The organism is Kitasatospora sp. NPDC038210, from assembly GCF_055600605.1.
In genome coordinates this window covers 395,929-452,069 of the sequence record NZ_JBVJYK010000005.1, presented here as the reverse complement: position 1 = coordinate 452,069, position 56,141 = coordinate 395,929, and the positions used below count along the sequence as shown (strand labels likewise).

General features: G+C 73.6%; 50 protein-coding genes and 4 pseudogenes (2 of these 54 only partly in view). 28 read left to right on the top strand and 26 right to left on the bottom strand.

Going from position 1 to position 56,141, the window contains the following annotated elements; genetic code table 11:
- The 3 genes from ACZ7KX_RS13675 to ACZ7KX_RS13665 all read right to left on the bottom strand — a co-directional run.
- Nucleotides 1–26: the 5' end (the start) of a hypothetical protein gene (locus ACZ7KX_RS13675; RefSeq protein ID WP_470326591.1), read on the bottom strand. It extends 1,246 nt beyond the left edge of the window; the window shows 26 of its 1,272 coding nt (coding positions 1–26); it begins with the start codon at nt 24–26; the stop codon falls past the left edge of the window.
- Nucleotides 27–215: 189 nt separating this feature from the next.
- Nucleotides 216–2,528: an ABC transporter permease gene (locus ACZ7KX_RS13670; protein WP_470326590.1), complete on the bottom strand. Its 2,313-nt coding sequence runs from the start codon at nt 2,526–2,528 to the stop codon at nt 216–218.
- Nucleotides 2,525–3,250 (bottom strand): ABC transporter ATP-binding protein, encoded by a 726-nt coding sequence (locus ACZ7KX_RS13665; RefSeq protein ID WP_350524379.1) that lies wholly within the window; start codon nt 3,248–3,250, stop codon nt 2,525–2,527. Before ACZ7KX_RS13665 ends, ACZ7KX_RS13670 begins: the two co-directional genes overlap by 4 nt.
- Nucleotides 3,251–3,368: 118 nt before the next feature.
- Between ACZ7KX_RS13665 and ACZ7KX_RS13660 the strand changes: the two genes are divergently transcribed.
- From ACZ7KX_RS13660 to ACZ7KX_RS13635, 6 genes are all read left to right on the top strand, one after another.
- Nucleotides 3,369–4,220: a sensor histidine kinase gene (locus ACZ7KX_RS13660; protein ID WP_470326589.1), complete on the top strand. Its 852-nt coding sequence runs from the start codon at nt 3,369–3,371 to the stop codon at nt 4,218–4,220.
- Nucleotides 4,221–4,377: 157 nt separating this feature from the next.
- Nucleotides 4,378–5,064 (top strand): response regulator, encoded by a 687-nt coding sequence (locus tag ACZ7KX_RS13655; protein WP_470326694.1) that lies wholly within the window; start codon nt 4,378–4,380, stop codon nt 5,062–5,064.
- Between the two features lie 185 nt (nt 5,065–5,249).
- Nucleotides 5,250–6,455 (top strand): cytochrome P450, encoded by a 1,206-nt coding sequence (locus ACZ7KX_RS13650; RefSeq protein WP_470326588.1) that lies wholly within the window; start codon nt 5,250–5,252, stop codon nt 6,453–6,455.
- Between the two features lie 76 nt (nt 6,456–6,531).
- Nucleotides 6,532–7,692 (top strand): type III polyketide synthase, encoded by a 1,161-nt coding sequence (locus tag ACZ7KX_RS13645; RefSeq protein WP_470326587.1) that lies wholly within the window; start codon nt 6,532–6,534, stop codon nt 7,690–7,692.
- Nucleotides 7,689–8,273: an NUDIX domain-containing protein gene (locus ACZ7KX_RS13640; RefSeq protein ID WP_470326586.1), complete on the top strand. Its 585-nt coding sequence runs from the start codon at nt 7,689–7,691 to the stop codon at nt 8,271–8,273. Before ACZ7KX_RS13645 ends, ACZ7KX_RS13640 begins: the two co-directional genes overlap by 4 nt.
- A gap of 99 nt (nt 8,274–8,372) precedes the next feature.
- Nucleotides 8,373–8,792, top strand: a complete 420-nt coding sequence (locus tag ACZ7KX_RS13635; RefSeq protein WP_350524384.1) for an SHOCT domain-containing protein — start codon at nt 8,373–8,375, stop codon at nt 8,790–8,792.
- A gap of 121 nt (nt 8,793–8,913) precedes the next feature.
- On the opposite strand, the gene ACZ7KX_RS13630 is transcribed toward ACZ7KX_RS13635, so the two are convergent.
- The gene (locus tag ACZ7KX_RS13630) at nt 8,914–11,415 is read right to left on the bottom strand and encodes a Tex family protein (RefSeq protein ID WP_470326585.1); all 2,502 of its coding nucleotides are present in this window, start codon (nt 11,413–11,415) and stop codon (nt 8,914–8,916) included.
- A gap of 188 nt (nt 11,416–11,603) precedes the next feature.
- On the opposite strand from ACZ7KX_RS13630, the gene ACZ7KX_RS13625 reads away from it, so the two are divergent.
- Nucleotides 11,604–11,996, top strand: coding sequence for a PPOX class F420-dependent oxidoreductase (locus tag ACZ7KX_RS13625; protein ID WP_470326584.1), 393 nt, complete (start codon nt 11,604–11,606; stop codon nt 11,994–11,996).
- On the opposite strand, the gene ACZ7KX_RS13620 is transcribed toward ACZ7KX_RS13625, so the two are convergent.
- Nucleotides 11,983–12,561: a hypothetical protein gene (locus ACZ7KX_RS13620; protein ID WP_470326583.1), complete on the bottom strand. Its 579-nt coding sequence runs from the start codon at nt 12,559–12,561 to the stop codon at nt 11,983–11,985. The two genes, ACZ7KX_RS13625 and ACZ7KX_RS13620, sit on opposite strands and share 14 nt — an antisense overlap.
- Before the next feature lie 74 nt (nt 12,562–12,635).
- On the opposite strand from ACZ7KX_RS13620, the gene ACZ7KX_RS13615 reads away from it, so the two are divergent.
- From ACZ7KX_RS13615 to ACZ7KX_RS13600, 4 genes are all read left to right on the top strand, one after another.
- Nucleotides 12,636–13,535: an aminoglycoside phosphotransferase family protein gene (locus ACZ7KX_RS13615; protein ID WP_402809599.1), complete on the top strand. Its 900-nt coding sequence runs from the start codon at nt 12,636–12,638 to the stop codon at nt 13,533–13,535.
- Nucleotides 13,536–13,710: 175 nt separating this feature from the next.
- The gene (locus ACZ7KX_RS13610) at nt 13,711–14,376 is read left to right on the top strand and encodes a TetR/AcrR family transcriptional regulator (RefSeq protein ID WP_470326582.1); all 666 of its coding nucleotides are present in this window, start codon (nt 13,711–13,713) and stop codon (nt 14,374–14,376) included.
- Between the two features lie 62 nt (nt 14,377–14,438).
- Complete coding sequence (locus ACZ7KX_RS13605; RefSeq protein ID WP_470326581.1) at nt 14,439–15,176, top strand: tyrosine-protein phosphatase; 738 nt, start codon at nt 14,439–14,441, stop codon at nt 15,174–15,176.
- 163 nt (nt 15,177–15,339) lie between these two features.
- The gene (locus tag ACZ7KX_RS13600) at nt 15,340–15,900 is read left to right on the top strand and encodes a DinB family protein (protein ID WP_470326580.1); all 561 of its coding nucleotides are present in this window, start codon (nt 15,340–15,342) and stop codon (nt 15,898–15,900) included.
- Between the two features lie 19 nt (nt 15,901–15,919).
- On the opposite strand, the gene ACZ7KX_RS13595 is transcribed toward ACZ7KX_RS13600, so the two are convergent.
- Nucleotides 15,920–16,846: a pentapeptide repeat-containing protein gene (locus ACZ7KX_RS13595; protein WP_470326579.1), complete on the bottom strand. Its 927-nt coding sequence runs from the start codon at nt 16,844–16,846 to the stop codon at nt 15,920–15,922.
- 130 nt (nt 16,847–16,976) lie between these two features.
- Here ACZ7KX_RS13595 and ACZ7KX_RS13590 point away from each other — a divergent pair, with 130 nt between their 5' ends.
- Complete coding sequence (locus ACZ7KX_RS13590; protein WP_470326578.1) at nt 16,977–17,651, top strand: GNAT family N-acetyltransferase; 675 nt, start codon at nt 16,977–16,979, stop codon at nt 17,649–17,651.
- 50 nt (nt 17,652–17,701) lie between these two features.
- Here ACZ7KX_RS13590 and ACZ7KX_RS13585 read toward each other — a convergent pair whose 3' ends face one another.
- Both ACZ7KX_RS13585 and ACZ7KX_RS13580 read right to left on the bottom strand, forming a co-directional pair.
- Complete coding sequence (locus ACZ7KX_RS13585; protein ID WP_470326577.1) at nt 17,702–18,496, bottom strand: SGNH/GDSL hydrolase family protein; 795 nt, start codon at nt 18,494–18,496, stop codon at nt 17,702–17,704.
- 300 nt (nt 18,497–18,796) lie between these two features.
- Nucleotides 18,797–19,150 (bottom strand): annotated as a pseudogene (locus ACZ7KX_RS13580) (winged helix-turn-helix transcriptional regulator); the annotation flags it as partial.
- 97 nt (nt 19,151–19,247) lie between these two features.
- Between ACZ7KX_RS13580 and ACZ7KX_RS13575 the strand changes: the two are divergent.
- Both ACZ7KX_RS13575 and ACZ7KX_RS13570 read left to right on the top strand, forming a co-directional pair.
- Nucleotides 19,248–20,462: a pyridoxal phosphate-dependent aminotransferase gene (locus ACZ7KX_RS13575; protein ID WP_470326576.1), complete on the top strand. Its 1,215-nt coding sequence runs from the start codon at nt 19,248–19,250 to the stop codon at nt 20,460–20,462.
- A gap of 17 nt (nt 20,463–20,479) precedes the next feature.
- On the top strand, nt 20,480–20,812 hold the full coding sequence (locus ACZ7KX_RS13570) for a YnfA family protein (protein ID WP_470326575.1): 333 nt from the start codon (nt 20,480–20,482) through the stop codon (nt 20,810–20,812).
- Between the two features lie 85 nt (nt 20,813–20,897).
- Here the strand turns inward: ACZ7KX_RS13570 and ACZ7KX_RS13565 are convergent, their stop codons facing one another.
- The 4 genes from ACZ7KX_RS13565 to ACZ7KX_RS13550 form a co-directional block, all read right to left on the bottom strand.
- Complete coding sequence (locus ACZ7KX_RS13565) at nt 20,898–22,565, bottom strand: purple acid phosphatase family protein (protein WP_470326574.1); 1,668 nt, start codon at nt 22,563–22,565, stop codon at nt 20,898–20,900.
- A 210-nt stretch (nt 22,566–22,775) separates the two neighbouring features.
- Entirely contained in the window at nt 22,776–23,027 is a 252-nt protein-coding gene (locus ACZ7KX_RS13560) for a hypothetical protein (protein ID WP_030056971.1), read from the bottom strand.
- A 118-nt stretch (nt 23,028–23,145) separates the two neighbouring features.
- On the bottom strand, nt 23,146–23,574 hold the full coding sequence (locus ACZ7KX_RS13555; protein ID WP_350526427.1) for a (2Fe-2S) ferredoxin domain-containing protein: 429 nt from the start codon (nt 23,572–23,574) through the stop codon (nt 23,146–23,148).
- Between the two features lie 189 nt (nt 23,575–23,763).
- Nucleotides 23,764–25,419 (bottom strand): FAD-binding dehydrogenase, encoded by a 1,656-nt coding sequence (locus tag ACZ7KX_RS13550; RefSeq protein WP_470326573.1) that lies wholly within the window; start codon nt 25,417–25,419, stop codon nt 23,764–23,766.
- 336 nt (nt 25,420–25,755) lie between these two features.
- Between ACZ7KX_RS13550 and ACZ7KX_RS13545 the strand changes: the two genes are divergently transcribed.
- Nucleotides 25,756–26,694, top strand: a complete 939-nt coding sequence (locus tag ACZ7KX_RS13545) for an SGNH/GDSL hydrolase family protein (protein WP_470326572.1) — start codon at nt 25,756–25,758, stop codon at nt 26,692–26,694.
- Between the two features lie 164 nt (nt 26,695–26,858).
- Here ACZ7KX_RS13545 and nicT read toward each other — a convergent pair whose 3' ends face one another.
- The gene (gene nicT, locus ACZ7KX_RS13540; RefSeq protein WP_470326571.1) at nt 26,859–27,974 is read right to left on the bottom strand and encodes a Nickel transporter NicT; all 1,116 of its coding nucleotides are present in this window, start codon (nt 27,972–27,974) and stop codon (nt 26,859–26,861) included.
- Between the two features lie 114 nt (nt 27,975–28,088).
- Between nicT and ACZ7KX_RS13535 the strand changes: the two are divergent.
- The 4 genes and pseudogenes from ACZ7KX_RS13535 to ACZ7KX_RS13520 all read left to right on the top strand — a co-directional run.
- Nucleotides 28,089–29,157: pseudogene (locus ACZ7KX_RS13535) on the top strand (hydrolase); the annotation flags it as partial.
- 189 nt (nt 29,158–29,346) lie between these two features.
- Nucleotides 29,347–31,206: a CocE/NonD family hydrolase gene (locus ACZ7KX_RS13530; RefSeq protein WP_470326570.1), complete on the top strand. Its 1,860-nt coding sequence runs from the start codon at nt 29,347–29,349 to the stop codon at nt 31,204–31,206.
- A gap of 54 nt (nt 31,207–31,260) precedes the next feature.
- The gene (locus ACZ7KX_RS13525) at nt 31,261–31,956 is read left to right on the top strand and encodes an aspartate/glutamate racemase family protein (protein WP_470326569.1); all 696 of its coding nucleotides are present in this window, start codon (nt 31,261–31,263) and stop codon (nt 31,954–31,956) included.
- A gap of 191 nt (nt 31,957–32,147) precedes the next feature.
- A complete protein-coding gene (locus tag ACZ7KX_RS13520) occupies nt 32,148–32,903 on the top strand; it encodes an alpha/beta hydrolase family protein (protein WP_470326568.1) in 756 nt (251 codons plus the stop codon).
- Nucleotides 32,904–33,002: 99 nt separating this feature from the next.
- On the opposite strand, the gene ACZ7KX_RS13515 is transcribed toward ACZ7KX_RS13520, so the two are convergent.
- Nucleotides 33,003–33,311, bottom strand: coding sequence for a cupin domain-containing protein (locus tag ACZ7KX_RS13515; RefSeq protein ID WP_470326567.1), 309 nt, complete (start codon nt 33,309–33,311; stop codon nt 33,003–33,005).
- Nucleotides 33,312–33,383: 72 nt separating this feature from the next.
- On the opposite strand from ACZ7KX_RS13515, the gene ACZ7KX_RS13510 reads away from it, so the two are divergent.
- Nucleotides 33,384–34,205 carry a hypothetical protein gene (locus ACZ7KX_RS13510; RefSeq protein WP_470326566.1) on the top strand — a complete coding sequence of 274 codons (822 nt, stop codon included), beginning with the start codon at nt 33,384–33,386 and terminating at the stop codon, nt 34,203–34,205.
- On the opposite strand, the gene ACZ7KX_RS13505 is transcribed toward ACZ7KX_RS13510, so the two are convergent.
- Together ACZ7KX_RS13505 and ACZ7KX_RS13500 are read right to left on the bottom strand one after the other, a co-directional pair.
- Entirely contained in the window at nt 34,172–35,092 is a 921-nt protein-coding gene (locus ACZ7KX_RS13505; RefSeq protein WP_470326693.1) for an aminoglycoside phosphotransferase family protein, read from the bottom strand. The genes ACZ7KX_RS13510 and ACZ7KX_RS13505 overlap by 34 nt on opposite strands.
- A gap of 140 nt (nt 35,093–35,232) precedes the next feature.
- Complete coding sequence (locus ACZ7KX_RS13500; RefSeq protein ID WP_470326565.1) at nt 35,233–35,967, bottom strand: SDR family oxidoreductase; 735 nt, start codon at nt 35,965–35,967, stop codon at nt 35,233–35,235.
- Nucleotides 35,968–36,036: 69 nt separating this feature from the next.
- On the opposite strand from ACZ7KX_RS13500, the gene ACZ7KX_RS13495 reads away from it, so the two are divergent.
- Complete coding sequence (locus ACZ7KX_RS13495; protein WP_470326564.1) at nt 36,037–36,978, top strand: LysR family transcriptional regulator; 942 nt, start codon at nt 36,037–36,039, stop codon at nt 36,976–36,978.
- Here the strand turns inward: ACZ7KX_RS13495 and ACZ7KX_RS13490 are convergent.
- The 7 genes and pseudogenes from ACZ7KX_RS13490 to ACZ7KX_RS13460 form a co-directional block, all read right to left on the bottom strand.
- Complete coding sequence (locus ACZ7KX_RS13490; RefSeq protein ID WP_470326692.1) at nt 36,954–37,148, bottom strand: MmyB family transcriptional regulator; 195 nt, start codon at nt 37,146–37,148, stop codon at nt 36,954–36,956. The two genes, ACZ7KX_RS13495 and ACZ7KX_RS13490, sit on opposite strands and share 25 nt — an antisense overlap.
- Nucleotides 37,149–37,811, bottom strand: coding sequence for an HAD family hydrolase (locus tag ACZ7KX_RS13485; protein WP_470326563.1), 663 nt, complete (start codon nt 37,809–37,811; stop codon nt 37,149–37,151).
- Nucleotides 37,812–37,838: 27 nt separating this feature from the next.
- Complete coding sequence (locus tag ACZ7KX_RS13480) at nt 37,839–38,363, bottom strand: hypothetical protein (RefSeq protein WP_470326562.1); 525 nt, start codon at nt 38,361–38,363, stop codon at nt 37,839–37,841.
- Nucleotides 38,364–38,493: 130 nt separating this feature from the next.
- Nucleotides 38,494–40,737, bottom strand: a complete 2,244-nt coding sequence (locus tag ACZ7KX_RS13475; protein WP_470326561.1) for a hypothetical protein — start codon at nt 40,735–40,737, stop codon at nt 38,494–38,496.
- Nucleotides 40,738–40,747: 10 nt separating this feature from the next.
- Nucleotides 40,748–41,212 (bottom strand): WXG100 family type VII secretion target, encoded by a 465-nt coding sequence (locus ACZ7KX_RS13470; protein WP_470326560.1) that lies wholly within the window; start codon nt 41,210–41,212, stop codon nt 40,748–40,750.
- A gap of 292 nt (nt 41,213–41,504) precedes the next feature.
- Nucleotides 41,505–42,230, bottom strand: a pseudogene (locus ACZ7KX_RS13465) (Ig domain-containing protein); the annotation flags it as partial.
- Nucleotides 42,231–42,434: 204 nt separating this feature from the next.
- Nucleotides 42,435–43,052 (bottom strand): annotated as a pseudogene (locus tag ACZ7KX_RS13460) (trypsin-like peptidase domain-containing protein); the annotation flags it as partial.
- Nucleotides 43,053–43,532: 480 nt separating this feature from the next.
- Between ACZ7KX_RS13460 and ACZ7KX_RS13455 the strand changes: the two are divergent.
- Entirely contained in the window at nt 43,533–44,654 is a 1,122-nt protein-coding gene (locus tag ACZ7KX_RS13455; RefSeq protein WP_470326559.1) for an alpha/beta hydrolase, read from the top strand.
- 111 nt (nt 44,655–44,765) lie between these two features.
- Nucleotides 44,766–47,324 carry an ArnT family glycosyltransferase gene (locus tag ACZ7KX_RS13450; protein ID WP_470326558.1) on the top strand — a complete coding sequence of 853 codons (2,559 nt, stop codon included), beginning with the start codon at nt 44,766–44,768 and terminating at the stop codon, nt 47,322–47,324.
- 87 nt (nt 47,325–47,411) lie between these two features.
- On the opposite strand, the gene ACZ7KX_RS13445 is transcribed toward ACZ7KX_RS13450, so the two are convergent.
- Together ACZ7KX_RS13445 and moaA are read right to left on the bottom strand one after the other, a co-directional pair.
- Nucleotides 47,412–48,977, bottom strand: a complete 1,566-nt coding sequence (locus tag ACZ7KX_RS13445; protein ID WP_470326557.1) for an alpha/beta hydrolase — start codon at nt 48,975–48,977, stop codon at nt 47,412–47,414.
- A gap of 94 nt (nt 48,978–49,071) precedes the next feature.
- A complete protein-coding gene (moaA, locus tag ACZ7KX_RS13440; RefSeq protein WP_470326556.1) occupies nt 49,072–50,067 on the bottom strand; it encodes a GTP 3',8-cyclase MoaA in 996 nt (331 codons plus the stop codon).
- 129 nt (nt 50,068–50,196) lie between these two features.
- Between moaA and ACZ7KX_RS13435 the strand changes: the two genes are divergently transcribed.
- The 5 genes from ACZ7KX_RS13435 to ACZ7KX_RS13415 all read left to right on the top strand — a co-directional run bounded on the left by ACZ7KX_RS13435 (nt 50,197) and on the right by ACZ7KX_RS13415 (nt 55,380).
- Complete coding sequence (locus tag ACZ7KX_RS13435) at nt 50,197–50,832, top strand: nucleotidyltransferase family protein (RefSeq protein WP_470326555.1); 636 nt, start codon at nt 50,197–50,199, stop codon at nt 50,830–50,832.
- 141 nt (nt 50,833–50,973) lie between these two features.
- Complete coding sequence (locus tag ACZ7KX_RS13430) at nt 50,974–51,828, top strand: hypothetical protein (RefSeq protein ID WP_350626069.1); 855 nt, start codon at nt 50,974–50,976, stop codon at nt 51,826–51,828.
- Between the two features lie 202 nt (nt 51,829–52,030).
- The gene (locus tag ACZ7KX_RS13425) at nt 52,031–52,879 is read left to right on the top strand and encodes a hypothetical protein (RefSeq protein ID WP_470326554.1); all 849 of its coding nucleotides are present in this window, start codon (nt 52,031–52,033) and stop codon (nt 52,877–52,879) included.
- A gap of 157 nt (nt 52,880–53,036) precedes the next feature.
- On the top strand, nt 53,037–54,038 hold the full coding sequence (locus ACZ7KX_RS13420; protein WP_470326553.1) for a (2Fe-2S)-binding protein: 1,002 nt from the start codon (nt 53,037–53,039) through the stop codon (nt 54,036–54,038).
- A 214-nt stretch (nt 54,039–54,252) separates the two neighbouring features.
- A complete protein-coding gene (locus ACZ7KX_RS13415) occupies nt 54,253–55,380 on the top strand; it encodes a DUF2637 domain-containing protein (protein WP_470326552.1) in 1,128 nt (375 codons plus the stop codon).
- Between the two features lie 127 nt (nt 55,381–55,507).
- On the opposite strand, the gene ACZ7KX_RS13410 is transcribed toward ACZ7KX_RS13415, so the two are convergent.
- Nucleotides 55,508–56,141 carry the final stretch of a SpoIIE family protein phosphatase gene (locus ACZ7KX_RS13410; protein WP_470326551.1) on the bottom strand. It continues 1,652 nt past the right edge of the window, so only the last 634 of its 2,286 coding nucleotides appear in the window; its start codon lies off the right edge, out of view — the gene reads right to left on this strand; the stop codon is at nt 55,508–55,510.

Genomic DNA, 56,141 nt, shown 5'->3' with positions numbered 1-56,141 from the left:
AGGCCCGGCGCCCTGAACAGTGACACGACGTCCTCCCGATCACCTTGTCCTCAGCGGGAGTTGGGACGCGGGCGGACGGTCGGGCGGTTCCGGCGGGAACGACGGCCGGGCGCGACGGCCGGGCGCGACGAACAGCCGGCCGACGCCCGCACCCCACACCCCCGCCCGCACCCACATGCCACACCCACCCACACCCACACCCACACCCCCGTGGCTCACTCGTTGTGCAGCACCTCCGCGATCGACAGCCGGGCCGCCGATCGCGCCGGGACGAGTGCCCCGAGGACGGCGATCACGACCCCCGCGAGGGCGAGGCCGGTGAGCAGGGGGGCGCCCCAGACGTCGATCGCATCGTCCGTGAAGGCGATGATCCGGACGTTCTCGACGATCAGCCGGTGCGTCAGGATCCCGACCGGGATCCCGATGACGCCGCTGAGCGCGCCCTGCCAGGCCACCGAGGTGATCGTCATCGTGACGACCTGCCGGGGCGTCATCCCGATCGACTTCAGCATGCCGAGGTCGCGGCGGCGTTCCCGGATGGTGAGCAGCAGGGTGTTGAAGACGCCGAGCGCGGCGACGACCGACAGCAGGACGGTGAACGTCGTGGTGAAGCTCTTGACCGCGACGGTGCCCGCGTCCGGGTGCGGCGTGACGACGGAGGGCGTCAGGCTCGGGTCGGCGTCCGTCACGGCCTTCCGGTACGCCCCGGCGTCGGCGCCCTCGGCGAGCCGTACGTCGTACTCGACGTGGTGGGGGTCGTCGGTGAGCGCGGCCCGGGTCGCGTCGTTGGAGGTGATCGCGTTCGGGTTGCCCTCGACGTCCTTGCCGACGATGGTGACGGTCAGGTGCCGGCCCTCCAGGTCGAGGGTGAGCCGGTCGCCGAGCCTGAGGCCGCGCTGGTCGAGGAAGGCCGGTCCGGCCGCGACCTCGTTCGGGCCGGTCGGCGGGCGGCCCTCGACCACCCGGAGCCACTTGCTGGCCCCGATGTCGTCGCCGCCGTAGAAGTCGCCGAAGACGGGCTGGGGGTAGCCGATCAGGCCCACCCGGACCAGTCCCCGGGTCACGACGCCCTCCGCGCCGGGGGTGGCGCGCAGCATCGCCTCGGTCTGGGCGGGGGTGAGCCGTGGCGCGGTCCGGTTGCCCGCGAAGTGGGCGGTCTGCACGTTGACGTGGGTGCTGTCGTCGGCCGGGGCCATGGTCCGGCTCAGGGTGCTGCTCACGCCGGTGGTCACCGTCACGGTGACCACGCCGAGCACGATCGCCGCCATGGTCAGCGCGGTCCGGGCGGGTCGGGCGAAGGGCTGGCCGAGGCCGAGGCTGACGGCGCGCGGCAGCCGGGTGCCGCCGAGCAGGCGCTGGACCTTCAGCCCGCGTCCGGTGCGCGGCGCGCTGCCCGCCGAGATGGCCTGGGCGGCGGAGAGGCGGTGCGCCCTGGAGGCCGGGACGAGCGCGGCGAGGGCGACCAGCAGCGGGACGCCGGCCAGGGTGGCGGCGGGCAGCCAGCCGGCCGGTTCGATCACGGCGACGCCGGTCATGATCCCGCTGAAGGCGGTCCGGAGGATCGGGAACGCCGCCGCCCAGCCGGCCGCCGTACCGAGGACGGTGCCGACGACCGCGGGCACCGAGACCATGGTCAGGTAGACGGTGACGACCTGGCGCGGGGTGAAGCCGATCGACTTCAGCACGCCGATGTGCCGGTAGCCGGAGACCACCGCGCCGCTCACCACGTTGCCGACGATGAGCGTGGCGACCACCAGGCCGAGCACGCCGAAGACCGTCATCAGCGGCAGGTAGGCGTCGGCGCCGGCCGAGAAGGCCTGCTTGAGCACCAGGTAGGACTGCGCACTGGTGAGCGCGTCGGCGGGCAGGCCCTCGGTGGCCGTGCCGAGGGACGCGGTGACCTGCCGCGCGGTGTCGGCATCGGCGAAGCGGTAGAGCATCTGCCGTCCGGTGGGCTGCAGGTCGGCGGCCTGCCCGGGGGTGACCCAGCCGCCGGCGGACCGGCTCATGCTGGTGGCGAAGCCGACGACGGTGAGCTTCAGTCCCCGGTCGGTGGTGATCGGTTTGCCGAGCTGGCTCGTCCCGGGGCCGCCGAACGGCGAGTCGAGCACCACTTCGCCGGGGGCGGCGACCCAGCGCCCGGACAGGAGCTCGACCCGGTCCACCGGGCCGCCGGGGTCGGCCCGGCCGACCAGCGGCAGCGGGCCCGGCGGGCTGCCGGCCCAGTCGGTGGGGATCTCGACCACGACCTGGTCGAACGGCCCGGCGGCGGCCTCGACGCCCGGCCGGTGGGCGGTGGCGGCGAGTTGCTCCGCGGATGCCTTGCCGGCGTCGAAGGCGGCCACGACGTGCGCTCCGCGCTGGGCGCCGAAGGCGTCGTCGAAGGGGGCCCGGGCGGCGCTGATCACCGCGAGGGCGAGCAGCACGGTCGTGGTGGAGCAGAAGACCACCAGGCCGATCACGATGGTCTGGACCCTGCGGCGCTTCACCGCCGCGCGCGAGGCCCGCCAGACGGCTCCGCCGTTCACGACCGGGCCTCCAGCATCCGCTCGCGCGCCACCCGGCCGTCCGCCACTTCGACCAGCCGACTGGCGCAGCGGGTGGCCAGGTCGGGGTCGTGGGTGACGATCAGCAGGGTCTGCCCGATCTGGTTGAGGTCGATCAGCAGGTCCATCACCTGCTCGCCGGAGCGGCTGTCCAGTGCGCCGGTCGGCTCGTCGGCGAGCAGCAGGGCCGGGCGGTTCATCAGTGCCCGGGCCACCGCGACCCGCTGGCGCTCGCCGCCGCTGAGCGCGGCCGGGTAGACGTCCTTGCGGTGCGCGACGCCGAGCTCGTCCAGCAGTTCCAGCGCGCGGCGGCGGGCCTGGCGGGCGGTGGTGCCGGTCAGCTGGGCGGCCAGGGCGACGTTGTCGAGGGCCGGGAGGTCGTCGATCAGGTTGAAGAACTGGAAGATCATCCCGATGTGCCGGCGGCGGAACAGCGCCAGGCCGGTCTCGTTCAGCCCGCCGAGGTCCTGGCCCTGCACCCGGACGGTGCCGGCGGTGGGCCGGTCCAGCCCGGCCACCATGTTCAGCAGGGTGGACTTGCCGCACCCCGAGGGGCCCATCACGGCGACCGCCTCGCCCGCCCGGATCCGCAGGTCGACGCCGTCGAGCGCCTTGGCGTCGCCGAACTCCTTGTGCACCCCGGACAGCTCGACGACGACCTGCGCGTCGTCCGGCCGGGAGGTCCCGTCGTGGTCGTTGCTCATGGTGGACGACGGTAGGCGCGGGCGCCCGGCCGGTACGTCCCACCCTGGGTGTAACCGCGGGCCGCCGTAGTACCGGAGATGTACGGGCGCGGCACCCCCGGATGATGTGGATCATGCCGTGACCTGGGAAGCTGACGCCGTGTGGGGAACGGAAGTGGAGTGGGCGTCCGTCGCGGTGGCGGGGGCGGCGTGCGCGGGGGCCGGCCGGCTGGCCGTGGCGCTCGTGCGGGCGCGCCGGCAGTACCGGTCGGCGATCGGCGAGCGCGGCTGGCTGTTGGAGCGGGAGCGGGAGAGCGCCGCCCGGACCGCCGTGGACGCCGAACGGGCCCGGATCGCCGCCGAGTTGCACGACATCGTCAGCCACAACGTGAGCCTGATGGTGGTGCAGGCCGGGGCGGCGCGCGAGGTGCTGGCCACCATGCCCGAGGAGGCCGCGGCGGCGATGGGCGCGGTCGAGGCCGCCGGGCGGGACGCGATGACCGAACTCCGGCACCTGCTCGGCCTGCTCGCACCCGCCGCGGACGGCAGCGAGGAGCCGGACGGGGGCGGCTTCGCGCCGCAGCCGAGCCTGAGCCGGCTGAGCCCGCTGATCGACCGCTTCGCCTTCGCCGGGCTGCCGGTCGAGGTGCGGATCTCCGGCGAGCCCCGACCGCTCCCGGCGGGCATCGACGTGACGGCGTACCGGATCGTCCAGGAGGCGCTGACCAACGCGCTCAAGCACGGGGACGGGGTCACGGCGGAGGTGACGGTGCGCTATGCGGACCACTACCTGCGGGTCGAGGTGCTCAACAGCGGGCCCAGCGTGCTCGCCGACGGCCCCGCCCCGGCGCCGCGCCCGGCCGACGGCACCGGGCGCGGGCTGCTCGGCCTGCGCGAGCGGGTCGCCGTGTACGGCGGGGACCTGGACGCCCGGCGCCGGCTCGGCGGCGGCTACCGGGTCCGCGCCCGCATCCCGCTGGACCGGCCGTGACCGAGCGCACGACGTAAGGGAACGCACGCCGTGAGGCAACGCACGCCTCGACGGGGAGAGCCGTGGAAGAGATCACTGCAGAGGGGGCACCGTGGGCGAGGACAGCGTGGGCGAGGGCACCGCGGCGGAGGGCACCGCGGCGGAGGTGCGGGACCCGGTGGCGGAGCGCCGCCCCCGGGTGGTGATCGCCGACGACCAGGAGCTGGTCCGCACCGGCTTCCGGATGATCCTGACCGCGCGCGGCATCGACGTGGTCGCCGAGGCCGGCGACGGCGAGGCGGCGGTGGCCGCCGCCGTCCTGCACCGGCCGGACGTCGCCCTGCTGGACATCCGGATGCCCGGCACGGACGGCCTGGAGGCCGCCCGCCGGATCCTCGCCCGGGTGCCGGGCTGCCGGGTGATCATGCTGACCACCTTCGACCTCGACCACTACGTCTACGCCGCCCTGGCCGCCGGGGCGAGCGGCTTCCTGCTCAAGGACGTCACCTCCGCCCATCTCGCGGCCGCCGTACGGCTGGTGGACACCGGGGACGCCCTGCTCGCGCCCTCGATCACCCGGCGCCTGGTCGAGCGCTTCGCGGCCGGCGCCCCGCGACCGGCTCCCGGCGCCGAGGGCCCGCCGCTGCACCGGGACCTCGCCCCGCTCACCCCGCGCGAGGCGGAGGTGCTCGCCCTGCTCGGACGCGGGCTCTCCAACACCGAGCTGGCGCGCGAGCTCACCCTCAGCGAGTCGACGGTGAAGACGCACGTGGCCCGGATCTTCGCCAAGTTGAACCTGCGCGACCGGGCGCAGGCGGTGGTCCTCGCCTACGAGACCGGCCTGGTCGCGCCGGGCGGCAGCTGATCCCCAACTGGCCTACCACAACAGGCAGTTCGCATGACAATCATGCATCTCACTCATTAGAGCTAACTCCCCGTCGAATCGCCCTTTTTGCGAATCCATGGGGCAACATCTGCATGTCCGCGCCCGAACGGAAGAACCACCTCGGGCGGCATCACCCGGCATGACGAAGACAATTGGACAGGCCCGTGACCACCACCGCCCCCGTGTGGGACTGCCCCTTCCACCACACCGACGGCCTGGAGTTCGACCCCCTCCTCAAGCGGCTGCTCACCGAGGCCCCGATCGCCCGGATCCGGCTGCCGCACGGCGAGGGCGAGGCCTGGCTGGCCACCCGCTACGAGGACGTCCGGGTGGTCACCACCGACCGCCGGTTCAGCCGCGCCGCGGGCATCGGCCGTGACCTGCCGCGGATGACGCCCGCCCCGATCGCCCAGGCGGAAGCGATCAACCTGATGGACCCGCCCGCCCACAACCGGCTGCGCCGGCTGGTCGCCCAGGGCTTCACCAACCGCCAGGTCGAACGGATGCGCCCGGCCACCCAGCGGATCGTCGACGGCTACTACGACGAGATGACCGAGCACGGCTCCCCCGCCGACCTGATGCACTTCCTGGCCGGCCGGCTCCCGCTCACCACCATCTGCGAACTGCTCGGCATCCCCGAGGCCGACCGCGCCGAACTGCGCGGCCACGCCGTCGCGATGATGCGGATGGGCCCGGGCAGCCGGGACGGCCAGGAGACCGCCAAGACCGCGCTGCGCGCCTACTTCGGCGAGCTGACCGCGGCCCGCCGCGCCGCCCCGGGCGAGGACCTGATCAGCGCCCTGGCCACCGCCCGCGACGGTGACGAGCTGCTGGACGCCGACGAGCTGACCGTGATGGCGATGGTCCTGCTGGTCACCGGGCACGACACCAGCACCTACCAGCTCGGCAACATCACCCACACCCTGCTCACCCACCCCGAGCAGCTCGCCCTGCTCCGCGCCCGGCCCGAGATGCTGCCGCGCGCCCTGGAGGAGCTGCTGCGCTTCATCCCGTTCCGCCAGGGCGTCGGCATCGCCCGGGTCGCGACCGAGGACGTGGAACTGGGCGGGGTGCTGATCCGGGCCGGCGAGGCGGTGCACGTCTCCTACCTGACCGCCAACCGCGACCCGGCGGTGTACGAGCGCCCCGACGAGCTGGACCTCGACCGCGGCGCACCCACCCACATGACCTTCGGGTACGGCCAGCACCACTGCCTCGGCGCACACCTGGCCCGGATGGAGCTGCAGGTCGCCATCGGCACCCTGCTGCGGCGCTTCCCCGGCCTGCGGCTGGCCGTCGAACCGGCCGAACTCGACTGGGACTCCGGCTCGATCTGGCGCTTCCCGCGCACCCTGCCGGTGGCCTGGTAGCCGCGCCGCGCCGCCCGCACCCGTTCCACGCATCCACCGGCCTGCCCCCAGGCCCCCAGGGGAGACCCACACACCCATGGCAACACTCTGCCGCCCCGCCGTCGCCGTGCCCGAGCACGTCATCACCCTCGGCGAGACCCTCGACCTCGCCCGCGCCCTGCACGCCGACCACCCCCAGCTCGGCCTGGCCCTGCGGCTGATCGAGAACACCGGGGTGCGGACCCGGCACCTGGTCCAGCCGATCGAGCGGACCCTCACCCACCCGGGCTTCACCCGCCGCAACGAGGTGTACGAGCGCGAGGCCAAGCGCCGCGTCCCCGAGGTGATCGAACGGGCCCTGGCTTACGCCGAGTTGACCGCCCGGGACATCGACCTGATGGTCTACGTGTCCTGCACCGGCTTCATGATGCCGTCGATGACCGCCTGGCTGATCAACACCATGGGCTTCCGCTCCGACACCCGCCAGGTGCCGATCGCCCAGCTCGGCTGCGCGGCCGGCGGGGCCGCCGTCAACCGCGCGCACGACTTCTGCCGCGCCTACCCGGGTGCCAACGTGCTCATCGTCGCCTGCGAGTTCTGCTCGCTCTGCTACCAGCCGACCGACCTCGGCGTGGGCTCGCTGCTCTCCAACGGCCTGTTCGGCGACGCGGTGGCCGCCGTGGTGATGCGCGGGCACGGCGGGCACGGCGTCCAGATCGAGCGCAACGGCTCGCACCTCGTCCCGGGCACCGAGAACTGGATCTCCTACGGGGTGAAGGACACCGGCTTCCACTTCCAGCTGGACAAGCGGGTGCCCGGCACGATGGAGATGCTCGCGCCCGCCCTGCGCGGCCTGGCCGGCGAGCACGGCTGGGAGGTGTCCGGGCTCGGCTTCTACATCGTGCACGCCGGCGGCCCCCGCATCCTGGACGACCTGTGCCGCTTCCTCAACCTGGAACCGGCCACCTTCCGCTACAGCCGCGCCACGCTCACCGAACGCGGCAACATCGCCAGTGCCGTCGTGTTCGACGCCCTCGCCCGGCTGTTCGACGACGGCGGCGCGCCGGAGGGCACCACCGGACTGATCGCCGGCTTCGGGCCGGGCATCACCGCCGAGATCTCACTCGGGAGTTGGGTCGGCACGCCGGCCGAGGCGCCGCGCCCCCGCCGGCCGCGCGCCATCTCCACCTCCGACATCGCCCTCGTCCATCCGACCGTCCCCCGCCGTTTCCCGGCCGGCACTACGATCACCGAATGACCGATACCACGGACCGCACCGACGCCTCCGCCAGAGCCGCCGAACTCGCCGCCCGCTTCCCGGCGTTGCACGCGCCGCAGTACTGGAGCTGGGGACGCTACGACGCGCAGTTCTCCACCGTGCTGCCGCCGGACGACCTGGTCACCAACATCCACCTGGTCGGCTTCGCGGACGGCGAGGTGGTGCTCTGCCGGGACGACCGGGACCACTGGTTCCTGCCCGGAGGCACCCGGGAGCAGGACGAGAGCATCGCCACCTGCCTGGAGCGCGAGCTGCGCGAGGAGGCGGGTGCCCGGCTGCTCGGCGAGCCGGGCTGGCTGGGTGCGCACCGCTGCTGCACCGACGACCCGGTGCCGTACCGGCCGTGGCAGCCGCACCCGGAGAAGGCCTGGCTGTGGGGCTGGGGAGAGGTCGCGCTGGAGTCCTCGCCGACCAACCCGGCCGACGGCGAGCAGGTGGTCGAGGTCCGTCCGGTGCCGGTCGCCGAGGCGCAGCGACTGCTGCTGACCGGGCACGACGCCTGGTGGGGCGAGCTGATCGGGCTCGCGGTGGAGCTGCGGCGGCGAGCCGGACTGAGCTGAGGCGCCGGCCGGCCGGGGCTATTCCCGCCGACCCGGAAGATCACTGGAACGGCCGAACATCGGAGCGCAATGTCCGTTTTGCGGTGATATGACTCGGCCATGGACACCTACACGCTGGCCGCGGACTACCCGCTGCTCAACATCTTCTGGACGATGTTGGAGCTGTTCCTGTGGATCCTCTGGTTCTTCCTGCTCTTCAAGATCATCACGGACATCTTCCGCAGCCACGACCTCGGCGGCTGGGGCAAGGCCGGCTGGCTGGTCCTGGTGATCCTCCTGCCCCTGATCGGTGTGCTCATCTACCTGATCGCCCGCGGGCAGTCGATGACCAAACGCGACATGGAACAGGCCAAGGAGAACCAGGCCGCGTTCCAGGCCTACGTCCGTGACGCAGCAGCGTCCGGACCGGGCGGCGGCGGCAGCCACGTCGACGACCTGGCGAAACTGGCGGACCTGAAGGAGAAGGGCGCCATCTCCGACGAGGAGTACCAGCAGGCCAAGGCGAAGATCCTGGCCTGAACGCCCCGACGGGCACCACGGCCGGGGGCCGGTGGACGCGTCCTGCGTCCACCGGCCCCCGGCCGTCCCGGTACTGCCGCCGGTACGGCCGCCGGTACGGCCGTCGTCCGCCCGTCGCGGCTCAGCGCCGCCCGGAGCGCCGGTCGCCGGAGCCGCCGTCGCCACCGGCCAGACCGGCCCGGCGCAGCGCGTCCGCCATGGCGCTGTTGGCCGGCGCCGAGGAGCCGCCGGAGCCGCCCCGGTCACCCCGGTCGCGCCCGCCCTGGCCGCCACCGCGCCGGTCCTGGCCGCCGCGTCCGCCCTGGCCGCCCTGACCGCCCTGACCGGCGCCGCGCCGCTCCTGGCGCGGCGGACGGGCCTGCCGCTCGCCGCGGTCCCCGCGGTCGCCGCCCCGGTCGCCGCGCTCGCGGCCGACCTCGTCGTCCAGCCGCAGGGTGAGCCCGATCCGCTTGCGCGGCACGTCCACCGAGACCACCCGGACCTTCACGATGTCGCCGGGCTTGACCACCTCGCGCGGGTCCTTGACGAAGGTCCTGGACAGCGCCGAGACGTGCACCAGCCCGTCCTGGTGGACGCCCACGTCCACGAAGGCCCCGAAGGCGGCGACATTGGTGACCACGCCCTCCAGCACCATGCCGACCTCCAGGTCGCCGATCTTGTCGACGCCCTCCTTGAAGGTCGCGGTGCGGAAGGCCGGGCGCGGGTCGCGGCCGGGCTTGTCCAGCTCGCCGAGGATGTCGGTGACGGTCGGGACGCCGAAGGTCTCGTCGGCGAAGTCCGCGGGCTTCAGCGCCCGCAGCGCGGCGCCGTTGCCGATCAGAGCGCGCAGCTCCCCGCCGGTCGCGGCGAGGATGCGGCGCACCACCGGGTAGGCCTCGGGGTGCACGCTGGAGGCGTCCAGCGGGTCCTCGCCGCCGGGGATGCGCAGGAAGCCCGCGCACTGCTCGAAGGCCTTGGGGCCGAGCCGGGCGACGTCCTTGAGCTGCTTGCGGGTGCGGAACGGGCCGTTGGCGTCGCGGTGGGCGACGATGTTGTCGGCGAGCGTGCCGGTGATGCCGGAGACCCGGGTGAGCAGCGGCGCCGAGGCGGTGTTGACGTCCACGCCGACGGCGTTCACGCAGTCCTCGACCACGGCGTCCAGCGAGCGGGAGAGCTTCACCTCGCTCAGGTCGTGCTGGTACTGGCCGACGCCGATCGACTTGGGGTCGATCTTGACCAGTTCGGCCAGCGGGTCCTGCAGGCGGCGGGCGATCGAGACCGCGCCGCGGATCGACACGTCCAGCTCCGGCAGCTCCTGCGAGGCGAAGGCGGAGGCCGAGTAGACCGAGGCGCCGGCCTCACTGACCATCGCCTTGGTGAGCTTCAGCTCCGGGTGGCGCTTGATCAGGTCCTCGCCCAGCTTGTCGGTCTCCCGGGAGGCGGTGCCGTTGCCGATCGCCACCAGGTCGACGTCGTGCTTCTTCGCCAGCGCGGCCAGGGTGTGCACGGCAGCGTCCCACTTGTTGGCGGGCTGGTGCGGGTAGATCGTGTCGTAGGCGACGACCTTGCCGGTGGCGTCCACCACGGCGACCTTCACCCCGGTGCGGAAGCCCGGGTCCAGGCCCATGGTGGCGCGGGTGCCGGCCGGGGCGGCGAGCAGCAGGTCGCGCAGGTTGGCGGCGAAGACGCGCACCGCCTCCTCCTCGGCCTCCGCGCGCAGCCGGGCGCGCAGGTCGATGCCGAGGCGCACCAGGATCCGGGTGCGCCAGGCCCAGCGCACGGTGTCGCCGAGCCACCTGTCGGCCGGGCGGCCGCGGTCGGCGATGCCGAAGCGGGCGGCGATCCGCTGCTCGTAGTCGTTCCCGCCGGGCAGGTCCCCTTCGGACTCGCCGTCGTAGGGCGAGAGTTCGAGGTCGAGCACCTCCTCCTTCTCGCCGCGCAGCATCGCCAGGATGCGGTGCGAGGGGAGCTTGGTGTACGGCTCCGCGAAGTCGAAGTAGTCGGCGAACTTGGCGCCGTCCTGCTCCTTGCCGTCGCGGACGGTGGCCACCACGCGGCCGCGGGTCCACATCCGCTCGCGCAGCGAGCCGACCAGGTCGGCGTCCTCGCCGAAGCGCTCGACCAGGATCGCGCGGGCGCCCTCCAGGGCCGCCGGGGCGTCCGCCACCGACTCGTTGAGGTACCCGGCGGCGAGCGTCGCCGGATCCTGCGCGGGGTCGGCGAGCAGGGTGTCGGCCAGCGGCTCCAGCCCGGCCTCGCGGGCGATCTGCGCCTTGGTGCGCCGCTTCGGCTTGAACGGCAGGTAGATGTCCTCCAGCCGGGCCTTGGAGTCGGCGGCCAGCACCCGGGCGCGCAGCGCGTCGTCCAGCTTGCCCTGGGACTCGATCGACTCCAGGACGGCCGCCCGGCGCTCCTCCAGTTCGCGCAGGTAGCGCAGCCGTTCCTCCAGGCCGCGCAGCTGGGCGTCGTCGAGCGAGCCGGTGACCTCCTTGCGGTAGCGGGCCACGAACGGGACGGTCGCGCCGCCGTCGAGCAGGTCGACGGCCGCCTTCACCTGCCCCTCGCGGACGCCCAGTTCCTCGGCGATCTTGCGTTCGATCGCCTGCTGGCCCTGGCGGGCCGCCTGTTCGACTGGCGTGGTCACGAAGCCGGTCACCTTCTCCTTCAGTGCTTTCGCCGTACGCCCTGCATTCTGGCAGGTGCCGACGACGACGCCCGGCCGCACCCGTGGCAGCCGGGCGTGGCGCGCCCGGCCGGTGGCCCCGGGCGGGCCGCCGACGGCCCCAAGGAGGCTCAAGCGATGCCCAGTTGCCGCTGCATAGCCTGGCGGGCATGGACACTCTGGACGCTGCCGCCGAGTTGGAGCGGCTCGCCGCCGCCAAGTACCTGCTGTTCACCACCTACCGGAGGAACGGCACCCCGGTGGCCACCCCGGTCTGGGTCGCGCGGGACGGCGACGCGCTGGTCTTCACCACGGTGACGAAGACCGGCAAGGTCAAGCGCCTGCGCAACCGCTCGGACGTGCTGGTCGGCCCGAGCGACATCCGCGGCAACCTGCTCGGCGCGCAGGTCACGGCCACGGCCGTGCTCGACCCGGTCCGGGCGCCCGCCTACCGCAAGCTGCTGCGCCGCAAGTACGGGCTGCTGTGCGCGATCGCGCTGACCGCGAACGTGCTGCGGTTCGGCAAGGACGGCACGATCGGGGTGCGGGTCACCCCAGCGTGAGCGAGCCGCTGGGCCGGCCGTCGGCGGCGAGGTCGATCACCTTCGTCGTGCTGCCGCTCGTCAGCCGGACCCGGTCCGGGCCGTCCCAGACGGCGTCGATCTCGTCGCCGTAGCGGAAGCCCGCGTGGGCGATCGGCCAGCGGCGGGCGGTCAGGCCGGTGCCCTGGTCGACGAAGACCCACTGGGCGGTGCTGAGCATCCCGGGCTCCTCCTGCCGGACGATCCGGCGGTCGGAGCGGTCGGGTGCCCGCTGCGTCCCGGTGTCGTACGGGGCGTCCAGGAAGAGCCACAGCGGCACCGTCGCCACGGCCGCCAGCAGCACGCCGACGCCCAGGACCACCCGGATCCAGGCCCGCCAGGTGACGCAGTACAGCACCACCAGCAGCAGCGGCAGCGCGACGGTGAACAGCAGCAGCGGCCGGTCGAACCAGTCGCGCAGCACCAGCAGGCCGCCCGGGCGCTCGCTGTACCGCCCGACCGCGCCCAGCAGGACGAGCAGCGCGAGTGCCGCCGGCGCCGCGCGCAGGGCCCGACGCTCGCCCGCCGTCTGCTGACTGATCACCATGTCGTCAGCCTACAAGTCAGCGCAGTTGGGGAATACGGCTGAACGGAAACGATCGGCGCTGTACGCTGCCGGGCATGTGCGCTGCCACCCGGATGCACCCCGACGAGCCGGTGGTCGACGCGGCCCTGGTGAGGCGTCTGATCTCCGCCCAGTTCCCGCAGTGGGAGCACCTTCCGATCACTCCGGTCGGCTCCGCGGCGGCGGACAACGCGATGTTCCGCCTCGGGCCCGAACTCGCCGTCCGGCTGCCCCGGGTGGAGTGGGCGGCGGGCGACCTCCGCCGGGAACGCCAGTGGCTGCCCCGGCTGGCGCCGCGGCTCCCGCTGCCGATCCCCGCCCCGCTCGCCGTCGGCCGGCCCGCCGCCGGCTACCCGTGGGAGTGGGCGGTCCTGCACTGGATCGACGGCGTCAACCCGGCCGTCGGCGCACTCGCCGCACCCGACGCGCTGGCCCGCGACCTGGCCGGCTTCGTCAACGCCCTGCGCGCCGTCGACCCGGCCGACGCCCCCGCCGGCCACCGCAGCGTCCCGCTCGCCTCCCGCGACGGCGCGACCCGCGCGGCCATCGCCCAGCTCGCCGGCTCGATCGACACCGCGGCCGCGACCGCGCTGTGGGACAAGGCACTGCGCCTGCCCGACCACGCCGGACCGCCGCAGTGGATGCACGGCGACCTCACCCCCGGCAACCTGCTGCTCTCCCGGTCCGGCCGGCTCGCCGCCGTCATCGACTTCGCGCTGATGGGCGTCGGCGATCCGACCGCCGACCTCATCGCCGCCTGGAACCTGCTGCCGGCCGCCGCCCGCCCCACCTTCCGCGCCGCCCTGCGCGCCGACGACGCGATGTGGGCCCGCGGCCGCGCCTGGGCCTTCTCCATCGCCCTGGTGACGATCCCGTACTACCGGCACACCGACGCGGCCCTGACCGCCAACGCCCGCCACGTCGTCCGCGAGGTGCTCGCCGACCGCAGCGTCTGACCGCTCCCCCGCCGCGGCCCGCCGCTCCCCGGGGGCCGTCGCTTTCCAGGGGGCCTCGGGCGGCGCCGGGGGCGTCCGCGAGGTCGGTCAGCGCCCGCCGCGCGGCGGCCGGGCACCGGCGCGCCGACCGGGTAAAAAACCTTCCCGGGTCAAGATCCCCTGCTAGCCTGGACCCATGACTGGACTGCGCGAGCGCAAGAAGGAGCAGACCCGGCGGGCCATCTCCGAGGCAGCCATCGCGCTCTTCCTGGAGCGCGGGTTCGACCAGGTGTCGGTGGCGGAGGTCGCGGCGGCCGCCGAGGTCTCCAAGCCGACGCTGTTCTCCTACTTCCCCAGCAAGGAGGACCTGGTCGTCCACCGCTTCGCCGACCACCAGGAGCAGGCGGCCGACGTCGTCCGCAACCGGCTCGCCGGCGAACCGGTGCTCGACGCCCTGCTCAGGGACTTCCTGACCGGCCTCACCCGGCGCGACCCCGTCACCGGCCTCAACGACCACCCCGCCGTCCTCGCCTTCACCGCCCTCGTGTACGGCACCCCGAGCCTGGCCGCCCGGGTCGGCGCGTACGTGTCCCGTGCCGAACGCTCCCTGGCCGACGCCCTGTGCGGGGTCCCCGAACTCCCCGAACCCCGCGCGCTCACCGCCGCGCTGCTCGCCGCCCAGGTCACCGCCACCCAGCGCGTCCTGGCCCTGCACAACTGGCAGCGCATCCAGGAGGGCGGCCGCACCGCCGACGACCTGCACGCCGAGGCCGCCGGCGACGCCACCCGCGCCTTCGACCTCCTCGCCCACGGCTACGGCCACCCCGCCCCGGGCGAGACGGCTGAACCGATGAACCGCTGAGCGGTTGAACGGCTGAACGGCTGAACGGCTGAACGGCTGAACGGCTGGCTAGAGTGCCGCGCATGACAACGCGTCACCACAGCTTCGATGCCCTGCACAACTTCCGCGACCTGGGCGGGTACCCGGCCGCCGGGGGACGGTCCGTACGGTGGGGCCTGCTCTACCGCTCCGACTCGCTCGGCAAGCTCTCCTCCCCCGCCGACCTCGACCGGCTGCGGGCCCTCGGCGTCCGGACCGTGATCGACCTGCGCTACCCCTGGGAGATCGCCGCCAAGGGCCGGGTCCCCGAGGTCGACGGGCTGGAGTACCACAACCTGTCGATCGAGCACCGCCCGTACGACCAGGCCGAGATCGACCCGGAGCTCGACCCCTGGCGCTACCTCGCCGACCGCTTCGCCGAGGTCGCCGAGGACGGGGTGAAGGAGATCCGGCAGGTCCTGGAGGTGATCGCCGCCGCAGACGCCCCGGTGGTCTTCCACTGCGCCTCCGGCAAGGACCGCACCGGGCTCGTCGCGGCCCTGCTGCTCACCCTGCTCGGCGTCGCCGAGGACGACATCGCCGCCGACTTCGCCCTCACCGAGCTCGCCACCCCGCACTTCGTCGCCGAGTGGCACGCCGCCCACCCCGACCGCACCCTGCGCTGGCCCGGCTACGGCCGCGCCCCGGAGGCCGTCATCCGCCTCACGCTCGCCGACCTCGCCGCCCGCCACGGCTCGGTCGAGGCCTACCTCGGCGGCACCCTCGGCATCGACCGGGGCCAGGCCGACGCCCTGCGCGCCCGGCTGCTGACCGACAGCTGACCGCCACCTGACCGCCACCTGACCGAATGCGCGCAGTCGAGGAGCGGTCGACGACCACGGAGGACCTCCGAGGACCGGCTGCGCGGGAAGTCGGCCGGTCCGACTTCCCGCACAGGCGATAACTCGGTGGCAGACGGCGGTGGTTGCAGGCGACGATGCGGACATGACCGAACAACCCGCACGATGGACCGAGGCGACCGTCCACCCCGACATGTGGGCCGACCCGGACGACGACCCCCGCAACAGCGACGGGCCGAGTCCGGACGGCGAACTCGGCGCGCTGAACGACTGTCTGACGAACTACCGGCTGACCCTGCGGCTGAAGTGCGAGGGGCTGGACGCCGAACAGCTGGCCCGCCGCTCGGTGCCGCCGTCGACGATGTCGCTGCTGGGGCTGGTGCGCCACCTGGCCGAGGTCGAGCGCGACTGGCGCAACTGGGTCACCGACGGCGAGCGGCTCCCGAAGCTCTACGGGCCGCGGGACGCGGACTTCGACGGCGCGGTGGCCGAACCGGCCGTGGTGGAGGCCGCGTTCCGGGACCTGGAACGCGAACAGGCCGCGACCGACGCCCTGCTGAGCGGGTTCCCCGACCTGGGCGAACGGCTCGGGAAGGACGGCATCGCGGTCCGGGAGCTGCTGGTGCACCGGATCGACGAGTACGCCCGGCACTGCGGGCACGCCGACCTGCTGCGCGAGTGCGTCGACGGGCGGGTCGGCCAGTAGGCCCGGGGCCGTCGCGGCCTCAGCGGCGACGCCCCCGGGCCGGCCGCCCGCCCTTGCCGGACCCGGACCGGGGCTTCGCCGCCGGGCGCGCCGCCGCGGGCACCGCGGTGTCGGGCCAGTGGGCCGGGCGGGTGAGGCCGGCCGGGAGGCGGGTGGCGGCGTCGCCGCGGGCGGCGTGGAGCTGGGTCTGGGTGAGGAAGAGCGCCGTGCTGAGGTCGGCGCCGGCCAGGTCGGTGTCGCGCAGGTCCGCGCCGATCAGGTCGGCCAGGCGCAGGTCGGCGCCGGAGAGGTCGGCGGCCACCAGCAGGGCCCCGCGCAGGTTCGCGCCCCGCAGGTCGGCGCCGCGCAGCCGGGCGCCGAAGAGGTCGCCGCCGCGGTGCTCCCGGCGGTTCGGGACACCGGCGCGGACGAGTTCGCCGGCGCGCAGCAGGAGTTCGCTGACGCGCTGCCGGTGGACCGGGACGTCGAGGGCGAGGATCTCCTCGGGGGTGCCGCCGGCCAGCCGGTCGGTCTCCTCCAGGGCCTGCCGCAGCTCGGGGTGGACGGCGCGGGCGGGCTCGAAGGTGAGCGCCTCGGTCAGGTACCGGAGGAGTTCGTGCAGCTGCCGGACGACCGGGAAGACCTCGAACATCGACCCGGCGCTGTCCGGCTCCTCGCGCCAGCTGCGCCCGCCGAAGGTCACCTGGGAGACCCGCTGCCCGGCGCCGAAGCAGTCGTAGACGGTGCAGCCCTGGAAGCCGCTGTCGCGCAGGCGCGCGTGGATGCCGCAGCTGAAGTCGGCCTGCAGGTTGCGGCACGGGCTCCCGGCGGCCTTGTTCACGGCGAAGTCGGACCCGGCGGCGAACGGCAGCGCGACGCAGCAGAGCCCGAAGCAGCTGCTGCAGTCGGACCGGAGCGGGGTCGGCTCGGCCGCCGTGGGGTCCTGCGGCGACTCGGTCTCGCGCACGTTCCGGGGTCCTTCCAGCCGGGCGCCGGGGCGGCGCCGTGAACCCCGAAATCCTACTGGGCAGACCGCCCCCATCGCCGGTAAGGTGTGAAAAGCACCAGAGACTGTTACATGCAACGAGGTGGGCATCATGCAGGAGCCGGGCACCAGGGAACTGGTCCGGATGTGGATCTCGGGCTGGGTCGTGTCGCGCGGCGCCGCCGAGCCGGTCGACCAGCCCTGGGGCTGGAGCATCGACGTCGGCTCACCGACGGGGGAGGTGGGCCGGCACGTGCTGCCCGAGCCGACCGAGGTCGAGGTCCGCAAGATCGCCGAGGCCACCACCGCGCCGACCACCTGGCTGAAGCTGTTCGCCGAGGACGCCACCGTGCTCCCCTGGCTGGGCCCGCAGTGGCGGCAGGACCTGCCGGGCTTCCTGATGAGCGTCCCGCTCGCCCCCGAGCGGCCGGCGGCCCCGGCCGGCCACACCGTCACCACCTGGGAGCGCGGCGGCGTCATCCGGACGATGGTGCGCACCGAGGACGGGCACCTGGCGGCGCGCGGCCAGGCCGGCCTGGCCGGACCGGTCGCCGTGCCCGACCAGATCACCACCGCGCCCGGGTTCCGCCGCCGGGGCCTGGGCGCCCTGGCGATGCGCACGCTGCAGTCCGCCGCGTACGAGCGGGGCGCGCGCACCGGCGTGCTGGTCGGCACCCCGGACGGCCAGGCGCTCTACACCGCGCTCGGCTGGACCACCCACTCCCCCATGGCGAGCCTGGTCCTGGACCCGACCGACCAGCAGCAGCAGCAGGCCCAGGACTCCTAGGAGTCAGGGCTCCTGGGCCCCGGGCTCCCGGGAGTCCGGATTCCCGGAAGTCAGGATTCCTCGGAGTACGGCAGGAGTTCGGCCCGCTTCGGCGGGCGCCCGTCGCCGGAGGAACGGCCGGTGAGGCGGCGGCCGACCCACGGGCCGAGGTGGGTGCGCAGCCAGCGGGCGTCGGCGCGCAGGCGCTCGGTCGGGCCGGGCGGGGCGGCGACGGGCAGCGGGGCGCGCCAGTCGAAGCCGGCCGGGCGGCCGAGCGCCTCCAACACGCCCTCGGCGACCCGCCGGTGCCCCTCGGGCGAGAGGTGCAGCCGGTCCTCGGCCCACAGCCGGCGGTCGTCGAAGCAGGGTGCGGAGAAGAGGTCGACCACCGCGAAGCCGTCCTGGCGGCCGAGCTCCTGCACGAAGGCCTTCATCCGCAGGATGGTGGGCAGCAGCCGGGCGCTGCCCGCCATCCTGCGCGTGGGGTCGGTGCTGGTGAACAGGACCACGGTGGCGCCGCCGGCCCGCAGCTCGCGGGCACAGTCGCCGAGCAGTTGCTCGACCCTCTCGATGTCGCAGCCGGGGCGCAGCACGTCGTTGAGACCGCCGGCCAGGGTGACCAGGTCGGCGCCCATGGCGGCGGCGGGGGCGAGCTGCTCGTCGTGGATCTGCCCGATGAGCTTGCCGCGGACGGCGAGGTTGGCGTACCGGAAGTCCCCGTCGGCGCGCTCCGCCGCCAGCGCCGAGGCGACCCGGTCGGCCCAGCCGCGGTAGTGGCCGTCGGGCAGCAGGTCGTCGCACATGCCCTCGGTGAAGGAGTCGCCGAGGGCGACGTAGCCGGCGTAGCTGCGATGGGTGGTGGGCACGGGCGGGGGCCTCCGCTCTCCTGGGACGGCTTCGCGGTCCGACGATCGTACGTGCGCGTCGGTGCGGCTCCGCAGCCAGGCCCCTGACCTCGGTGCTCATCGGGCGTCGACCGTTCGTTCACCGGCCCCCGCCATCCTGGGCACGACGGGACGGCGGCCGGCGACGGGGGCCTTGCCGCTGCCCCCGTTCACCCGCCGCGCGCCGCCCCACTCCGCCGCCGAGCCACCGCGCCGCCGAGCTGCCGCGCCGCCGGGCCGTCAGAGCGCGACGGCCGCCTCGTCCTCCGCCTTGCGGGGCGTGAACCAGTGCTCGCGCACGGCGTCGGTGGGCCGCTGCTCGCCGAGCGCGGCCAGGCCCCACTCCCCCAGCGCCTCGATGACCGGTCGCAGTTCGCGCCCGCGCTCGGCGAGCTCGTAGACCGTCGCGTTGGCCGGCCGTTCCAGCCGCCGCCGCGCGACCAGGCCCTCGCCCTCCAGCTGCTTGAGCCGGGCAGCCAGGATGTCGGTGGAGACGCCGGGCAGGTCGGCGTGCAGGTCGGTGTAGCGGCGCGGGCCGGCCAGGAGTTCACGGACGATCAGGAGGCTCCAGCGTTCCCCCACCGCGTCCAGGGCGCGGGCGACGGCGCAGTACTGGTCGTAGCTTCGGCGTGACATGTGGATCAGCATAGCCAAGAGGTTGGACTTTCCAAGTGCCAACTTGGTAGAACAAAGCAGAAGCAACGGAGCGGTGGTGACGGTCGGGAGGCCGCAGATGGAGTTTCGGCAGTCCAGCAAGCTGAATGACGTGTGCTACGAGATCCGCGGTCCGGTGGTCGACCAGGCCAACGCCCTGGAGGAGGCCGGGCACACCGTGCTGCGGCTGAACACCGGCAACCCGGCCCCGTTCGGCTTCGAGGCGCCCGAGGAGATCGTCCAGGACATCATCCGCAACCTGCCCAAGGCGCACGGCTACAGCGACTCCCGCGGCATCCTGCCGGCCCGCCGCGCGGTGGTGCAGTACTACCAGCAGCGCGGGGTCCAGGGCGTCACCGTCAACGACGTCTACCTCGGCAACGGCGCCTCCGAGCTGATCCAGATGGCCGTCACCGCGCTGGTGGACGACGGCGACGAGGTGCTCGTGCCGATGCCCGACTACCCGCTGTGGACGGCGGTGGTCCGGCTGGCCGGCGGCAAGGCCGTGCACTACCTGTGCGACGAAGAGGCCGAGTGGTACCCGGACCTGGACGACATCGCCGCCAAGATCACCGCCCGCACCAAGGCGATCGTCGTCATCAACCCCAACAACCCCACCGGCGCGGTCTACCCGAAGGAACTGCTGGAGGGCATCCTCGACCTGGCCCGCCGCCACCAGCTGATGGTCCTGGCCGACGAGATCTACGACAAGATCCTCTACGACGGCACCGAGCACCACTGCCTGGCCGCCCTCGCGGACGACGTGCTCACCCTCACCTTCAACGGCCTCTCCAAGTCCTACCGGGTGGCTGGCTTCCGCAGCGGCTGGCTGGTCGTCTCCGGCCCCAAGCAGCACGCCACCGACTACCTGGAGGGCCTCACCATGCTCTCCGGCATGCGGCTGTGCCCCAACGTGCCCGCCCAGTACGCCGTCCAGGCCGCGCTCGGCGGCCACCAGTCCATCAACGACCTGGTGCTGCCCGGCGGCCGGCTCACCGAGCAGCGCGACATCGCGGTCCGGGCGCTCAACGAGATCCCCGGCGTCAGCTGCGTCAAGCCCAAGGGCGCCCTGTACGCCTTCGCCAAGCTGGACCCGGCGGTGCACCGGATCGTCGACGACGAGCAGTTCGTGCTGGACCTGCTGCTGCGCGAGAAGATCCACGTCGTCCAGGGCACCGGCTTCAACTGGCCCCGCCCGGACCACTTCCGCTTCGTCACCCTGCCCCGCGCCGACGACCTGGAGACGGCCGTCAACCGGATCGGGCGCTTCCTGGCGACGTACCGCCAGAGCTGACGCTTAGGGTCTGTCGCATGACCGTCCTGCGCTCGATCGCACTGTTCGCCCTCGCCGCGCTCGCCGAGATCGGCGGCTGCTGGCTGGTCTGGCAGAGCGTGCGCGAGCAACGGCCCTGGTGGCTGGCCGGGTTGGGCGTGGTGGCGCTCGGCGCGTACGGCTTCGTCGCGGCGCTGCAGCCGGACAGCCAGTTCGGCCGGGTGCTGGCGGCGTACGGCGGGGTGTTCGTGGCCGGCTCGCTGCTCTGGGGCGTGCTCGTCGACGGCTTCCGGCCGACCCGCTACGACGTGGCGGGCGCGCTGATCTGCCTGGCCGGGGTCGCCGTCATCATGTACGGCCCCCGGCGCTGACCCGCCGGACGGCCGGCCACCGCGGACGCACCGGTGCCCCGGTGTCGGGCTTCCGACACCGGGGCACCGTCACGACCGCCCGGGACTACCAGCCCCAGCCGCCGCCCTCGCCGTCGTCGTCGCGGCCGGAGTCCCAGCCCTCGCCGACCTTGCGCAGGATGGTGTAGTTGTCGATCTGCGTGCCGTCCTCGGCCAGCGCGGTGACCTTCATGGTCGACTTCTGGCCCAGGTGGGCCGGGGTGACGTCGACCTTGATGAAGGAGTAGCCGGTGTAGCGCACCCGCGACCACTGGATGGTCTCGGGGGTCTTCACCCGGCCCTTGCTCCAGTAGTACGTGGTGACCTCGTCCTGGTGGTTCTCGTGCCCCTCGTAGGTGTCCGGCACGTCGAACTTGTACAGGCTGCGGCCGGCCGCGCCCGCGGTCACGTAGACCACGCCGTCCTTCTCGGGCTCGATGGTGGCGCCGCTCGGCACCTGCTTCGAGACCTTGTTGCCGAGGATGGCGTCGGTGCGCTCGTAGATGTGGTTGTGGCCGTTGATGACCAGGTCCACCCGGTACTTCTCGAACAGCGGCACCCAGGCCTCGCGGACACCGCCCTCGGAGGCGTGCGCGACGGTGGTGGAGAAGGCGCAGTGGTGGAAGAAGACCACGACGAAGTCGATGGTCTCGTCGCTGCGCAGGTCCTTGAGGGTGCGCTCCAGCCACTTGGTCTGCTTGCCCGCCGAGAGGCCCAGGTTGGCCGGGATCTCGTAGGAGACGTCGTTGGCGTCGAGGGAGATCACGCCGACGTTCTTGTAGCGGAAGGTGTAGACGCCCGGGACGGTGCGCGGGTCCGGACCGTTGTTCGGCAGGTAGAAGCGGGTGTTCTCGCCGCCGTAGCCGTTGGGCGAGTACCAGGCCTCGATGTCGTGGTTGCCGTAGGAGACCATCCACGGGATCTCGGCGGCGACCGTCTCGGTCTGGACCAGGAAGTCGTCCCAGGTCTTCGCGTTGTAGACGGACTTGTCCGGGTCGGTGCCGGAGCCGGCCGGGTCGGCGTAGCAGATGTCGCCGGCGTGCAGGTGGAAGGACGGCTTCTGCGCCTTGATGATGTGGTCGTTGCCGGCCGCGTGGGCGCTGACGCCCTGGTCACCGAAGGCGGTGAAGGTGAACGGCTCGTACACCTTGCCCCAGCGGTGGTCGCGGGAGGGCGCGGTGCGGAAGGTGTGCAGGGTGGAGATCTGCTGCTGCGACGCGGGGTCGAAGCCCTCGTGGCCGACGCCGTAGTAGTACGTGGTGTCGGGGTGCAGGTCCTCCAGCGCCACGTGCAGGTAGTACTGGTCCACCGGCTGGCTGCCCGGGGTCAGCGCCGGGGTGTGCAGCGCGCGGACCTCGGCCTGCACCTTGTGGCTGAGCTCCCACGGGGTCTTGCCGAAGCGCAGGAACGGCTTCTTGACCGGCGCCGGGACCTGCCAGGAGATACGGAACTGGGTGTCCGGCTCGGGGCCGAACTGGAGGTGGCGACCGACCGGCGCGACCAGCGAGCCGTCGATGCCGTCCGCCGTGCCGCCCGTCAGCAGCTGCGGGCCGGCCGGCGCCGCGAAGGCGGTGCCGCTGCCCAGGGCACCGCCGACGGCAACGGCGCCGACGGTCACGGCACCGGCGCGCAGCATCCGGCGGCGGGAGAAGCGGGCCCGCAGGTACTCGTGCTGCTCGGCCATGCTCATGCGGTCGGCAAGCTTGGCCGGCACGCCCATGTTGGGGATATCCATGCGCGGGACTCTGTCAGCGGCGCGTGGATCTGACGCGGACGCCCGGTGAACGGGCCGCAGCGTGTCCCCCATTCGAACACCAATGTTCGACCATGGTTCGGTAAAGGGCGTGTCCGCGTCGGTCCGACGCCGGATCATGACCCCCGCCGACCGGTCCACTTGAGCCGGTGTCGGCGCGCTCTCCCCCGGCGGGAACGGCGTGCCGGAGGGTCAGGAGGGCTCGTCCCACTGCGTGGCGGTGCGGTTCCCGGTGCCGTCGCAGGTACGGCAGATCTCGTCCCTGTAGGCGTGCTTGGCGCCGGTCGCGTCCACCCGGTAGCGCACGTACACCCCGGTGCCGTCGCACAGGAAGCAGTTGCCGCCCCCGCCGCCCACCTCGGTGGTGCCGGTGCCCTGGCAGGTCCGGCAGCTGAGGCCGGCGGTCCGTCCGGTACCCGCGCAGATGCGGCAGACCGTCGTCATCGTCTTCCTCCCTCGCGCGGAGCGGCTCGGTGCCACCGGTCATGCTAGTGGTGCGGGCCGCCGGACCACCCCGGGAAGACCATATGACGATCGGTCAGGTCAGGCCCGGCGGCGGACACTACTCCGGCAGGCCCTCGCGGACCCGCCGGGAGACCGAGATCAGCTGGAGGTCGAGCAGACCGGGCGGCTCGGCGAGCCCGGGGCCGCCCGCGCGCACCCAGGCGGCTATGTCGTCGATCATCTCGTCCATCAGGACGAAGCCGAGCCAGACCGGCCGCCCGCCCGCGGCCCGGCCCTCGCTGGAGGGCCCGACCACCACCACGTTGGACTGACTGCACACGTCCAGGCACTTGACGGCGCGGACCCGGCCCGCCGCCCCCACCGCCGTCCGCAGCCGCTCGTACTGCCCCGCGTGGTCCACCCCGGGGTGCTTCGCCTCGGTGCCGCAGCAGCAGCCGCGGCAGACGGTGACGGTCACCGGGGAGCCGGCGCCCCGCTTCCGGTCGTGGTCCCGGGCGCCGTCACGGTCACGGTCTCGGCGGCTCATCGGTTCTGGATACCCCTCGTGGTCGGCGGCGCGCTCTGCACCGGCACTGTACCCGCCGGTCAGGGGCCGCCCACCAGGCCTGACGCCCCGTACCCCGGGGCGGGCCGCCGTCGAACCGCCCACCGCCGCAGCCCGCCGCCCGCCGCCCGCCGTCCGCCGTTGAACCGCCCGCCGTCCGCCGCCCGCCGGTTATCCGACCGCCCGCGCCGCGGCCCGCCCGGCCGTACGGCCCGAGAACAGGCACCCGCCCAGGAACGTCCCCTCCAGCGAGCGGTAGCCGTGCACGCCCCCGCCGCCGAAGCCCGCCGCCTCGCCCGCCGCGTACAGGCCCGGCAGCACCTCCCCGTCCGGCCGCAGCACCCGGGAGGACAGGTCCGTCTCCAGCCCGCCCAGCGACTTGCGGGTCAGGATGTTGAGCCGCACGGCGATCAGCGGGGCGGCGCCGGGGTCGAGGATGCGGTGCGGGGCGGCGGTGCGCACGAGCTTGTCGCCGAGGTAACGGCGGGCGCCGTGGATGGCGGTGACCTGGAGGTCCTTGGCGAAGGGGTTGGCCAGCTGGCGGTCGCGGTCCTCGACGGTGCGGCGCAGCGCGTCCGGGTCGATCAGCGGCTCGCGGGTCTTGGCGTTCATGCCGCGGGCGAGGTCGGCGAGGTTGCCCGCGACCACGAAGTCCCGTCCGTGCCGCAGGTGGCCCTGGACCGGGCCGGGGGCGCCGGGCAGGGCGCGGCCGAGCACGCCGCGCACGGACTTCCCGGTCAGGTCCGGGTTCTGCTCGGAGCCGGAGAGGGTGAACTCCTTCTCGATGATGCGCTGGTTGAGCACGAACCAGGTGTACTCGTACCCGGTGGACATGATGTGCTCCAGCGTCCCGAGGGTGTCGAAGCCGGGGAACAGCGGGACGGGCAGCCGCCGGCCGCGCGCGTCCAGCCAGAGCGAGGACGGGCCGGGCAGGATCCGGATGCCGTGCCGGGCCCAGATCGGGTCCCAGTTCTCGATGCCCTCGGTGTAGTGCCACATCCGGTCGCCGTTGATCAGGCTGGCACCGGCCGCGCCGGCGATGTCCAGCATCAGGCCGTCCACGTGCGCGGGCACGCCGGAGAGCAGCTTGGCGGGCGGGGTGCCGAGCCGGGCCGGCCAGGCCTTGCGGACCAGGTCGTGGTTGCCGCCGATGCCGCCGGAGGTGACGACCACGGCCTGGGCGCGCAGTTCGAAGTGCCCGGCGACCGTGCGGGAACTGGCCTCGCCCCGGCCGGCCGGGCTCGGCTCCAGCACCTCGCCGGTGACGGTGTCGACGGCGCCCGCGGTGGCGGACAGCCCGGTGACGCGGTGCCGGAAGCGCAGGTCCACCAGCCCGCGGGCGGCGGCGTCACGGACCCGGCGCACGAAGGGCGCCAGCAGTCCGGGGCCGGTGCCCCAGGTGATGTGGAAGCGCGGCACCGAGTTGCCGGGTCCGTCGGCGAGGAATCCGCCGCGCTCGGCCCAGCCGACCACCGGGAAGAACCGCACGCCCATCCCGCGCAGCCAGGAGCGCTTCTCGCCCGCGGCGAAGTCCACGTACGCCTCGGCCCAGCGGCGCGGCCAGGCGTCCTCGGGGCGGTCGAAGCCGGCCGTGCCGAGCCAGTCCTGCCAGGCGAGGGCGTGCGAGTCGCGGATCCGCATCCGGCGCTGCTCGGGCGAGTCGACCAGGAAGAGGCCGCCGAAGGACCAGTGCGCCTGTCCGCCGAGCGAGGCCGCCGGCTCCTGGTCGAGCAGGATCACCTTCCGTCCGGCGTCGGCGAGTTCGGCGGCCGCGGCGAGGCCGGCGAGGCCCGCTCCGATGACGATGACGTCGGCGTCCAGGGCCATGCGCAGTCCTCCGTGGCGGCTCGCGGTGGCGGCGGGCCCGGGGCTGCGCCGTCGCCGTGCGCCCGATACTGCGGCCTGCGGTGACGTCCGGTCAACCGGTTGTCGACCGGCCGGTAACAAGCGCGTGCGCGGATTCCGCTCCACGGCGTTTCGGAAATACCTCCGATACGCGGTGGAGCGGAATTCGAAATGTCATGCGGGGCCATCTGACGGAATTTCGGCAATTTCTGCGCAAACCATGGACGCCCGCGAAACCTGGCAGTAACTTACCTGCGAGTAGCTGTGGCCCGGCTCGGCACGACCCCCACCCGTCGTTTCTCTCCCCCAGGAGGAACCGTGCTCCGCCCTGCCCGGAATTCCCGGCACCTCCGGAATTCCACCGCGCTCGCCGCGGTCGCCCTCGGCGCGGCCCTGGCGCTGACCTCGACCAGCGCCCAGGCCGCCACGCCCGCCCCGAAGCACTACGTGGCGCTGGGCGACTCCTACGCCGCCGGCGCCGGTGTGCCCGGCCAGTCGGCCGGACTCTGCCTGCGCTCCGACCACAACTACGGCCACCTCGTCGCCGGCGCCCTCAAGGCGGGCACGTACACCGACGTGACCTGCGCCGCCGCCAAGGTCAAGCACATGACGCAGTCCCAGTACGACGCGTTCATCAAGGTCAACGACCCGCAGTTCGACGCACTGACCGCCGACACCGACCTGGTCACCCTCGGGATCGGCGGCAACGACCTCGCCGCCAGCGACCTCGGCCTCGGCGAACTGGTCGCCACCTGCATCGCCGGCGCGGTGGTCAACCCGCTGGGCACGCCCTGCAAGGACGTCTACCACCACGGCTACTGGGACTGGAGCACCTGGTCCTGGCAGTACGGCAACGACGACCTGGCCGAGCGGATCCGCACCACGATCGCCCCGCAGATCGCCACCACCCTCCAGCAGATCCACGCCAAGGCTCCCAAGGCCAAGGTGCTGCTGGTCGGCTACCCGTCCGTGCTGCCCGCCGACGGCTCGACGTGCATCCTGCGCCAGCCGGTGACGCCGGGCGACGTCGAGTACATGTACGGCGTGCTCAACAAGCTGAACGCCGCCATGAAGTCCACGGCGGCGGCCAACGGCGCGACGTACGTGGACACCGCGACGCCGACGGCCGGGCACGACGTCTGCTCGGACGACCGCTGGATCGAGGGCGCGCTGCCCGGCTCGCCCGCCGTGCCGTTCCACCCGAACGCGACGGGCGAGAAGGCGATGGCGGACGCGGTGCTCGCCGCACTGCGGTAACCGCGCACCGACCCGGCACGCCGGCCCCCGCCGCACCGACCCGGCACGCCGGCCCCCGCCGCGCCGGCCCCGCGCAGGCGGCCCCCGCGCACGCGACCCCGGAAAGCCCCGGGGGGCCGGTGACCAGACCCCGGTCACCGGCCCCCCGGTCCGCCCGTCGCGCGCTATTCCGGCTCGGCGACGGTGGCGGAGGCGGTGGCGGCGGCCAGCCCGGCCGACCACTTCTCCTCGACGTTGCCGAACTTCCAGTAGGCGATCGCCGCCGCCCAGGTGAGCACGAACAGCCCGACGATGGCGTAGCCCACGAAGTTGAGGTCCAGCCCGCCGACCCAGGCGATCGGCCCGCTGGTGATGTCCAGCTTCTCGCCGAGCAGGCCGATCAGCTCGATCGAGCCGATGACCAGCGCGACCAGCACCGACAGCCCGGTGACGGTCAGGTTGTAGTAGATCTTGCGGACCGGCTTGGAGAAGGCCCACTCGTAGGCGAAGTTCATGAACGAGCCGTCGATGGTGTCCAGCAGGCTCATCCCGGCCGCGAACAGGATCGGCAGGGTGAGCAGCGCGTACCAGGGCAGCGAGAAGGCCGCCGCGCCGCCCGCCAGCACCAGCAGGGACACCTCGGTGGCGGTGTCGAAGCCCAGGCCGAACAGCAGGCCGACCGGGTACATGTGCCAGGGCTTGGTGACCGCCCTGGTCACCCGGCCGAGGATCCGGTTCATCAGCCCGCGCCGCTCCAACTGGCGCTCCAGCTCGGCCTCGTCGTACTCGCCCTCGCGCATCCGGCGGAAGACCTTGAGGATGCCGTTGAAGGCGCCCAGGTTGATCAGGCCGAGCAGCAGCAGGAAGGTGCCGGAGACGGTGACGCCGATCAGGCCCGTCATCTCGTGCAGCGTCGAGTCGTCGGACTCCACCTGGCCGGCCAGCGAGCGGATGCCGAAGGCCAGCAGCGCGCAGAGGCCGAAGACGATCGAGGAGTGCCCGAGCGAGAACCAGAAGCCGACCGACAGCGGCCGCTTGCCCTGGCCCATCAGCTTGCGGGTGGTGTTGTCGATGGCCGCGATGTGGTCCGCGTCGAAGGCGTGCCGCATGCCGAGGGTGTAGGCGGTCAGGCCCATGCCCGCGCCGAACACCTGGCCGCCGACGGTGTAGTGCTCCGGGGCGACGAGCGCGAGCAGGGTGAACCAGCCGACGACGTGCAGCGCGAGGATGAACCCGCCCATTCCGGCCAGGCGGATCCACTCCTCACGGGTGAGTCGGTCGCGCCAGCGAGGGGCGGTCATCGGGTGTCCTTTCGGCGGTACGGGCTGAGCCGGGCCATCTTTCCGCCTGGATGCACGCAGTTGCAAGTCATGCGCAATTACGGTTTGCTCTCCGCCCACCCCGACATCCCCACGATCCGTACAGGACCTCGTCACCTCCCGGGACTTACTCCGGCCCCTCTACGCGCGGATACTGCCGTTCTACGCGCGAAAACTCGGGCGCCGAACACCTCGACTCCCCACGGAGGAACGGCACATGACGATCCGCATTCGAACTGTCGCGGCCCTCTCCGGCGCGGCGCTGCTCGCGGCCGGCCTCACCACCCTGGCCCCCACCGCCACCGCCGCCCCGGCCCCCGCGACCGCCGCCGTCAGCGCCGCCCCGCACCGGGTGCTGTTCGACAACAGCAAGGCCGAGACCGCCGGCAACGCCGACTGGATCATCAGCACCAGCCAGCCCGACCCGCTCGCCCAGAACCCCGCCCCCACCACCGAGAAGAGCTGGACCGGCGCGCTGTCCGCCTGGGGCGTCGCCCTGCAGAAGACCGGCCAGTACAGCCTCAAGACCCTCCCGTCCGGCTCGACCGTCACCTACGGCACCGGCGGCGCGCTCGACCTCGCCAACTTCGACACCTTCGTCGTCCCGGAGCCCAACATCCGGTTCAGCGCGGCCGAGAAGACCGCGATCATGAGGTTCGTCCAGAACGGCGGCGGACTCTTCCTGATCTCCGACCACACCAACAGCGACCGCAACAACGACGGCTGGGACTCGCCGAAGATCATCAACGACCTGCTGACCAGCAACGGGGTGAACAACAACGACCCCTTCGGCTTCTCGGTCGACCTCCTCAACATCACCACCGACAACCCGCGCGCGGTCAGCGACGCCACCGACCCCGTCCTGCACGGCTCCTTCGGCACCGTCACCGGCTCGATCCTGCGCAACGGCACCACCTTCACCCTGAAGCCCGCCGACAACCCCTCGGTCAAGGGCCTGGTCTACCGGACCGGCTACAGCGGCAACACCGGCGCCTTCTTCGTCACCAGCACCTTCGGCTCCGGCCGGGTGGCCATCTGGGGCGACAGCTCCCCGATCGACGACGGCACCGGCCAGTCCGGCAACACCCTGTACAACGGCTGGAACGACCCGGCCGGCACCGACGCCGCCCTCGCCCTCAACGCCACCGCCTGGCTGAGCAAGGCGTGACCACCGCGCAGCGCTCACCGCGAGGAGCGTGACCGCTGCGCAGCGCTCACCAGGAAAACGCCCGCTTCCTCCCCTAGGGTCGGAATGCCGACGCCCGCGGCGCGCACGTACGGCCCACCAGCCGCACGGTCGGCGTGCCGCGGGCCCGTCAGCGCCCACCCGGCCCGGGACCCGATGGGAGCGGCCATGCCGTCCTACCCCTTCCACACCACCCGCGAGGACGTCCGCATCCCGCTGCCCGACGGCACGCAGCTGGCCGCCCGCCTGTGGCGGCCGGTCACCGACGAGCTCGTCCCCGCACTGCTGGAGTACTCCGGCGGCCGCCTCAGCGACCGGACCGCCGCCGAGGACGCCCGGCGCCACCCCTGGTACGCCGGGCACGGCTACGCCACCCTGCGGGTCGACACCCGCGGACACGGCAACTCCGCCGGCACCCCCGGCGAGCCCGGCGGCGAACAGGAGCTGACCGACGGCGCCTTCGTGGTCGACTGGCTCGCCCGCCGCCCGTACTCCACCGGGCGGGTCGGCCTGCTCGGGGTCGGCGCGGCCGGCACCACCGCACTGCGCCTGGCCGCCCGGGTGCCGGAGATCGTCGGCGCCGTGGTCACCGCCTGCCCGGAGGGCGGCCACCGGCTCGGCGGCGCCGTCCTCGCCGCCGACCTGCACACCCGGCTCACCGCGCTGGTCGCCGACGCCGCACTGCCGCCCGACCCGCGCCACGTCGGCGACGCCTGGCGCAGCCGCTGGCTGACCCGGCTGGAGGCCCTGGAGCCGCCCGTCGACACCTGGCTCGCCGCCGGCGAGACCACCGTGCCCGTCTCCGTCCCCACCTTCGCGATCGCCGGCTGGGGCGACCCGTCCTGCTCCTTCGTGCTGCGACTGCTCGCCGAGTCCCCCACCGCGCGCGCCCTGATCGGCCCCTGGCCGCACGGCCTGCCCGAGGACGCCCTGCCCGAGACGCTGCGCTGGTGGGAGCACTGGCTGCGCGGCGCCGACACCGGCGCCGTCAAGGAACCCGCCCTGCGCAGCTGGATCGGCACCCGCTGGACCGGCGACGACGTCTGGCCCTCGCCCGACGTCCGCGAGATCCACTACGGCCTGGACGGGCCGCTGCGCACCGCCGGCACCGCCGCCGACGACCGCTTCGTCCACGTCCGCTCGCCGCAGCACACCGGCCTCAACGCCGGCGCCTACGTCCTGCACGGCCGCCCCGCCGACCAGCCCCCGGACCAGCGCGAGGAGGACGGCCGCTCGGTCTGCTTCGACTCCCAGCCGCTGCCCGAGCCGCTCGAACTGCTCGGCGCCCCGACCGTACGGCTGCGGCTGCGGCTGCGCGAGGGCGGACCCGCCCCCCTGGTGGCGGTCCGGCTCTGCGCGGTCGGCCCGGACGGCACCTCGGAGCTGGTCACCCGGGGCGTCCTGGTCGCCGAGGGCCCGGACGTCGAGGTGGAGCTCGCCGCCTGCGGCTGGACCTTCCCGGCCGGGCACCGGCTGCGGCTCGCCTTCTCGTCCGTCTACTGGCCGTGGGTGTGGCCCCCGGCCGAGGACGGCGGGTACGCCCTCGACCCGTCCCGCTCCACCCTGAGCCTGCCCGTCCGCCACCTCGCCGCCGACGTGGGCGCCGCGCCGGTCACCTTCTCGACCCCCTCGCTGCCCGACCCGCTCGACATCCACCTCACCGAACCGCTCACCGCCCGGCCCGAACACGTCACCGTCCACGACATCGGCCGGCACGAGTGGCGCACCGAGCTCTCCCCCGCCTCCGACGGCACCCGGACCCACCCCGACGGGCTGGTCCGCGACGAACACACCGTCACCGCCTACCGCGTCCTCACCGACGCCCCGCTCAGCGCCCAGGCCCGCACCGACCACACCGTCCGGCTGGAGCGCCCCGACGTCGGCTGGGACGTCACCGTCCAGACCCGCGCCCAACTGCGCTGCGACGCCGGGCACTTCCTCAGCATCGTGCAGCTGCGGGCGCTGGAGGCCGGATCCGTGGTGTTCACCCGCGAGTGGCAGCACCGGGTGCCCCGAGAGAGGCCATAAAAGTAAGCCTTATGGAGTTTGCCTCCATCTCTCGATACCCTTATAAATGACGCCATGAAGACCCTGGGCCTGATCGGCGGCATGAGCTGGGAGTCCACCGCCGAGTACTACCGCCTGCTCAACGAACTCACCCGCGACCGCCTCGGCGGACTGCACTCCGCCCGGCTCGTGCTCCACTCCGTCGACTTCGCCGTCATCGAGCAACTGCAGACGGCCGGGCGCTGGGACGAGGCCGGCGAGGTCCTGGCCGCCGCCGCCCGCTCACTGGAGGCGGCCGGCGCCGACCTGCTGCTGATCTGCACCAACACCATGCACAAGGTCGCCGACCAGGTCGAGGCGGCGGTCTCCGTCCCCCTGCTCCACCTGGCCGACGCCACGGCGGCCGCCGTACGGGCGGCGGGCCTGCGCCGGATCGGGCTGCTGGGGACGGCGTTCACCATGGAACAGGACTTCTACCGGGGGCGGTTGGCGTCCGGAGGCCTCGACGTCCTCCTCCCGGACGCCGGCGCGCGCGCCCTGGTCCACCGGGTGATCTACGAGGAGCTGTGCGTCGGGGTCGTCCGGGAGGAGTCCCGGGCGGCGTACCGGCGGGTGATCGGGGACCTGGCGGCGGCGGGCGCCGAGGGGATCGTCCTCGGCTGCACCGAGATCGAACTGCTCGTCCGGCAGGAGGACAGCCCCGTCCCGGTGTTCCCCACCGCCCGTCTGCACGCGGAGGCCGCCGTGGCCGCTGCCCTCGGCGGCCGGTGACGGGAAAAGGGCTTGTGCAGAAGGGCGTTCAAGCAGCAAGATCTTCCCCGACCGAGGCATCGTCAGAGGAGGTGAGACCCGTGAAGGCTGTACCGACGTGGGTGCTCCCCCTTTCCGTCACGGTCGGCGACTGACGCAGGCGTCGCCGGGAGCGCCTTCCCCCAGCAAGGCCCTCCCGAAAGGCAACTGCCATGAATACTTTCCGGTTCACTGCCGATTCCGTGTCGAACGGCGTCCGCGAGCGCGACTTCACCGTGGACGGCGTCCCCGGCGTGCTCTGGTCCCCGGCCACCGGTGCCGACCGCGCCCCGCTCGTCCTGATGGGACACGGCGGCGGCAACCACAAGAAGCACCCCGCGATGTCGGGCCGCGCCCGGCTGCTCGTCGACGGCCATGGCTTCCACGTCGCCGTCCTCGACGCGCCCGGGCACGGCGACCGGCCGCGCACCGCCCACGACGAGGCGGAGATCGCCGACATGTTCCGGGCGCGGGCGGCCGGCGAGCCCGAAGGCCCGATCGTCGTCCGCTACAACGACCACCTGGCGAAGCTCGCCGTGCCCGAGTACCACGCGACCCTGGACGCCCTCCAGCAGCTCCCGGAGATCGGCGCCGACGGGCCGGTCGGCTACTGGGGCGTCAACATGGGCACCGCGATCGGCGTGCCCTTCGTGGCGGCCGAACCCAGGATCACGGCCGCGGTCTTCGGCCAGCACTGGCCCGACACCCTGGCCGAGCACGCGAGGCGGATCACCGTCCCGATCGAGTTCGGCCTGCAGTGGGACGACGAGCACATCTCCCGCGCGGACGGCCTCGCGCTGTTCGACGCCTTCGCCTCGACGGAGAAGTCCCTGCACGTCAACGCGGGCAAGCACAAGGAGTTCCCGCGCTTCGAGGCCGACAGCGCCGCCCGCTTCCTCGCCCGCCACCTCGGCAGGCCCGCCGGCTGACCGCCGGCCCGGTGGTGCCCCGCCCCGGTGGCGCCCCGTCCTCACCCGGGCGGGGCACCACCGGGGCGGGCAGCCCTGCTCGAAGGGCCGTCGTGGGGATCACCCCTCCTCCGGTACCTCCACGATCAGCAGGGTCCCCCGGCTGCCCGCCCGCACCGCGTGCCACGCGCCGGCCGGGACGACGCACAGCTCACCGGCCCGCAGGGTCGACTCCTCGCCGTCCACCAGGAGTTCGAGACTCCCCTCGACGACGAACAGCACCTCGGCCGTCCCGTGGGCCTCCGCTTCCAGCTCCCGCCCGTCCATCCGCAGGACCTTCACCGCCGCCGTCCCGACCCGCCCCAGCACCTGGGAGCGCCAGGCCTCGGGCAGCCGTGCCGCCCGCTCGTTCACATCCATCAAGCTCATGGCCCTGGACGCTATCCGTCCTGGGCGGTCCATTGGTTGACCGTTCGGTAAAACCTCACGATGATCGCTCCGGTGAAGGCACGCACGCTCTACCACGACCTGCTCGACCACGACGGGCCGGCCGCCGACGACATCGACCGCTGGCTCGGCCAGGCGGCCGCCGCGGACTACCGCGCACGCCTGCGGACGGCCGCCGTCCACGGCTCCGCCTGGTGGGGCGACCAGGAGCACCACGGACCGGCGCTCGTCGAGGAGCTGTACGCGCTCGGCCGGGTCGCCGACGTCCTGCTGCTCGACCCGCGACCGGACGACTACCTGCGGGCGTTCACCACCCTCGGGATGACGCCGTTCGACGGCCTCGTGCCCTTCGACCCCTTCCTGCACGAGATCGTCGACGTCGAGCAGGCCGCGGACCCGCAGGCGCCGATCGAGGTCCTGGACGTCCAGCGACCCGGACTGATGCTCGGCGAACTGCTCTTCAACCGCGCCCGCGTACGGATCCGGGCCGGCGCCGCGCACGCCGAGCGCGGGGTCGCCGACCGCTTCCCGCTCTACTGGACGTTCCGCCGCGCCGACCGGCCGGTGCACGACCTCTCACACGGCTGGGGCGGCAACTCCCAGTGGAGCACCGACTTCCGCCTCGACTACCGCACCCCCGGCGGCGACCACCTCAACGTCGCCGAGGACGGCTCGGTGGACGGCCGCCCCGACCTCGGCCACTATCAGGAGCTGGCCCCCGAGGAGCAGCTGCTCACCCCGGCCGAGCGACGCGAACTGCTGCGCAACCGCTGCCTGCTGCGCACCCCGCAGGCGGCCGCCGAACTCGCCGCCTCGCCCGGCTGGGAGGACGAACTGTTCCCCTACGCGTGGCGGCTGCCGGCCGGGGAGTGGTGATCGGCCGCTGAGGCGTGATCGGCCAGCACCTCGCCGATCACGTACCGGGCGATGCCGGTCATCCGCGGGTTGGTCCGGCGGTAGTAGGCCAGCTCCATCAGCGCGACGGACAGCGCCCAGCCGCGGCCGCGGGCCCAGGTCGCGCCGTCGGCGGCCACCGCCGTCCGGAAGGCGGCGCGGGCCGGCCCGGGGAGCACGTACCAGGCGGCGATCAGGTCCACGGCCGGGTCGCCCAGGCCCGCGCAGCCGAAGTCGATGACGGCGCTCAGTCGGCCGCGCCCGTCCACCAGCAGGTTGCCGGGCTGCAGATCGGCGTGGATCCAGACCGCCGGGCCGGCGTGCCCGGGGGCGTGAACGGCCTCGTCCCAGGCGGAGGTTGCGGCCGCGACGTCGATGACGTCCGGGAGTTCCGCGATCGCCCTCCGGACCGCACCGTCCCGCTCCGGCAGGGACTCGCTGCGGTAGGAGGCGGGGCCGCCGGTCGGGTCGACCCGGCGCATGGCGGTCACGAAGGCGGCCAAGTCGGCGGCCAGCAGGGCGGGTTCGGCCACCGCACCGGCCACCGGGTTCGCGCCGTCGAGCCAGCGCAGGACCGACCACGGCCACGGGCAGCCGTCCACCGGTCCTCCCCTGGCCACCGGGACGGGCACCGCGACCGGCAGCTCGGGCGCGAGGCGCCGGAGCCAGACCCACTCCTTGTCGATGTCCTCGACGGCCCCCGGGATCCGCGGGACGCGCACCACCAGGTCAGCGCCCAGCCGGTACATCGCGTTGCTCGTCCCGGCCGTGGCCACCGACTCGACCGGCAGGCCCGCCCAGTGCGGGAACTGCGCGGCGACCATCCGGCGGACCAGGGCGTCGTCGATGTCGATCTCGTCGGCGTGCATCGCGGGGAAGGAGGACACGGCGACCGAGCCTGCCGGGCCGGCGGCGCTCCCGCAAGCGAATTGTCGCCGCGGAGACCACCCCCGGAGACCACCCCCGGAGACCACCCCCGGGGACCACCCCCGGAGACCACTCTCGGCGGCTACCAGGCCACGTCCTTCCCCTGGTGGTCCAGGAAGCGCAGGCCGGGCTCGCCGCGGTGGCGCTCGATCGTCTCCACCACGCCGGGAACGCTCTCGTCCACGCTCAACTCGGCCTCCATTCCGCCCAGTTCGGTCCGCACCCAGCCCGGGTCCATCAGCAGCAGGCTGCGCGCGCCGCCGGCCTGGCGGACGGCGTAGCAGCGCATCAGCTGGTTCAGCGCGGACTTGCTCGCCCGGTACAGGTCCTGCCCGCCCTCGGTGTTCAGGGCGATGCTCCCCTGGTCGGACGACATCACCCCGATCGTCCCGGCGGGCGCGACCAGCGGCCCGAGGACCTCCACGACGCGCATCGGGCCGAGCGCGTTGGTGACCATCACCTCGGTGAACATCTCCGTCGGCACCTCGCCGATCGGCAGGTCACCGCGGGTGACGGCGGCGTTGACGAAGAGCAGGTCGAGGGTGCGCCGGGCCAGCCGGTCACGGAGGGCCGCGATCTGCTCCGGGTCGGTCATCTCCAACGACTCGACGGTCACCCGCCCGCCGGCGGACTCGGCCAGTTCGTGCAGGCCGGTGCGGCGGTTGCCGCGCACCGTACCGATGACGTCCCAGCCGCGGCGGAGGTACTCCGCGGCGATCCCGAGGCCCAGGGTGCGGGAGGCGCCGATGACCAGGGCGGTCCTGCGCGGCGCGGCCGCGAGGAGCCGTTCTTCACTCTTGGGTCGAACTTCACTCATGGGTCGAGTCTCCGAGCGGCCGGGGCCGGGCGTCCAATGCCCTTCCGGGCGCATTGATACCGTGCGGGCATGGACCTGGATCTGCGCAAGCTCCGCTACTTCGTCGCGGTGGCCGAGCACCGCCGGTTCGGCCGGGCCGCCCAGGAGTTGTTCATCACCCAGCCCGTCCTCAGCCGACAGATCCGGGCGTTCGAGCAGGAGTTGGGCTGCCGGCTCTTCACCCGGACCACGCGCAGCGTCGAACTGACCGCCGCCGGGCGGCAGTTGTACGAGGAGGCGGCGCGGATCACCGCCACGGTGGACGCCGCCCTGCAACGGGTCCAGGAGGCCGCGCGCGGCGAGCAGCGGCTGGTCGTCGCCTTCTCCCCCGGCCTGCACGTGTCGGAGGCGATCCGGACGTACACGGCACGCCACCCGGAGGTCGGGATCGACGTCCTCCCGCTGCGCTGGTGGGAGCAGGACGCCCCGCTGCGCGACGGCCGCGCACACGTCGGCCACCTGCGGCGGCCCTTCGACGACACCGGGCTGCACACCGTCCCGACCGGCCGGGAGACCAAGGTGGCCTGCCTGCCGGTGACGCATCCGCTGGCCGGCCGCCGCACCCTCACCGCGGCCGACCTCGACGGCGAGCCGATCCTCGACGCCAGGAAGCGGCGGACCTCCTCGCTGGACGAGAAGTTCGAGCTGATCGCCTCCGGGCAGGGCATCGCGCTGGTGCCGCTCAGTGTCGCCGGCTCGTACTCCCGCCCCGACCTGGTCTACCTGCCGGTCACCGACTCACTGCCCGTCGAGACCTGCCTGGCGGTGCCGGAGGGCGGTTGCACCGGGCTGGTGGCGGAGTTCCTGGCCATCGCCGCCGCCACGCTGCGCCGCCGCCCCTCCGACGGCACGCCGGCGCCCGCGACCGCGCTTCCGCCGGCACCCGAACCCGCGACCACACCCGCACCCGTAACCGCGCCCGGACCCGGACCCCTACCCGCAGCGGCTCAAGCCCGGACCGCGAGGTCCTGACCGCCCACCACCCTCAGCAGCCGCAGCGCCTCGTGCGAGGGCGTCCCGGCGGCCGCGGTGTAGAAGATCGTCCACTGGTCCCGGTGCGGGTCGTGCAGCGCCTCACAGTCGAGGTCGAGCGGGCCGACCACCGGGTGCAGGATCCTCTTCCGGGCCCCGGAGGGCGGCAGCTACTCCTGGTAGGCCCCCGCGGCGATGAGTCCGGGCAGCTCGCGCATGTCCCGGAAGACGACGGTGCCGGGCCCGGTCAGCCGCTCCGCCGCCGTGACGCCGCCCGCGTACCCGAGCGCGCGCATCCCGGCGGCGCGGGCGGCGGTGACACCGGGCGCACTGTCCTCGACCACGACGCAGGCCGCCGGGTCGACGCCCATGCTCCGCGCCGCGTGCAGGAACAGGTCGGGCGCGGGCTTGCCGTGCCGGACCTCGGTGGCGCTGAAGATCCTTCCGGCGAAGCGCTCGTACAGCCCGGTCCGGCCCAGGGTGTGCCGCATCTTCTCGTGCGTGCCGCTGGAGGCCACGCACACCGGCAGGTCGATCGCGTCCAGCGCCTGCGGCAGGCCGTCCACCGGGGTCAGCCCGGCGTCCACGGCCTCAGCGTGCAGGGCCTGGAAGCGCTTGCCCCACACCGCCGCCGTCTCCGCGCCGAGCCGCTCGGCGACCAGCGCGTTGTTGACCGCCTCCGACCGCCCGACGAACCGCTCGATCGCCTCTGACTCGCTCAGCGGCCAGCCGTACTCCTCTCCCAGCCGCACCAGCACCCGTACGGCGATCACTTCGCTGTCCACCAGGACGCCGTCGCAGTCGAATATCACCAGCTCGATCGGCTTGATCATCCGATCAGCATATGGCTGCCAGAACGGTCAGGGTCCCAGCGGCGGGAAGTTCGTCGCCGACTCGGGGACGCCGTCCGGTAGGTGCAGCGGGTTCGAGCACGGGTAGCTCGCCACGGTGGCCTTGGCGTACTTCAACGCGAAGTCAAGGGCTGCCCGGTGGAGCTTCTCCGACCTCGGCCCCTCAGGACCGCCCGTGCTGATCAACACATGCACGTACGGCCGACCCATGCGCGTGTTCTCCGGGTTGTCACACCGGAATCCGAGATCCGCGAAGTACGGCCCGCTCCAACCCTGCACGTCCGCACCGAAGTCGAGCCGGCTCTGACCCGGGAGGTTCAACTCCGAGCCCGCGCCGTCGGTGTAGTGCATGGTGGACTCGTCCATCAACTGCACGTCGACCACCACCAGGGTCTTCTCCGGGTTCTGGTGGAGAATGCACCTCTGGTCCTCGATGCCCGGGCGAAGGCGTTCCCCCTTGCCGTTCAGGTAGTGCTCGACGAACGTCCTGGGCAGCTCCTCCGCCAGCGGCGCGAGGTCGGCCCGGGTGAGCACCGACCAGCAGGCACTGGTCGACGGCTCCGCCGGTGCGTGGGCCGACCGCCACCACCACCCGAACCCGGCCCCGGCGAGGACCACCGCCGCGACCCCTGCGGCAAGCCACCGCCGCCGGAGCCGCTTGCCCTCAGCCACTGACGGCCCGGCCGAAGCGGTCCGCGGCGTAGGTCCCGCCGGTCAGCACACCCTTCGCGGCCCCCGTGGCCAGCGCCTGGATCCGCTCCGGATTCAGCCCGGTTCCCTGCGCGGCCTGTTCCACCGTCCTCTTGGCAGACGCAGCGGCCGCGTTGAACCCCTCGTCATCCGCACGCATGGCCGGGTCAGCGGTGTTCGGGTCGATGTAGTAGCTCGACGCCATCTGGTCGATGAAGTAGTTCACCGGCAGCGACAGGCCCTTGCCGACAACAGGCAGATCCCCCGCCACCCTGCCGCCGGTCGCGGCCCAGACAGCCTTCCCCCACATGGCGTTCTCGTTGACGGAGTCGTTGTACGCCTTCGCCTGGCCCTTCATCTCGTCCACCAACCCGGCGGTGCGACCCGCGGTGAGATACCCGGCCACCTCGCCGCCGGAGTGCGCCGCGTTGGTCACGGCCAGGTCGAACTCAGGACCGTAGGTGTCCCGGCGCAGCATCACGTCCTGGATGCGCGCCGTCGTATAGGCCTGCTGGGCCTGGGCGATGGCGCCGAAGGCGTCCGGGTTGCGACCCAGGGCCCCCAAGAGCTTCTCCGTGTTCCCCTGGTTGAGCTTCGCCGACGCGCCGTAGGTCGTCAGCGCGCCGTCCTCCGGATTCAGCGCCACGTGCACATCACCCATGTAGGCAGCGGTCAGATGGCCCAGGCTGGGCGCGAGACCCGCGAAGTCCGCCCCCTGGCGAAGCAGCTTGGGACCGTCCCCGCTCCCGAAGCGGTCGACCACGTCCTTCATCACCGCCGCCTGCTCCAGCGTGTGCTGCGGCAGAGGGGTGTCCGGGGGCGCGCCGTAGGGGCGCCCGGTGGTGGCCGCTTCCAGCGCGTGGCCCAGGGCCAGCACCTCGGGCGACTCCGCATGGCCGCCGGCGAAGTAGTCGTTCCCCTTCGAGATGTCCTGGAGCGGTGAGCGGTCACCCCCCACGGTCAGGTCCTTGAGGTACGTGTTCGGCTGGTTGCGGGCCTTGACCGACCCGTCGAGGTTGTACTCCGTCTTCGGATCGTGGAAGAACTGGGTCGCGGCCTGGGGATTGTGTGCGAGCGCGTCCAGCACGCCGGTCATCGGGTTGAAGCCACCGGCCTGGTCGCCCTGCGTGTAGCCCAGCAGCTTCATCTGGTCCAAGTCGCTGTGGAGCCACGGCGTCGACGTCCAGAAGCCGGGCATCTGACTGAGCTGGGTGACGTGCTCGGCGACCGGGTTGAGGAAGTGCGGGTCGTACGTTCCGGTCCGCAGGATGTTCGCCAGGATCTGGTAGCCGTACGGCTGGACGCTGCCGCTGACCCGGTCGCCGCGCGGCAGGATCTCCACCCTGGTGGCTCCGGCCCGGCGCAGACCCGCCTCCCACTCGTCGGACAGGTGCGGGAAGTTGTGGCTGTCGGTGGCGCCGGCCAGTGCCGTGCCGAGGTTCCTCTGGAGGTCGGCGATCGCGGTCGCGCGATTGTCCTTGTCCGCCGAGGCGACGGCCAGCTGGCCGTAGTACTTGAGGAAGCCGTCCGGTCCCAGCCGGTTGTAGAAGGCGGTGGTGAACTGCGGGTTGTTGGCGTTGGCTTTCAGTGCCTTGTTGAGCTCGTCGAGTTGGGCGTCGGTAAGGTTCCCGGCCAGCTTGAGGAGGTCCGCCGTCTTCTTGCCCTGCTCCTCCGGCCCCGTCGACGGCTGGAAGGCGGTCTTGCTCTTCCCGGTGGCGCCGCCGAGCGCCGCGGCGGCCGCGGTATCGGCTGCCTTCGCCCGGGCAACGGCCTTCGCTATGTCCTGGCCCACCGACTCGGCGAGGGCCTTGTAGGTGGTGGCGTAGGTCGGGTCGTGCTTGTCGGATTCGCTCGTCGGCGCGGGCCAGCTGATGTTGGCGCCGTCCGCGTCCACCGTCAGGGAGTTGTCGACGGCCCTCTTCAGCGCCGTGTCCAGGTCCGCCCGGGCGGCGGCGAGTTCGGTGTGGGCGTCCCGCAGGGCCTTGCCGATCGCGCTGGCCTCCTCGAAGGCCGCGTCGAGCTCGTTGCGGGTCTTGGTGATGGTGGCGGCGGCCCGCTCAGCCGCATCGCCCCGCCAGTTCGATCCCTGGAGCGGGGTGAGGATGTCGCCGGTGAACTCGGAGGAGAGTTTCCAGTCGCGCGTCAACGACTCGAAGGCCGAGGCCAGGGTCTCGATGCCCTTGAACGTCTCCTGGCGCAGGTCGGAGTAGGTACTCATACGGCCGGCCTCAGTTCGTCTTCAAGTTCTGGGCGTTCACCTGGTCGGCGCGCGTGTACTGGTCGGCATTGCTGGTCAGACCGGTGGAGATGTCCGCGATCGCCTGGCTGGTCGCCTGCGCCTGCGCCTCCCACATCTCGTGCGCGACCTGGACCGCCCCCACGATCGCCCAGTCCTTGGACATGCCCTGGAGGCTGCCCTGGAGATCCTTCCAGACGTCCTTGGTGGCCTTGTCGAAGTCGGTGTGCAGGATGCCCGCGTTGGCCCCCGCCTTGCGCAGCGCCTCCGGGATGACCTTCACCGTCGGCCCGCCAGGGGCTGCCGTGGCCGCCGGCGGCGGCGTCCACCCCGGGGCCGCAGCCCCCGAGGCGGCGGCGGCGAGGTCGGGGAACCGCTTCTTCGCGTCCTCCGTCAGGTTCCCGGAGCTGTCGAAGAGCCACGGATTCACCCGTCGCTCGAAATCCAGGTCGGTCACGTGTCTCCGCCCCCCAGAACCGCGTGCTCCCTGTGGCCGCGCGCCGACGCAAGCGGCAACCACGCGCGACAGGTGATCACGTCGGCGAATCGCCCACCCATTCACTGCAAGTCCGCAGCCTAACAATCGACTGTAGGTACGTATGAAATCCGTACAAAAGTTGAGCGAAACCTGAGCAGGCGATCCCCTGCCCGTCGCCTGTTTCCACCGCGGCGGCCGACACGCAGGCGTCCGACGCACGGCCGACGGGCCCGGCGGCGGAAGCCGCCGGGCCCGTCGGGCCGATGCGGTGTCAGCGGGTCTGGACGGAGGTGTCGTCGATCACGAAGCTCGTCTGCAGCGAGGAGTCCTCGACGCCGTTGAACTTCACGGTGACCGTCTGGCCCGCGTAGGCCGAGAGGTCGAAGGTGCGCTGCTGGTAGCCGGCCGCGGCGTCCGCGTTGGAGTAGGTCTTCAGCGCGGTGCCGTTGACCGACACGGTCAGCTTGTCGTACGCGGTGGTGCCCGACTCCGCGGTGTCGATGTGCAGCCAGAAGCTCAGCGTCGCCTTGCAGCCCGCCGGGATGCTCACCGTCTGCGACAGCGAGTCGGTGTGGGAGGAGCCGTAGCCGTCCATCCACGCCTTCCACGAACCGCCGTGCGCGGCCTGGCTGGAGCTGTTGTCGACCACGCCGGAGCTCGCCGTCCACGGCGAGGCCGAACCGGTCTCGAAGCCCGCGTTGCCCAGCAGCTGCGCCGGGATGCAGTTGCCCTCACTGCCGACGACGGTCCAGGTGAAGGTCGCGGTGGCGGTCTTGCCGGCCGCGTCCTTCACCGTGACGGTCACCGGGTAGCCGCCCCCCGTGGTCGTGGTCCCGCTGATGAGGCCGGTGGAGGCGTTGATCGACAGACCGGCCGGCAGGCCGGTCGCCGAGTACGACAGCGGAGCCGTGCCGCCGGACGCGTTGATCTGCAGGTTCACCGCGCCGCCGACGGCGGTCGACTGGTCACCGGGGCTGGTCACCGAGACCGCGCCGCTGCCGGCCGGCTTGGTGAGCAGGCAGCCGGCCACGTTGAGGTCGATGGTCCGGCTGGAGTTCAGGCAGGTGGTGAACCAGTAGGTCTCCTCGCCGTAGCTCTGGCCCTTGACGGCCTTGGTGGTGCCGTCGGCGGCGACCTCGCACGGGTTGTTGAGGGTGCACATCGCACCGTCGTCGTTGCCGGTGTTGTTGATGCCGATGATCCGCCCGCTGGCGGAGTCGATGATCGGCGAGCCCGAGGTGCCGTGCGTGGTGTTGCAGCCGGAGCTGTAGCGCAGCGAGTCGTGCCAGGTCCACTCGTCCTCGCGGAGGGTGGGCACGAACCCGTTGACGGAGCAGTTCCAGACCTGCTTCCAGTACGAGGAGGGTATGTACATCGCCGCGCCGTCGACCGGGTGCGCGTCGCTGACGGTCAGCGCGGTGGCTCCGTACTTGGAGGTGATCGAGCCGTAGGTGTCGGTGAGTTGGTAGAGCGCGACGTCGGTGCCGGTCATCGTCGCGTAGAGCACCTTGTCGGCCTGGACGGTGCCCAGGCTGTTGCCGGCGCCGTCGAGCAGGGTGCCGCTGCGGCTGGCGCTGACGTTCTGGATGACCTGGCCGGCCGACGGCATGGTCGGCAGGCAGTGCCCGTTGGTGAGCATCAGCGCCCGGTCGCCGGCCACCGAGGTGGGGTAGCGGACCAGCGAGGCCGAGCAGTTGCTCAGGGCGATGGTGGACGTCAGGTCGGCCGCCTGGACGGCGTGCGCGGGGGCGGCGGCGAAGGCCAGCCCGCCCGCGACGACGGCACTCGTACCGGCCACCGCGACAAGTCTCTTGAACATGGCTCTCCTTGTGGGGGATCGCGGGGTGTACGACTGGTCGCCGACGCCCGCGCCGCACGAAAGTGCCATGGCCACCTCAAGGGGTCAACCGTTCTGGCCGAACTCGCCACTCCTCACGGCTTGTTGTGCCACCCGGACACAACCACCCGTCCCGGTATGCCCGTTACGCACTACGGCTGCGGCGCGGAGTCACCGTCCGGCCCTCGGCCCTGACACCGTCCTTGCCGTCGTGGGCGTCCAGCGTGATCGTCCGGACCGTCCACCGCTCGCCGCCCGCCCCCGGTCGACGACCGGACCGGATATGGACACGGACCGCACCGACCTCATGACCCCACCCCTGCTGTCATCCGACGCGCGCTCCCCCACCTGCACACGAGCGGACGTGCCGCCGAGTACGAACCACACCCGCCGACAGGGCCCGTACGATCATCGGAAGGGCCCGCCCCGGCCCGTCCGTCAGGGTCAACTACGATCGGGCACGTGCTCAGCCTCACCGGACTCCCCCTCCAGATCATCGCCTCGGTCCTCGCGATCGCCGTCTTCGCCGCCACCATGTGGCTCTGGCCGCGGTTCGGCGGGAAGGGCTGGAAGGCCTGGTCGGGCCGGATCGGCGCGTTCCTGGCCACCCAGGTGTCGGTGCTGGCCGCGATGGGCCTGATCGCCAACAGCTACTTCGGCTTCTACAGCTCCTGGACCGACCTGCTCGGCACCAGCGGCAAGCTCGGCACGGTCGTGGACCACAACCCGAACGCCTCCGGGGTGGCCGTCACCGGTCAGCAGAGCTTCTACTCGGCGCAGGGATCGGAGCCCGAGCGCTCCGGTCTGATCCAGAAGGTCGACGTCAAAGGAGCCGGCAGCGGTCTGAGCACCGAGGCGTACGTCTACCTGCCGCCGCAGTACTTCCAGCCGGACTTCGCCAAGCAGCGCTTCCCGATGGCCCTGGTGCTCACCGGCTACCCGGGCACCCCGGAGAAGCTGATCTCGCTGATGCAGTACCCGGCCTCCACCCTCGACGCGATCGAGCGGAAGAAGCTGCCGCCGACGATCCTGGTGATAACCCGCCCCACGCTGGTCGGCGACCGCGACACGGAGTGCGTGGACGTGCCGAACGGCCCGCAGGTGGAGACCTTCTTCACCACCGACCTGCCCAAGGCCCTCGCCACCACCTACCGGATCGGCACCGACCCGGCCAACCGGGCCGTCATCGGCAACTCCACCGGCGGCTACTGCGCGCTCAAGTTCGCGCTGCGCAAGCCCGACTCGTACCCCTCGGCGGTCGCCCTCTCCGGCTACTACAGCGCCGCCCACGACCCGACCACCGGCGACCTGTTCGGCGGCAGCGACAAGCTGAAGCAGGAGAACGACCTGCTGTGGCGGCTGAAGAACCAGCCGGCCGCCCCGGTCAACCTGCTGCTGACCACCGCCAACGACGAGAACAACTACGACGAGACCCAGGCCATGGTCGCGGCCTTCAAGGCCCCCACCAAGATGTCCACCATCACCCTGGACACCGCCGGCCACAACTTCCACACCTGGACCCGGGAGATCCCCCCGGCCCTGGAATGGCTGGGCAGGCACATCACCATGCCCGCCGCTGCCTAGCCGGGCCTCCGACGCCGAGGCGGACCCGGGGCCGACGGCGCCCGGCAGATCACACCCGTCTCACAGCGCCGTCTCACGGTTCTCTCAGTCGGGCCACGCACCGTATGGCGCATGACCACGAGCAGCTACACCCCTCCGGCCGGCGACCCGTGGCCCGAGGCCGCGAACTACCCGCCGCCGGAGGTGCCACAGCCGGACCCGGTCCGGCCGGACCGGGCACCGCTCTTCCCCGAGCAGCCCCTGCCGCCCGTCGGCCCCAAGGGCCCCGCCTCCTGGTCCGGCCGGCTGCGCACCCTCCCGGCCCGCGCCTGGCGCGGGCGCGCGGACGACCCGCGCTGGGTGCGCCCGGCCCTGCTGGCGCTGCTGGCCGCGACGACCGTCCTCTACCTGTGGGGCCTGAGCGCGTCCGGCTGGGCCAACGCCTTCTACTCGGCCGCCGTCCAGGCCGGCTCCGAGAGCTGGAAGGCGTTCTTCTTCGGCTCCTCCGACGCCGGGAACTTCATCACCGTCGACAAGCCCCCGGCCGCGCTGTGGCCGATGGCGCTCTCGGCGCGGGTCTTCGGCCTCTCCTCCTGGTCGGTGCTGGCCCCGCAGGCACTGATGGGCACGGCCACCGTCGGCGTGCTGTACGCGACGGTGCGCCGCCGCTTCTCCCCGCTCGGCGGCCTGCTGGCGGGCGCCGCGATGGCGCTGACCCCGGTCGCGGCCCTGATGTTCCGCTTCAACAACCCGGACGCGCTGCTGGTGCTGCTGCTGACCCTGGCCGCGTACGGGCTGGTGCGGGCGACCGAGGCGGCGAGCACCCGGTGGCTGCTGTTCACCGGGGCGATGTTCGGCCTCGCCTTCCTCACCAAGACCCTGGCGGCCTTCCTGATCCTGCCCGCCTTCGCGGTGATCTACCTGGCCGTGGCGCCCACCGGCTTCTGGCGGCGGGTGCGGCAGACCCTGCTCGCGGGTGTGGCGCTGGCGGTCTCGGGCGGCTGGTGGGTCGCGATCGTCGAGCTGATGCCTGCCTCGGCCCGCCCGTACATCGGCGGCTCGCAGGACAACAGCTTCCTCTCGCTCACCTTCGGCTACAACGGCCTCGGCCGGGTGGACGGCAACGAGCGCGGCAGCGTGGGCGGCGGCGGGCGGCTCCCGGCCGGCTTCGACCTGCCCGGCGGGGCCGCGCCCGGCGGCGGACGCGGCTGGGGCGAGACCGGCCTGACCCGGATGTTCGGCACCGACATCGGCGGGCAGATCGCCTGGCTGATCCCGGCCGCGCTGATCCTGCTGCTGGTCGGCCTCTGGGGCACCCGCCGCTACGCCCGCACCGACACCGCCCGTGCGGCGTTCCTGGTCTGGGGCGGCTGGCTGCTCTCCACCGCGCTGATCTTCAGCTTCATGTCCGGGATCTTCCACCAGTACTACACGGTGGCGCTGGCCCCGGCCGTCGCGGCGCTGGTCGGCATGGGCGTGGACGGGCTGTGGCGGGCGCGGCACCGCCTGCCGTGGGCGCTGGTGCTGGCCGGCACGCTCGCGGTGACGGCGGTCTGGGCGTTCGTGCTGCTCGGCCGCAGCTCGGACTTCCTGCCGTGGCTGCGCTGGGCGGTGCTGGTCGGCGGGCTGGCGGCGGCGGTCGCGCTCGTCGGCGGGCAGCTCGCCGGGCGGACCTCCGGCCGGACCGGCGCGCGGATCGCCTCGGTGGCGGGCCTGGTGGGCCTGGCGGCGGCGCTCGGCGGCCCGGCGGCGTACGCGGTGGACACCGTCGACACGCCGCACACCGGCTCGATCGTGACCGCCGGACCGGGCGTGCAGGGCGCGTTCGGGCCCGGCGGCGGGCGCAAGGGCGGCAGGGGCTTCCCGGGCGGCGGGCAGGGCTTCCCCGGCGGCGGCAACGGCCGCTCGTTCGGTCAGGGCGGCCAGGGCGGTCAGGGCGGCCAGGGCGGCCAGGGCGGTCAGGGCGGCGGCCAGGGCGGTCGGCAGGGCTTCCCCGGCGGCGGACAGGGCTTCCCCGGCGGGCAGAACGGCGGGGGCTTCCCCGGCTTCCCGGGCGGCGGCAACGGCTCCGGCAACGGCTCGGGCTCCGGCAACGGCTCGGGCTCCGGCAACGGCTCGGACCACGCGAACGGACGCCACCAGCGCGGCGCCAACGGAACCAACGGCGGGAACGGCACCTTCCCCGGTGCCCCCGGTGCCCCCGGTGCCCCCGGCTCGACCGGTGCCGAGGGCACAGCCCCCGGCGGCTTCCCCGGCGGCGGCATGGGCGGCGGCGGCATGGGCGGTCTGCTCGGCGGCACCAAGGTGAGCGAGGAGGCCGCCGCCCTGCTCAAGGAGAACGCCGACCACTACACCTGGGCCGCCGCCACCGTCGGCTCGCAGAACGCCGCGAGCTACCAACTCGCCACCGGCGAGCCGGTGATGGCCCTCGGCGGCTTCAACGGCACCGACCCCTCGCTGAGCCTGGCGGGCTTCCAGAAGTACGTCCAGGAGGGCAAGGTCCACTGGTTCGTCGCCGGCGGCTCCCGCGGCGGCTTCGGCGGCGGCTTCGGCGGCGCCGGCGGCAGCGCGGAGGGCGGTGAGCGGCAGGAGTCGGAGAACAGCCAGATCGAGTCCTGGGTCGCCGCCCACTTCACCGCCAAGACGGTCGGCTCGGCCACCTTCTACGACCTGACGGCCCCGACCTCCTGACCGTGAACCCCCGAGGGGGCGTGCCGCGTCCGCGCGGTGCGCCCCCTCCGCCGTACCCGCACCCGTACCCGGGCCCGCCGGAGCCGCTCAGTCGGACGGGCAGTGCGTCCCCGCCGCCGGCATCCGGCCGTCCACCAGGAAGGCCGCGATGGCCGACCGGACGCACCCGCTCTTGTCGTACGCGGTGTGCCCGTCGCCCTCGCGGGTGAGCAGCACGCCGTGCTCCAGCCCGGCCGCCAGCCGCTGCGCCCACGGGTACGGGGTGACCGGGTCCTCGGTGGAGCCGACCACCAGGATCGGGGCGCTGCCGGGCGCCCGGATGACGTGCTGGAGTTCGGTCGAGCGGTACGGCCAGGGGCGGCAGTCCGGGGCGAGCAGGGTGGTCAGCGGGTTGTGCCGGCTGGTCAGCGGGGCCTGGACGGCGAGGTCGGCGAGGCCCGTCTTCAGCTGCGCCGCGTCGGGCGCCGGGAGGTCCGCGCAGGAGATGGCCGCGTAGGCGTCCGCGACGGTCGTGTACCGACCGTTCTCACCGCGCCCGGTGGCGCCGTCGGCGAGCCCGAGCAGGGCGTCGGCGTCGCGTTTCCGGACGGCCGGTCCGAGGGCGTCGACCAGCCGGTACCAGGAGCGGTGGCCGTCGTAGAGCACGTTGAGGACGGCGGTCCAGCCGAGGGCGGCGGTGACGGTACGGCCGTCGGAGGCGCGCAGCGGGCGGTTGCTCAGGCCGTCGAGGAAGTCGGCGAGGCGGCCCGGGGCGGCGTCCGGGTCGGCGCCGAGCGGGCAGTCGGCGCCGTCGTCGGTGGCGCAGGAGGCGGCGAAGTCCCGGAACGCGGTCTCGCCGGCGACGGCCTGTTCGACGTCGAGCTGCACCGCGGCGGTGCCGTGCTCGACGGCGCCGTCGAGCACGAGGCGGCCGGTGCGGCCGGGGAACTCCTCGGCGTAGAGCGCGCCGAGGTGGGTGCCGTAGGAGAGGCCGAGGAAGTCGAGCTTGCGTTCGCCGAGGGCTCCGCGCAGCACGTCGAGGTCGCGGGCCGCGTCGCGGGTGCCGATGTGCGGCAGGTCGGCGTGGCTCGCCACGCAGGCGTCGGCGAGGACCCGGCCGTGGTCGTACGCCGGGTCGTCGGTGGCGTTCCACCGGTCGCGGGTGCGGTCGTCCAGGCAGTGGACGGGGGTGGTGTCCCCGGCGCCGCGCGGGTCGAAGCCGACCAGGTCGAAGCGTTCGTGCAGCCCCTGGTAGCTCTTCCAGTCCGCGCGGACCATGGTGACTCCGGAGTTGCCGGGCCCGCCGGGGTTGACCAGGAGGGCGCCGATCCGCGCCTGCGGGTCGGCGGCGGGCAGCCGGGCGAGGGCGACGGCGATGGTGCGGCCGCCGGGGTCGGTGTAGTCCAGCGGGACGGTGAGGGTGGCGCACTCGATGGTCGCACCGTCCTGGCCGGCGTCCTCGTCGTCGGGGCAGGGCCGCCAGTCGATCCGCTGGCCGTAGAGCGCACGCAGGGCCGGCGCGGTGCCGACGGCGACCAGGTCGTCGAGCGGCGGCCGGCTGCCGGTACGGCCGGTCGCGCCGGAGCCGGTGCAGCCCGCGAGCAGGGCGAGGGAGGCGCCAAGGGCGAGGGCGGGCAGGGTACGCCGGGGGAACCTGGGGAAGCGGGAGGTCATCGGGGCCACCGCCCACGAATACCATCCGAACCGGCCCCGCCCCGAACCCGGGTCGCACCGCGCCCCGCGCCGATCCCCCGGACGTAACGCTCCGTCAGCCGCCGATCGCGGACATCGGCCGCTCGGGCCGGACGAAGTCGGCGCTCCCGATGGCGTGTCCGGGCCCCTTGCCCGCGACCGACACCCGCCAGGCCCGCTCGATCGCCGCGTCGTCCGCCCCACCGCGCAGCAGGGCGCGAAGGTCGGACTCCTCCGTCGCGAACAGGCAGTTGCGCAGCTGCCCGTCGGCGGTCAGCCGGACCCGGTCGCAGCCCCCGCAGAACGGCCGGGTCACCGAGGCGATCACCCCGACCACCGCGTCCGTGCCCGCGATCCGCCACTCCTCGGCCGGGGCGCCGCCGTGCCGCCCGACCGGGACGAGGTCGAACCGCTCCCCCAGGGCGGCCAGGACCTCCTCCGCCGTCACCATCGCCGCGCGGTCCCACGCGCCCTGCGCGTCGAGCGGCATGGACTCGATGAACCGCATCACGTACCCGTGCTCGACGGCGAATGCGGCCAGGTCGACGATCTCGTCCTCGTTCACCCCGCGCACCGGCACCGCGTTCACCTTCACCGGCCCCAGCCCGGCCGCCTTCGCCGCCGCGAGGCCCGCCAGCACGTCGTCGAGGCGGTCCCGCCGGGTGAGGGCCGCGAACCGCTCGGGCCGCAGGGTGTCCAGGCTGACGTTCACCCGCCCCAGCCCCGCCTCGCGCAGCGCGGGCGCCGTCCGCGCCAGGCCGATCCCGTTGGTCGTCAGCGACACCTCGACCCCCAGCCGCGCGATCCGGCCGACCAGCCCCGGCAGCCCCCGCCGCAGCAGCGGCTCCCCGCCCGTCAGCCGGACCGAGGCGATCCCCAGCCGCTCCACGGCGATCCGCACCAGCCGCACCACCTCGTCGTCCCCCAGCACCGCGTCCCGGGCGAGCCAGTCGAGGCCCTCCGCCGGCATGCAGTAGGTGCAGCGCAGGTTGCAGCGGTCGGTCAGCGAGACCCGCAGATCGGTGTGGACCCGACCGAAACGGTCCACCAGCGGGCGCGGTGCGGTGTTCATCGACCCAGTACAGGCGGCGCACGCCCGCAGGACCAGCGGCCGAACCGCCGGGGACCGGCCGCCACCTGCGGCTTCGCCTTGTGGATTCACACAATGCGTGCCCCTGCCCGGCAGGGGCAGGCTGGGGCCATGCAGACTGCGCCGACACCCGCCGGGCCCGTCCCGGAGGCCGGGCCCGCCCCGGTCGCCGCCCTCGTCCTCGCCGCCGGCGGCGGTCGGCGCCTCGGCGGGCGTCCCAAGGCACTGATCCGGTACGGGGGCCGGCCGCTGGTGGAGCACGCGGTGGCGGTGGTGCGGGCCGGCGGCTGCGCGGACGTCACGGTGGTGCTGGGCGCGGCGGGCGAGCGGGTCAGGGCCACCGCACACCTGCCGGGCTGCCGCCTGGTGGCCAACCCCGACTGGGCCGGCGGCATGGGCTCCTCGCTGCGGGCCGGCCTGGCCGCCCTGCCCCCCGGGGCCTCGGCGGTGCTCGTCATGCTGGTGGACACCCCGGGGGTCACCCCGGCCGCCGTCGCCCGGCTGCTGGCCGCGCACCGGGCGGGCGCGGAGCTGGCCGCGGCGGCCTACGACGGCCGGCGCGGCCACCCGGTGCTGATCGGCGCCCGGCACGTCGCCGAGGCGGCCGAGGGCGCCCGCGGCGACGCCGGCGCCCGCGCCCTGCTGACGGCGCACGCGGCGGAGGTCGTCCTGGTCGAGTGCGCCGACGTCGCCGTCCCGGACGACCTCGACACCCCCGCCGACCTGGCCCGCTGGTCCGCCGGGTGACCCTCCTCCCCCGGACGGAGGCCGCCCGGCCGCGGCCCCTGATCCGTCCCTGAGGATTGCCCCATTCCGCGCCCAGCGCCGGACATTTCGGGGAGCATGGGAATCGTCCCACCCACCCGACACCGACGGACGGAGCCCGCGATGGCAGGACTGCCCGACGACTTCACCGGACACGACCCCACGCGGCCGGGGGCGGGCGGTGGCGCCCGGGCGATCCGCTGCCCCGCCTGCCGCCGCGAGCACCTCTACGAGCCGCCCTCGCTGCCCTGCCCCTGCGGCGCCTCGCTCAAGGTGCCGCTGCTGCGCGGCGGAGTGCCCGTGCAGGTGCGGTTCCGCTCCTGGGAGGACTCCTGGCTGAGCATGCGCTGCCCGCACTGCGGCCGTTCCGACCAGTGGCCGCAGCCCGAGTTCACCTGCAACTGCGGCGCCACCGTCCGGCTGCCGGTGGACCGCACCACCCGGCTGGGCAGCGGCACCGCCGGCCCGCTCGCCGCCCCCGGGCCGCAGGCCTCCCGCCCCCACCCGGCCCACCCGATCGGCGCGCCGGTGCCCGCCCCGCCCGCGCCGCCCGGCGCCTCCACCGGCCGCGCCCGCCCGTTCCGCCACCGCACCCCCTTCCGCCCGCACCCGGTGCGCACCTCGCAGGACGCGGTGTTCACCGCCGCCCGCTACCTGGAGTGGCTGGGCTTCGACGACCTGGAACTGACGGAGGCGCAGGAGCGCGACGGGGTCACCCTGCTGGGCAGCCGGATGGTCGCCCAGGTCGACACCTGGACCGAGCCGGCCGACGTGAAGTCGGTCGAGTGCCTGTGGCTGCAGACCCTGCACGCCGAGGAGATGGCCGCCGCGATGTTCACCCTCGCGGGTTATTCGCACCAGGCCACCGTGCGCGGCGAGCAGCTGCTGGTCGCCCTGTTCAGCCTGGACCTGGCCGGCGTCCCGCAGCCCGCGAACGGCGCCGCCGAGGCCCTGATGGAGACCGGCTGGACCTCCTGACCACCCGGAGGCCCCTCTAGATCATTTCTCCGCCGAAAGCAACAACCTCCGCTCGTGATCTGGTGCACAAGCTCACCCCCGTGTTGAATTGCCGCCACAGCGCGGGCCTTTCGCCCTGCCGTTGCCATGCGCACGGGTCGTGGCGGCAGGGCCCCAGGGGCGGGTCCGCGCCCCGCTGGATGGCGCACACAAGGAGGTGGCGTTGTCGGAGCACGGATGGGGCCCGAGCGGCCCGGACGGGCGGGGGCGGGCGGCCCCGGAGGAGCCGGGCGACACCGTGTGGCGACTGAGGTCCCGGGCGTGCTGGCAGGAGGCCGCCGAACTGTTGCGCCCGGCCGCCGAGAACGACCCGGCAGCCGCCCTCGGGCGGGCCGAACTCCTCATCGAGCAGTGCCTGTTCACCGCCGCCAACTGGACCCAGGCGGAGCAGGCGCTGCGCCTGGCGGAGGCACTGGCGGCCGGCACCGAGCAGCGCGCGGGCGCCGCCTGCGCCCGCGGCTTCCTCGCGTACGTGGCGAGCGTGCTCGGACCGCGGGACCGGCTGGACGAGGCCCAGGCCGCGCTCGGCCGCACCTCGGCCCTGCTGCCGCCGGACGCGCCGGGCCGCCCGCTGCTGGACTTCCGGCGCGGACTGGTCGCCGAGAACCTGCTGCGCGACCGCAGTGCCGCCTGGATCGCCTACCGCCGCGCGCACGAAGGCGCCGGCGAACGCGGGGACGAACTGCTGCGCTCGTACACCTGGCGCCACCTGGCCGCGTTGGCCCTCTCCCGCGGGGACCACGGCCACGCCCGGGAGGGCTTCGACGCCTCACTGCGGCTGCGCGAGCAACTCGGTTTCACGGTGGGGGTGGCTCCGGCGCTCGCGGCGCTCGCCGAGGTGTCCGAACCGGCCGAGGCCGCGCGGCTGCGCGCCGAGGCGACCCGGCTGGTGCAGGCCCTGGGCGGGGTCCCCGTCTGGCTCGCGCGCCAGCTGGGCGCCGCCCGCGCGCCGGGGCCTCCCCCGGACGGACGCATCGCGAGCGAGACCCCGGGGAACAATCAGCTAAGGTGAGCCTAACCTGGCCGGGGTGAGCAGTGCCCCGGCCGGGTCCCCTTGCCGTTCCCCGGGCACCGCCATGCCCCGGTCCGACCGCGCCCGCCGCACCACGGCACGGGGCGCCGCCGGGCGGTCCATGGGCGGGCCCCGGTCGACCCGATGGGGCCCGCCCATGACCGCGAGCAGCACCAGGCCCGGCCCCACGCCGTGCGCCCCCCGCAGCGCCGGGGCGCACGCCCCCACCGGTACACCGGACTCCCCCGTCCCGGGCGCCGCCTCCTACCAGCGGCTGTCCGGACTCACCACCGCCCTGCGCGTGCACTGCGCACCGCCCCGGCGCGGCGACGGCTGGCTGCCCGCCGCCGACCTGGCCACCCACCCCGAGGCGGTGCGCGAGCTGATCGCCCACGACGCCCGGCGGGGCCTGGCCCGCTACGGGCAGCCGCTGCGCCCGGACGTCGCGGCCGGCTTCGGCCTGCACCGCTTCGTCTGGCCGGTCTCGCTGCTGTTCACGCTGCCGTGGTTCCTGGAGCGGCGCGTCCCGCTGCTCGCCCTCGGGGACGTCTCGCTGCGCCGACGCTCCGAGGCGGTGGAGCTGACCGTCCGCCCGGGCGGGTTCGTCTGCCTGCCGGACGACCCGGCGGCGGGATCGGCGGCCCGCACGGTGCCGGACGGGGACGCGCTGGCCGCCGAACTGCGGTGCGCGCTGGGCGGGTTCCTGGCGCCGGCGCTGACCGCCTTCCGCCCGGAGACGCGGCGCGGGCCCCGGGTGCTGTGGGCGATGGCCACGGATGCGGTGGTGGAGGGGCTCTGGTACGCGGGCGGGCTGCTGGGAGAGGCGGATCGGGCGCGGGCCGAGCTGTCCGCGCTGCTGGCGCCCGGCGAGAAGAGCGGGGGCGGGGGCGGAGGCGGGTACGGGCACGGGCACGGGCGCGGGGGCGAGGAGCCCGACAGGCGCGGGCGCGCGCGCGACGAGCCCGCGTGCGCGCCCGGCGCGGGCGGGGGCCCCGCTCCGGCCCCGGCGCCCTTCACCCCGGGCGCCGGCTTCGCGCCCCCGGCGACCGGCCGCGCCGACGCTTCGAGCACGGACCGGTCCCGGGCCAGCTGTTGCCTCGTCTACACCGTGGATCCGGAGGACATGTGCGGCGGCTGCCCGCGCGTCACACGGGATTGACGAACGTTCGTCCGACGCCGGATCCGGAAAGCCCGGAATTCCGGGAACAATCCACGCCTGATTAGTAAGACAATAGTTCTGCCGCTGCGTCAGAAATCCCTCTCCCCAGCGCATTGACACCGAATCGGTCATTCGCCCGCCGAGCATCCGTCATGATGGTCCCCGCCATCACGACACAGGAACGCGACGAAGGAAAGCGAGGCTGGTTCCGGCGATGAAATTGTCCGACATACCGCTCGGGTGGGCCGTCACCGTGGTCGCGGGGCTGCTGGTCAGCGCACTCCTGGTCGCCCTGCTCCGCAGCCGGGGATCCACGAGCGCCGCCGGCGCGGATTCCTGGGAGCGTTCCGAGGAACGGCGCCGCCGCAAGGAATCCCTCTACGGTGCCGCCTCGTACACGCTCCTGTTCTGCTGCGCCGGTGTCGCCGCCGCGCTGTCCTTCCACGGCCTGGTCGGCTTCGGCGTGCAGAACCTCGGTCTGTCCGGCGGCTGGGAGTACCTCGTCCCGTTCGGGCTGGACGGCGCCGCGATGTTCTGCTCGGTGCTCGCCGTCCGCGAGGCCAGCCACGGTGACGCGGCGTTCGGCTCCCGCCTGCTGGTCTGGGTCTTCGCCGGCGCCTCGGCCTGGTTCAACTGGGTGCACGCCCCGCGCGGCCTGAGCCACGCCGGCGCCCCGCAGTTCTTCTCCGGCATGTCCCTCTCGGCCGCGGTCCTGTTCGACCGGGCGCTGAAGCAGACCCGCCGGGCCGCGCTGCGCGAGCAGGGGCTCGTCCCCCGCCCGCTGCCGCAGATCCGCATCGTCCGCTGGCTGCGCGCCCCGCGCGAGACCTACGCGGCCTGGTCGCTGATGCTCCTGGAGGGCGTGCGCAGCCTGGACGAGGCGGTGGACGAGGTCCGCGACGACAAGCGGGAGCGCGCCCAGGAGAGGGAGCGCCGCAAGCTGGCCGGGCGCCGCGAGCGGGCCGAGATCCGGGCCATCAACCGCTCGCACGGCACCTGGCGCCGGGGCGGTGGCGCCGCCCGGCAGCTGGAGTCCGGCTCGGAGCCCGCCATAGTCGGCGGGCCCGGGGCCGACCGGCCCGCCGCGACCGAACGGCCTGCGGTCGAACGGCCCGGGGAGCGGCCCGCGGTGGAACGGTCCGGGACGGAACGGCCCGAGGTGGAGCGGCCCGCCGCACCGCGCGAGGTCGAACCGGCCGAGGGCACGGTCGTCCAGCCCGGCCTGCCGGCGCGCCCGGAGCGGCGCACCATCGACCTCACCCTGGAGGAGGACACCGTCACGCTGCCCCGGCTGGACTCACTGGAGCGCAAGCTGAAGGACCTGGAGCAGCAGTTCGGCTGACGCCCCGCGGCCCGTCGATCCCGCCGGGGCGCCGTCGGGCCCCTCGCGGGGGCGGCGGCGCCCCCGGTCCGTCGGGGCACGCGCGCGGGGCTCGAAGCGCTCAGGACACGCGCGCGGCCCGGGGCGGTCAGGCCGCCGCCCCGCTGAGCTCGAACCACATCCGCTTGCCGGAGCCGCGCGGCTCCACGCCCCAGGAGTCCGCCAGCGCCTCGACCAGCATCAGCCCGCGCCCGGAGGAGGCCTGCTCCCCCGGCGTGCGGCGGGTCGGCCACAGGTCCGACTCGTCCTCCACCTCGACCCGCAGCCGCGCCCGTCCGCCGTCCTCCTCGGGCTCCCGGTAGAGCCGGGCGGTGAACATGGCGTCCCGGTCGGTGTGCCGGATCGCGTTGGTGACCAGCTCGGAGGAGAGCAGTTCGGCGGTGTCGATGAACTCGGCCACGCCCCAGCGGCGCAGCGCGTCGCGCAGCTCGGCCCGCACCTCGGCGACCCGGGCCAGGTCGGCCTGGCCGATCCGGCGGCGCAGCTGCTGGGCCGCGAGGCCGCCCGCCGGGCCGTCCCAGCGCAGGAGCAGCAGCGCTATGTCGTCCTCGCGCTCGCTGGAGTCGGCGGCCTGGGAGGCGATCCGGTCGGCCAGCTCCTCCAGCGGGTCGCGGGCCGCCTGCTCGGCGCGCGGCAGCGGGCGGGCGAGCACCCGGGTGAGCCGGGCGACGCCCTCGTCCAGGTCCAGGCCGCGCGCCTCGACCAGGCCGTCGGTACAGAGC

Coding starts and splice junctions, on each gene's coding strand:
- ACZ7KX_RS13665 (WP_350524379.1), bottom strand. CDS start 3,250: ATGAGCAACGACCACGACGGGACCTCCCGGCCGGACGACGCGCAGGTC.
- ACZ7KX_RS13645 (WP_470326587.1), top strand. CDS start 6,532: ATGGCAACACTCTGCCGCCCCGCCGTCGCCGTGCCCGAGCACGTCATC.
- ACZ7KX_RS13640 (WP_470326586.1), top strand. CDS start 7,689: ATGACCGATACCACGGACCGCACCGACGCCTCCGCCAGAGCCGCCGAA.
- ACZ7KX_RS13635 (WP_350524384.1), top strand. CDS start 8,373: ATGGACACCTACACGCTGGCCGCGGACTACCCGCTGCTCAACATCTTC.
- ACZ7KX_RS13625 (WP_470326584.1), top strand. CDS start 11,604: ATGGACACTCTGGACGCTGCCGCCGAGTTGGAGCGGCTCGCCGCCGCC.
- ACZ7KX_RS13620 (WP_470326583.1), bottom strand. CDS start 12,561: ATGGTGATCAGTCAGCAGACGGCGGGCGAGCGTCGGGCCCTGCGCGCG.
- ACZ7KX_RS13615 (WP_402809599.1), top strand. CDS start 12,636: ATGTGCGCTGCCACCCGGATGCACCCCGACGAGCCGGTGGTCGACGCG.
- ACZ7KX_RS13610 (WP_470326582.1), top strand. CDS start 13,711: ATGACTGGACTGCGCGAGCGCAAGAAGGAGCAGACCCGGCGGGCCATC.
- ACZ7KX_RS13605 (WP_470326581.1), top strand. CDS start 14,439: ATGACAACGCGTCACCACAGCTTCGATGCCCTGCACAACTTCCGCGAC.
- ACZ7KX_RS13600 (WP_470326580.1), top strand. CDS start 15,340: ATGACCGAACAACCCGCACGATGGACCGAGGCGACCGTCCACCCCGAC.
- ACZ7KX_RS13590 (WP_470326578.1), top strand. CDS start 16,977: ATGCAGGAGCCGGGCACCAGGGAACTGGTCCGGATGTGGATCTCGGGC.
- ACZ7KX_RS13575 (WP_470326576.1), top strand. CDS start 19,248: ATGGAGTTTCGGCAGTCCAGCAAGCTGAATGACGTGTGCTACGAGATC.
- ACZ7KX_RS13570 (WP_470326575.1), top strand. CDS start 20,480: ATGACCGTCCTGCGCTCGATCGCACTGTTCGCCCTCGCCGCGCTCGCC.
- ACZ7KX_RS13565 (WP_470326574.1), bottom strand. CDS start 22,565: ATGGATATCCCCAACATGGGCGTGCCGGCCAAGCTTGCCGACCGCATG.
- ACZ7KX_RS13560 (WP_030056971.1), bottom strand. CDS start 23,027: ATGACGACGGTCTGCCGCATCTGCGCGGGTACCGGACGGACCGCCGGC.
- ACZ7KX_RS13555 (WP_350526427.1), bottom strand. CDS start 23,574: ATGAGCCGCCGAGACCGTGACCGTGACGGCGCCCGGGACCACGACCGG.
- ACZ7KX_RS13550 (WP_470326573.1), bottom strand. CDS start 25,419: ATGGCCCTGGACGCCGACGTCATCGTCATCGGAGCGGGCCTCGCCGGC.
- nicT (WP_470326571.1), bottom strand. CDS start 27,974: ATGACCGCCCCTCGCTGGCGCGACCGACTCACCCGTGAGGAGTGGATC.
- ACZ7KX_RS13530 (WP_470326570.1), top strand. CDS start 29,347: ATGCCGTCCTACCCCTTCCACACCACCCGCGAGGACGTCCGCATCCCG.
- ACZ7KX_RS13525 (WP_470326569.1), top strand. CDS start 31,261: ATGAAGACCCTGGGCCTGATCGGCGGCATGAGCTGGGAGTCCACCGCC.
- ACZ7KX_RS13520 (WP_470326568.1), top strand. CDS start 32,148: ATGAATACTTTCCGGTTCACTGCCGATTCCGTGTCGAACGGCGTCCGC.
- ACZ7KX_RS13515 (WP_470326567.1), bottom strand. CDS start 33,311: ATGAGCTTGATGGATGTGAACGAGCGGGCGGCACGGCTGCCCGAGGCC.
- ACZ7KX_RS13505 (WP_470326693.1), bottom strand. CDS start 35,092: ATGCACGCCGACGAGATCGACATCGACGACGCCCTGGTCCGCCGGATG.
- ACZ7KX_RS13500 (WP_470326565.1), bottom strand. CDS start 35,967: ATGAGTGAAGTTCGACCCAAGAGTGAAGAACGGCTCCTCGCGGCCGCG.
- ACZ7KX_RS13495 (WP_470326564.1), top strand. CDS start 36,037: ATGGACCTGGATCTGCGCAAGCTCCGCTACTTCGTCGCGGTGGCCGAG.
- ACZ7KX_RS13485 (WP_470326563.1), bottom strand. CDS start 37,811: ATGATCAAGCCGATCGAGCTGGTGATATTCGACTGCGACGGCGTCCTG.
- ACZ7KX_RS13475 (WP_470326561.1), bottom strand. CDS start 40,737: ATGAGTACCTACTCCGACCTGCGCCAGGAGACGTTCAAGGGCATCGAG.
- ACZ7KX_RS13450 (WP_470326558.1), top strand. CDS start 44,766: ATGACCACGAGCAGCTACACCCCTCCGGCCGGCGACCCGTGGCCCGAG.
- ACZ7KX_RS13445 (WP_470326557.1), bottom strand. CDS start 48,977: ATGACCTCCCGCTTCCCCAGGTTCCCCCGGCGTACCCTGCCCGCCCTC.
- moaA (WP_470326556.1), bottom strand. CDS start 50,067: ATGAACACCGCACCGCGCCCGCTGGTGGACCGTTTCGGTCGGGTCCAC.
- ACZ7KX_RS13435 (WP_470326555.1), top strand. CDS start 50,197: ATGCAGACTGCGCCGACACCCGCCGGGCCCGTCCCGGAGGCCGGGCCC.
- ACZ7KX_RS13430 (WP_350626069.1), top strand. CDS start 50,974: ATGGCAGGACTGCCCGACGACTTCACCGGACACGACCCCACGCGGCCG.
- ACZ7KX_RS13420 (WP_470326553.1), top strand. CDS start 53,037: ATGACCGCGAGCAGCACCAGGCCCGGCCCCACGCCGTGCGCCCCCCGC.
- ACZ7KX_RS13415 (WP_470326552.1), top strand. CDS start 54,253: ATGAAATTGTCCGACATACCGCTCGGGTGGGCCGTCACCGTGGTCGCG.